This window comes from Brachybacterium sp. YJGR34 (genome assembly GCF_003347015.1).
Taxonomy (GTDB): Bacteria; Actinomycetota; Actinomycetes; order Actinomycetales; family Dermabacteraceae; genus Brachybacterium.
This window is the reverse complement of the sequence record NZ_PNFB01000008.1, coordinates 1-57,311: the sequence shown is the minus strand read 5'-3', so window position 1 is coordinate 57,311 and position 57,311 is coordinate 1. Positions and strand designations below refer to the sequence as shown.

At 72.9% G+C, this 57,311-nt stretch carries 48 protein-coding genes and 1 pseudogene (1 of these 49 running past the window's edge); 16 read left to right on the top strand and 33 right to left on the bottom strand.

The window, feature by feature from the left end; genetic code table 11:
• The 5 genes in view from era to CXH06_RS09165 are tightly spaced (at most 46 nt apart) and all read right to left on the bottom strand, a layout consistent with a single transcriptional unit that may run on beyond the window.
• Positions 1-169, bottom strand: partial view of a GTPase Era gene (era, locus tag CXH06_RS09185; RefSeq protein ID WP_114854883.1) — the 5' end (the start) only. Its footprint begins 800 nt before the window's first position; 169 of the gene's 969 nt are visible here — the first part of the coding sequence; it begins with the start codon at positions 167-169; its stop codon lies off the left edge, out of view.
• A complete protein-coding gene (locus CXH06_RS09180; RefSeq protein ID WP_114854882.1) occupies positions 166-1,503 on the bottom strand; it encodes a hemolysin family protein in 1,338 nt (445 codons plus the stop codon). The genes era and CXH06_RS09180 overlap by 4 nt, the downstream gene beginning before the upstream one ends.
• 46 nt (positions 1,504-1,549) lie before the next feature.
• On the bottom strand, positions 1,550-2,011 hold the full coding sequence (gene ybeY, locus CXH06_RS09175; RefSeq protein ID WP_114854881.1) for an rRNA maturation RNase YbeY: 462 nt from the start codon (positions 2,009-2,011) through the stop codon (positions 1,550-1,552).
• Positions 2,012-2,014: 3 nt separating this feature from the next.
• The gene (locus tag CXH06_RS09170; protein WP_114854880.1) at positions 2,015-3,061 is read right to left on the bottom strand and encodes a PhoH family protein; all 1,047 of its coding nucleotides are present in this window, start codon (positions 3,059-3,061) and stop codon (positions 2,015-2,017) included.
• Positions 3,058-3,420 carry a histidine triad nucleotide-binding protein gene (locus CXH06_RS09165; protein WP_114854879.1) on the bottom strand — a complete coding sequence of 121 codons (363 nt, stop codon included), beginning with the start codon at positions 3,418-3,420 and terminating at the stop codon, positions 3,058-3,060. The genes CXH06_RS09170 and CXH06_RS09165 overlap by 4 nt, the downstream gene beginning before the upstream one ends.
• A gap of 88 nt (positions 3,421-3,508) precedes the next feature.
• Between CXH06_RS09165 and CXH06_RS09160 the strand changes: the two genes are divergently transcribed.
• Positions 3,509-4,048, top strand: coding sequence for an NADPH-dependent FMN reductase (locus CXH06_RS09160; RefSeq protein ID WP_114854878.1), 540 nt, complete (start codon positions 3,509-3,511; stop codon positions 4,046-4,048).
• A gap of 15 nt (positions 4,049-4,063) precedes the next feature.
• On the opposite strand, the gene CXH06_RS09155 is transcribed toward CXH06_RS09160, so the two are convergent.
• The 3 genes from CXH06_RS09155 to hrcA form a co-directional block, all read right to left on the bottom strand.
• A complete protein-coding gene (locus tag CXH06_RS09155; protein ID WP_114854877.1) occupies positions 4,064-4,852 on the bottom strand; it encodes a 16S rRNA (uracil(1498)-N(3))-methyltransferase in 789 nt (262 codons plus the stop codon).
• 6 nt (positions 4,853-4,858) lie between these two features.
• The gene (dnaJ, locus tag CXH06_RS09150) at positions 4,859-5,989 is read right to left on the bottom strand and encodes a molecular chaperone DnaJ (protein WP_114854876.1); all 1,131 of its coding nucleotides are present in this window, start codon (positions 5,987-5,989) and stop codon (positions 4,859-4,861) included.
• 110 nt (positions 5,990-6,099) lie between these two features.
• Positions 6,100-7,110, bottom strand: a complete 1,011-nt coding sequence (gene hrcA / locus CXH06_RS09145) for a heat-inducible transcriptional repressor HrcA (protein WP_114854875.1) — start codon at positions 7,108-7,110, stop codon at positions 6,100-6,102.
• Between the two features lie 126 nt (positions 7,111-7,236).
• On the opposite strand from hrcA, the gene CXH06_RS09140 reads away from it, so the two are divergent.
• Positions 7,237-8,121: a DUF3097 domain-containing protein gene (locus tag CXH06_RS09140; protein WP_114854874.1), complete on the top strand. Its 885-nt coding sequence runs from the start codon at positions 7,237-7,239 to the stop codon at positions 8,119-8,121.
• A 134-nt stretch (positions 8,122-8,255) separates the two neighbouring features.
• Positions 8,256-8,972: a DUF4870 domain-containing protein gene (locus CXH06_RS09135; protein WP_114854873.1), complete on the top strand. Its 717-nt coding sequence runs from the start codon at positions 8,256-8,258 to the stop codon at positions 8,970-8,972.
• An 88-nt stretch (positions 8,973-9,060) separates the two neighbouring features.
• Here the strand turns inward: CXH06_RS09135 and CXH06_RS09130 are convergent, their stop codons facing one another.
• The 5 genes from CXH06_RS09130 to CXH06_RS09110 form a co-directional block, all read right to left on the bottom strand.
• Entirely contained in the window at positions 9,061-9,432 is a 372-nt protein-coding gene (locus CXH06_RS09130; protein ID WP_114854872.1) for an iron chaperone, read from the bottom strand.
• Positions 9,433-9,472: 40 nt separating this feature from the next.
• Positions 9,473-10,633, bottom strand: a complete 1,161-nt coding sequence (gene hemW / locus CXH06_RS09125; RefSeq protein ID WP_114854871.1) for a radical SAM family heme chaperone HemW — start codon at positions 10,631-10,633, stop codon at positions 9,473-9,475.
• Entirely contained in the window at positions 10,630-11,367 is a 738-nt protein-coding gene (locus CXH06_RS09120) for an MOSC domain-containing protein (RefSeq protein ID WP_232820286.1), read from the bottom strand. Before CXH06_RS09120 ends, hemW begins: the two co-directional genes overlap by 4 nt.
• The gene (gene lepA, locus CXH06_RS09115; RefSeq protein ID WP_114854870.1) at positions 11,364-13,250 is read right to left on the bottom strand and encodes a translation elongation factor 4; all 1,887 of its coding nucleotides are present in this window, start codon (positions 13,248-13,250) and stop codon (positions 11,364-11,366) included. Before lepA ends, CXH06_RS09120 begins: the two co-directional genes overlap by 4 nt.
• A 138-nt stretch (positions 13,251-13,388) precedes the next feature.
• Positions 13,389-14,015: a M23 family metallopeptidase gene (locus CXH06_RS09110; protein WP_114854869.1), complete on the bottom strand. Its 627-nt coding sequence runs from the start codon at positions 14,013-14,015 to the stop codon at positions 13,389-13,391.
• A gap of 151 nt (positions 14,016-14,166) precedes the next feature.
• Here CXH06_RS09110 and CXH06_RS09105 point away from each other — a divergent pair, with 151 nt between their 5' ends.
• Entirely contained in the window at positions 14,167-14,727 is a 561-nt protein-coding gene (locus CXH06_RS09105) for a type II toxin-antitoxin system PemK/MazF family toxin (RefSeq protein ID WP_114854868.1), read from the top strand.
• A gap of 291 nt (positions 14,728-15,018) precedes the next feature.
• Entirely contained in the window at positions 15,019-15,285 is a 267-nt protein-coding gene (gene rpsT / locus CXH06_RS09100) for a 30S ribosomal protein S20 (protein WP_114854867.1), read from the top strand.
• A gap of 83 nt (positions 15,286-15,368) precedes the next feature.
• Here the strand turns inward: rpsT and holA are convergent, their stop codons facing one another.
• The 8 genes from holA to CXH06_RS09060 form a co-directional block, all read right to left on the bottom strand.
• Positions 15,369-16,355, bottom strand: coding sequence for a DNA polymerase III subunit delta (holA, locus tag CXH06_RS09095; protein ID WP_114854866.1), 987 nt, complete (start codon positions 16,353-16,355; stop codon positions 15,369-15,371).
• A gap of 34 nt (positions 16,356-16,389) precedes the next feature.
• On the bottom strand, positions 16,390-18,762 hold the full coding sequence (locus CXH06_RS09090) for a ComEC/Rec2 family competence protein (RefSeq protein WP_114854865.1): 2,373 nt from the start codon (positions 18,760-18,762) through the stop codon (positions 16,390-16,392).
• Complete coding sequence (locus tag CXH06_RS09085; RefSeq protein ID WP_114854864.1) at positions 18,759-19,451, bottom strand: ComEA family DNA-binding protein; 693 nt, start codon at positions 19,449-19,451, stop codon at positions 18,759-18,761. Before CXH06_RS09085 ends, CXH06_RS09090 begins: the two co-directional genes overlap by 4 nt.
• A gap of 101 nt (positions 19,452-19,552) precedes the next feature.
• Positions 19,553-20,242, bottom strand: coding sequence for a vitamin K epoxide reductase family protein (locus CXH06_RS09080; RefSeq protein WP_114854863.1), 690 nt, complete (start codon positions 20,240-20,242; stop codon positions 19,553-19,555).
• Between the two features lie 41 nt (positions 20,243-20,283).
• On the bottom strand, positions 20,284-21,276 hold the full coding sequence (locus CXH06_RS09075; protein ID WP_114854862.1) for an NAD(P)-dependent oxidoreductase: 993 nt from the start codon (positions 21,274-21,276) through the stop codon (positions 20,284-20,286).
• Positions 21,273-23,906 (bottom strand): alpha/beta fold hydrolase, encoded by a 2,634-nt coding sequence (locus tag CXH06_RS09070; RefSeq protein ID WP_157975686.1) that lies wholly within the window; start codon positions 23,904-23,906, stop codon positions 21,273-21,275. Before CXH06_RS09070 ends, CXH06_RS09075 begins: the two co-directional genes overlap by 4 nt.
• A 53-nt stretch (positions 23,907-23,959) precedes the next feature.
• Positions 23,960-24,991, bottom strand: coding sequence for a 3-oxoacyl-ACP synthase III (locus tag CXH06_RS09065; RefSeq protein ID WP_114854861.1), 1,032 nt, complete (start codon positions 24,989-24,991; stop codon positions 23,960-23,962).
• A gap of 121 nt (positions 24,992-25,112) precedes the next feature.
• Positions 25,113-26,114, bottom strand: coding sequence for a sugar phosphate isomerase/epimerase (locus tag CXH06_RS09060; RefSeq protein ID WP_157975681.1), 1,002 nt, complete (start codon positions 26,112-26,114; stop codon positions 25,113-25,115).
• Positions 26,115-26,220: 106 nt separating this feature from the next.
• Here CXH06_RS09060 and eis point away from each other — a divergent pair, with 106 nt between their 5' ends.
• The gene (eis, locus tag CXH06_RS09055; RefSeq protein ID WP_114854859.1) at positions 26,221-27,450 is read left to right on the top strand and encodes an enhanced intracellular survival protein Eis; all 1,230 of its coding nucleotides are present in this window, start codon (positions 26,221-26,223) and stop codon (positions 27,448-27,450) included.
• A gap of 27 nt (positions 27,451-27,477) precedes the next feature.
• On the opposite strand, the gene CXH06_RS09050 is transcribed toward eis, so the two are convergent.
• Positions 27,478-27,834 carry a hypothetical protein gene (locus CXH06_RS09050; protein ID WP_114854858.1) on the bottom strand — a complete coding sequence of 119 codons (357 nt, stop codon included), beginning with the start codon at positions 27,832-27,834 and terminating at the stop codon, positions 27,478-27,480.
• A 216-nt stretch (positions 27,835-28,050) separates the two neighbouring features.
• On the opposite strand from CXH06_RS09050, the gene CXH06_RS09045 reads away from it, so the two are divergent.
• Entirely contained in the window at positions 28,051-31,518 is a 3,468-nt protein-coding gene (locus CXH06_RS09045; protein WP_114854857.1) for a bifunctional proline dehydrogenase/L-glutamate gamma-semialdehyde dehydrogenase, read from the top strand.
• 110 nt (positions 31,519-31,628) lie between these two features.
• Positions 31,629-32,909 carry a glycoside hydrolase family 76 protein gene (locus CXH06_RS09040; protein ID WP_114854856.1) on the top strand — a complete coding sequence of 427 codons (1,281 nt, stop codon included), beginning with the start codon at positions 31,629-31,631 and terminating at the stop codon, positions 32,907-32,909.
• Between the two features lie 34 nt (positions 32,910-32,943).
• Here the strand turns inward: CXH06_RS09040 and CXH06_RS09035 are convergent, their stop codons facing one another.
• Positions 32,944-34,329 (bottom strand): UTP--glucose-1-phosphate uridylyltransferase, encoded by a 1,386-nt coding sequence (locus tag CXH06_RS09035; protein WP_114854855.1) that lies wholly within the window; start codon positions 34,327-34,329, stop codon positions 32,944-32,946.
• A 38-nt stretch (positions 34,330-34,367) separates the two neighbouring features.
• Here CXH06_RS09035 and CXH06_RS09030 point away from each other — a divergent pair, with 38 nt between their 5' ends.
• From CXH06_RS09030 to CXH06_RS09020, 3 genes are all read left to right on the top strand, one after another.
• Positions 34,368-35,015 (top strand): HAD family hydrolase, encoded by a 648-nt coding sequence (locus CXH06_RS09030; RefSeq protein ID WP_114854854.1) that lies wholly within the window; start codon positions 34,368-34,370, stop codon positions 35,013-35,015.
• A gap of 33 nt (positions 35,016-35,048) precedes the next feature.
• Positions 35,049-36,848, top strand: coding sequence for a methionine--tRNA ligase (metG, locus tag CXH06_RS09025; RefSeq protein WP_114854853.1), 1,800 nt, complete (start codon positions 35,049-35,051; stop codon positions 36,846-36,848).
• A gap of 138 nt (positions 36,849-36,986) precedes the next feature.
• Positions 36,987-38,453 (top strand): sugar porter family MFS transporter, encoded by a 1,467-nt coding sequence (locus CXH06_RS09020; protein WP_114854852.1) that lies wholly within the window; start codon positions 36,987-36,989, stop codon positions 38,451-38,453.
• A gap of 25 nt (positions 38,454-38,478) precedes the next feature.
• On the opposite strand, the gene CXH06_RS09015 is transcribed toward CXH06_RS09020, so the two are convergent.
• The 6 genes from CXH06_RS09015 to CXH06_RS08990 form a co-directional block, all read right to left on the bottom strand.
• On the bottom strand, positions 38,479-40,341 hold the full coding sequence (locus tag CXH06_RS09015) for a transketolase (RefSeq protein ID WP_114854851.1): 1,863 nt from the start codon (positions 40,339-40,341) through the stop codon (positions 38,479-38,481).
• 129 nt (positions 40,342-40,470) lie between these two features.
• Positions 40,471-41,208: a PIG-L deacetylase family protein gene (locus tag CXH06_RS09010; RefSeq protein WP_114854850.1), complete on the bottom strand. Its 738-nt coding sequence runs from the start codon at positions 41,206-41,208 to the stop codon at positions 40,471-40,473.
• 68 nt (positions 41,209-41,276) lie between these two features.
• A complete protein-coding gene (locus CXH06_RS09005; protein WP_114854953.1) occupies positions 41,277-42,365 on the bottom strand; it encodes an FAD-dependent oxidoreductase in 1,089 nt (362 codons plus the stop codon).
• Positions 42,366-42,415: 50 nt separating this feature from the next.
• On the bottom strand, positions 42,416-43,720 hold the full coding sequence (locus tag CXH06_RS09000; protein ID WP_114854849.1) for an O-acetylhomoserine aminocarboxypropyltransferase/cysteine synthase family protein: 1,305 nt from the start codon (positions 43,718-43,720) through the stop codon (positions 42,416-42,418).
• A 77-nt stretch (positions 43,721-43,797) separates the two neighbouring features.
• Positions 43,798-44,448 (bottom strand): DNA-3-methyladenine glycosylase I, encoded by a 651-nt coding sequence (locus CXH06_RS08995; RefSeq protein ID WP_114854848.1) that lies wholly within the window; start codon positions 44,446-44,448, stop codon positions 43,798-43,800.
• Complete coding sequence (locus CXH06_RS08990; RefSeq protein ID WP_114854847.1) at positions 44,445-45,293, bottom strand: siderophore-interacting protein; 849 nt, start codon at positions 45,291-45,293, stop codon at positions 44,445-44,447. The genes CXH06_RS08995 and CXH06_RS08990 overlap by 4 nt, the downstream gene beginning before the upstream one ends.
• Before the next feature lie 79 nt (positions 45,294-45,372).
• On the opposite strand from CXH06_RS08990, the gene CXH06_RS08985 reads away from it, so the two are divergent.
• Together CXH06_RS08985 and CXH06_RS08980 are read left to right on the top strand one after the other, a co-directional pair.
• Positions 45,373-46,881: an NAD(P)/FAD-dependent oxidoreductase gene (locus CXH06_RS08985; RefSeq protein WP_114854846.1), complete on the top strand. Its 1,509-nt coding sequence runs from the start codon at positions 45,373-45,375 to the stop codon at positions 46,879-46,881.
• A 61-nt stretch (positions 46,882-46,942) separates the two neighbouring features.
• A complete protein-coding gene (locus tag CXH06_RS08980; RefSeq protein WP_114854845.1) occupies positions 46,943-48,418 on the top strand; it encodes a peptide MFS transporter in 1,476 nt (491 codons plus the stop codon).
• A 3-nt stretch (positions 48,419-48,421) separates the two neighbouring features.
• Here the strand turns inward: CXH06_RS08980 and helR are convergent, their stop codons facing one another.
• The 3 genes from helR to CXH06_RS08965 all read right to left on the bottom strand — a co-directional run bounded on the left by helR (position 48,422) and on the right by CXH06_RS08965 (position 53,858).
• Positions 48,422-50,557 (bottom strand): RNA polymerase recycling motor ATPase HelR, encoded by a 2,136-nt coding sequence (gene helR, locus CXH06_RS08975; protein ID WP_114854844.1) that lies wholly within the window; start codon positions 50,555-50,557, stop codon positions 48,422-48,424.
• Positions 50,558-50,703: 146 nt separating this feature from the next.
• Complete coding sequence (locus tag CXH06_RS08970) at positions 50,704-52,110, bottom strand: hypothetical protein (protein WP_114854843.1); 1,407 nt, start codon at positions 52,108-52,110, stop codon at positions 50,704-50,706.
• A gap of 44 nt (positions 52,111-52,154) precedes the next feature.
• Positions 52,155-53,858, bottom strand: coding sequence for a sodium:proton antiporter (locus CXH06_RS08965; protein WP_114854842.1), 1,704 nt, complete (start codon positions 53,856-53,858; stop codon positions 52,155-52,157).
• Between the two features lie 181 nt (positions 53,859-54,039).
• On the opposite strand from CXH06_RS08965, the gene CXH06_RS08960 reads away from it, so the two are divergent.
• The 3 genes from CXH06_RS08960 (at position 54,040) to CXH06_RS08950 (ending at position 56,964) form a co-directional block, all read left to right on the top strand.
• The gene (locus CXH06_RS08960; protein ID WP_114854841.1) at positions 54,040-54,606 is read left to right on the top strand and encodes a small multidrug efflux protein; all 567 of its coding nucleotides are present in this window, start codon (positions 54,040-54,042) and stop codon (positions 54,604-54,606) included.
• 208 nt (positions 54,607-54,814) lie between these two features.
• Positions 54,815-55,342: an HNH endonuclease gene (locus tag CXH06_RS08955; protein WP_114854840.1), complete on the top strand. Its 528-nt coding sequence runs from the start codon at positions 54,815-54,817 to the stop codon at positions 55,340-55,342.
• 86 nt (positions 55,343-55,428) lie between these two features.
• Complete coding sequence (locus CXH06_RS08950; RefSeq protein WP_157975680.1) at positions 55,429-56,964, top strand: UDP-N-acetylglucosamine 1-carboxyvinyltransferase; 1,536 nt, start codon at positions 55,429-55,431, stop codon at positions 56,962-56,964.
• Positions 56,965-57,052: 88 nt separating this feature from the next.
• Here CXH06_RS08950 and CXH06_RS08945 read toward each other — a convergent pair.
• Positions 57,053-57,311, bottom strand: a pseudogene (locus CXH06_RS08945) (HNH endonuclease); the annotation flags it as partial.

Genomic DNA, 57,311 nt, shown 5'->3' with positions numbered 1-57,311 from the left:
GGATCGCGCGTCGGGTGGTCTGGGGCTTGGTCGAGGTGATCGCGACCTTCTCCCCCACCAGCGCATTGGTCAGCGTCGACTTGCCGACGTTGGGGCGTCCCACGAGGGCCACGAAGCCCGCGCGGTGCTCACGCTCCTCGGTGCGGGGATCATCCTGGTCAGCGGTCATCTCTCGTCCTCCTGGTCAGTGGGTGGTCCAGCGTGCTCGTCCTCCTGCGGTGCGCGGCCGACGAGCACGGTCGACAGCCTCCGCCGCCGCCCGGCGGTCCTCTCCGCCTCGAGGTCGAGGCCGTAGGCCGTGGCGCGGCTGCCGGGGATCGGCACCCGTCCGGTCACCTTGCCCAGCAGCCCGCCCACGCTGTCGATGTCGTCGTCGTCGATCTCGAGGTCGAAGAGCTCCCCCACCTCGGACAGCCCCGCCCGAGCGGGGACCCGGAAACGGCCGTCGTCGAGCTGCTCGATCTCGGGGACGGCCGGATCGTGCTCGTCGGCGATCTCCCCGACGATCTCCTCGAGGATGTCCTCGATGGTGACGATCCCGGCCACGCCCCCGTACTCGTCCACGAGCACGGTGATGTGCACGTGGCTGGTCTGCATCTGGCGGAGCACGTCGTCGGCCGCGACGAACTCCGGGGCGAAGCGCGCGGCGCGCATGATCTCCCTCACCGGACGTCCCGGTCGCGGGTCCCAGGGCGAGTGGATGGCCCGCAGGACGTCCTTGACGTAGAGCATCCCGCACAGGTCGTCGATGCTCTCCGCGTAGACGGGGATGCGGGAGAAGCCGGAGCGGACGAACAGCCGCAGGGCCTTCTCCGCGGAGGCCGCGGCCGGGATCGTCACCATGTCGGTGCGGGGGACCATCAGCTCGCGCACCATGGTGCCGCGCAGGTCGAAGACGCCCTGGATCATGTCGCGCTCATCGGCCCGGACGTGCTCGTCCTCCAGCGCTCGGTCCACGCTCTGGCGGGCCTTCTCCGCCCGCTCCTCGGGCCCGTCGCCATGACCGGGACGGGCGTCCCGGGACTCCCCGAGCCGGGTGAGCGCGCCCGCGGCGGGCCACAGCAGCACGCGAACGGCGGCCACCGGGAGCCGAGCGGACAGCAGCACGGATTCGGGACGCCTTCCTCCGATCGTGCGCGGGGAGATCGCGAGCACCACCAGCACCATCACGGCGGCGAGGAGCACGGCGGCCAGCAGCGGCAGGAACCGGGGACCGGGCAGGGCGAAGCGCTCCCAGACGAGCAGGGCGATGCCGGTGACGGCGGCGACCATCACGACCTCGGCGAGCATCCGCCCGAGGGAGACGGAGGCCAGAGTGCGCGCGCCGTCGCCGTACTGGGCCAGGACGCGGTCGCGGACCGCCGCGGGCCGCCCGCCCGCCGCCTTCTCCAGCGCGCCGCGGGAGACGGACAGCAGGGCGGTCTCGACCGCGCTCAGCACACCGGACAGAGCCGCCGCCGCGAGAGCGATCGGGATCAGCACCAGCAGGACCGTGCTCAGCACGGGAGCTCGCGGGGCGGGACGGAGCCGGAGGGCATGGCGGCGGGTGTCACCGGGCCGGGCGAGAGGCCAGGAAGGTCAGCAGGAGCGTGCGCTGGAGGTCGAACATCTCCTTGCGCTCGTCCTCCTCCATGTGGTCGTAGCCCAGCAGATGGAGGATCGAGTGGACCGTGAGCAGCAGCATCTCCTCCACGGCGCTGTGCCCCGCCTCGGCGGCCTGCGCCGCCGCCACGCTCGGGCACAGCACCACGTCGCCCAGCAGCCCCTCCGGGGCGGGCACCTCCGGGGTGCCGGGCGTGAGCTCGTCCATCGGGAAGCTCATCACGTCGGTGGGGCCGGGCAGGTCCAGCCACTGCACGTGGAGCTTCTCCATCGCGTCCTCGTCGACGAACAGGATCGACATCTCGGTGGCGGGGTGCAGGTGCATCGCCTCGAGCACGAAGCGGGCGAGCTCGACGAACTCGGTCTCGTCGACCACGGCGGTGGTCTCGTTGCGGATCTCGATGGACATCTCTCAGCTCCCGGTGCTCGGGCGGTGGCGGGAGTCACGGCTCCCGCCGGGGCGGATCTCCCAGCGGCCATAGGCCTCGACGATGTCGCTGACCAAGCGGTGGCGGACCACGTCGCGGGAGGACAGGCGGCAGAAGGAGATGTCGTCGATGCCGCTGAGCACCTTCTCCACCACGCGCAGGCCGCTCTGCTGGGCGCCGGGCAGGTCCACCTGGGTGACGTCCCCGGTGACGACCATGGTGGAGTTGAAGCCCAGGCGGGTGAGGAACATCTTCATCTGCTCGGGCGTGGTGTTCTGCGCCTCGTCGAGGATGATGAAGGCGTCGTTGAGAGTGCGCCCGCGCATGTACGCCAGCGGGGCGACCTCGATCGTCCCGGCACCCATCAGGCGCGGGATCGACTCGGGGTCGAGCATGTCGTGCAGCGCGTCGTAGAGCGGCCGCAGGTACGGGTCGATCTTCTCGTTGAGGCTGCCGGGCAGGAAGCCCAGCCGCTCCCCCGCCTCGACCGCGGGGCGGGTGAGGATGATGCGGTTGATCTGCTTGCTCAGCAGCTTCTGCACCGCCATCGCCACCGCCAGATAGGTCTTGCCGGTGCCGGCCGGCCCGATCCCGAAGGTGATGGTCGAGGTCTCGATCGCCTCGATGTACGTCTTCTGCCCCATGGTCTTGGGGCGGATGGTCCGCCCCCGGGAGGACAGGACCGTGCGGGAGAGCACCTCCTCGAGCCGGCCGCCGGCGGCGCGGTCGTCGCCGTACAGGGCGGCGGCGCGCTGCACGGCCTCGGCGGTGACGGCCTGCCCGGTGCCGGCGAGCTCGATGAGCGAGCGCATGATGTGCTCCCCGCGGCGCAGCGCGTCCTCGGTGCCGCGCAGGGTCACCTGGTGGCCGCGCACGTGCACATCGGTGTCCGGCACCGCATCCTCGAGCGCCGCGAGCGCCTGGTCGTTCTCCCCGAGCACCTGGAAAGGGCTCAGATGATCCGGGATGGCCAGCATCCGCTCGCGCACCTCGGGGGTGCGGCCGGGGGCCGGGTGGAGGGGGTCCGTCACAGCTCTCCTTCTGCGAGCGTCCTGCCCGCCAGGACGTGCGCATGCACATGGAACACGGTCTGACCGGCGGTGGGGCCGGTGTTGAACAGCAGCCGGAAGTCGCCGTCGGACTCCTCGGCGGCCACCTGGGAGGCGACCCGGGTGACGTGGGCGAGCAGCGCAGGCCGCTCGGCCAGTGCGCGCACGTCCCGAGAATGCTCCCGCGGGACGACGAGCACGTGCACGGGCGCCTTCGGCGCGAGGTCGCGGAACGCGATCACCTCGTCGTCCTCGTACACGCGGTCCGAGGGGATCTCCCCGGCGACGATCCGGCAGAAGATGCAGTCCGGGTCCAGCGGTGCGGCAGTGGTCTCTCCCATGCCCGCGAGTCTACGGGAGCGGAACTCGCCACATGACGTCCCGCACAGCGTGGCATCGAGGGCGGGATATGAGACGTTGGGCGGCATCATGACGCGACTTGGAATCCTCCTGACCAGTGCCCGCCCGAACCGCGTGGGAGTGCATGTCTCCCAGTGGGTCCACGACGCCGCTCCCGAGGGCGTCGAGGTGGACCTCATCGATCTCGGCGAGCTCGCGCTCCCCGCCTTCGACGAGCCCCACGCCCCCAAGGCCGGCCAGCCCCGCACCACGCCGCACGCCGAGGCCTGGGCGCAGCGGATCGCGGCGCTGGACGCCCTGGTCATCCTCACCCCGCAGTACAACGGCTCCTACCCGGGCGCCCTGAAGAACGCGATCGACTTCCTCTACGCCGAGTGGGAGGGCCTGCCCACCCTCCTGATCGGCTACGGCTGGGGCGCGGCGGGCGAGGTGCTCCCCCCGCTCGAGGCGCTGATGCGCCGCGTGGGCGCCGACGTCGTCGACACCATCGGCCTGGGCTTCCGCGAGGACCTCTCGGTCGAGGGCGAGCTGTGCGTGCAGCAGCCCAAGGCGGAGCAGCTGCAGCACGCCATCGAGCGCTTCACCGCCGAGGTCCCGGCGAAGGTCTGACACCGCCGCCGCGGCTCAGCCCCAGCGCCCCACGAGGGCGCTGAGGACCGCGAGCGCGGCGGGACCGGCGGTGGAGCTGCGCAGCACCTCAGGGCCCAGCAGCACCGAGCGTGCGCCCGCCCCGCGCAGCGCCTCGAGCTCGTCGCGGTCGATGCCGCCCTCGGGGCCGACGACCACCACGATCTCCTCCCGGCCCTCCGCGCTCGCCGCCCGCAGCTGCGGGGCGAGGCTCATCAGGCCCACGGATTCCTGCTCGTGCAGCACGAGCACGAGGGCGCCCCGCGCGACCCGCTCCTGCAGGTGGGCGACGAGCTCCGTGCTCGTCGCCGGCGCGGCGACCTCGGGGATGCCCGGACGGCGGCACTGCTTGACGGCCGCGCGGACGGTTCCCTGCCAGCGGGCGCGACCCTTGGCGAGCTTCTCGCCGCGCCACACCGAGACCGAGCGGCGCGCGATCCACGGCACCACCTCGTCCGCGCCGAGCTCGGTCGCGGACTCCACGGCCTGCTCGTCGCGGCCCCCGGTGGCGAGGGCCTGGACCAGCACCAGCCGCGGCAGCCGCTCCACGACCGGGCCCGGGTCCGCGAGCAGGCGCAGCACCAGCGACTCCTTGCGGGCGGCGGTGACCTCGGCGAGCACCTGACGGCCGGGGCCGTCGGTGAGCAGCAGCTGCTCCCCCACCCCGATGCGCGCCACCTTCGCGGCGTGCCGGCCCTCCTCGCCGTCCAGGGTCAGCTCCTCGCCGCTGCGCGCGCGGGAGAGCGCGTCGTCGAGGATCAGGAAGCCGGGCGGCGTGGTGGGCATGGCGGCTCAGAGCTCCCGCAGGCGCTCGCGGAGCTTGGCGAAGGGGCCGTGGCCCTTGCGCCGCGTGGTCTCGTCACCGCGCAGCGCGGCGAGCTGCTGGAGCAGATCGCGCTCCTCGTCGCTCAGCGAGGTGGGCACGTCCACGTCGAGGACCACGCGGATGTCGCCGCGCCGCTCGCGGCGCAGCGGGGTGACGCCGAGACCCTTGAGCGTGATCTCCTCGCCGGGCTGCGAACCGGGCCGGACGTCGATCTCCTGCGGCCCGTCGAAGGTCTCCAACGGGATCGTGGCGCCCAGGGCCGCGGTGGTCATGGGCACCGCGACGGTGGTGACCAGGTCGTCGCCGTCGCGCTCGAAGGTGTCGTGGTCGGTGACGGAGAGCTCGACGAAGAGGTCCCCGGAGGGGCCGCCGGCCTCGCCGGTCTCGCCCTCGCCGCGCAGCTGGATGCGGGTGCCGTTCTCGACGCCGGAGGGGATGCGCACCGTGACGGTGCGCTCGGAGGCGGTGCGGCCGTGCCCGGAGCAGGCGGTGCAGGGGCTCTCGATGACGTCGCCGTGGCCCTCGCAGGTGGGGCAGGGCGCCATGGTGACCATCTGGCCCAGCAGCGACTGGGCGACCCGCTGGACGTGCCCGGACCCGTTGCAGGCGGTGCAGCGGGTGGGGCTGGTCCCCGGCTCCGCGCAGGAGCCCGAGCAACGCTCGCAGAGCACCGCGGTGCGGAAGGTGACCTGCTGCTCGGTGCCGAAGACGACGTCGCGCAGGTCGATCTTCACCCGGCGCAGCACGTCGCCGCCGCGGCGCTGGCGGGGCACCGGCCCCTGCCCCCGACCACGGCCGCCCGCGGCGCCGGCGAACATGTCGAAAATGTCGTTGAAGTCGAAGCCGGCCGTGCCGCCCCCGAACCCGCCCGGGAAGCCGCCGGAGCCCGGGCCGCCGCCCATGTCGTACTGGCGGCGCTTGTCCGCGTGGGAGAGCGTCTCGTACGCCTGGGAGACCTTCTTGAACTTCTCCGCGGCCTCCGGATCCGGGTTGACGTCCGGGTGGAGGGTCCGGGCGAGCTTCCGGTACGCCTTCTTGATCTCCTCGGTCGAGGCGTCGCGGGAGACGCCGAGGAGCTCGTAGTAGTCGTCGTTCACTGGGGCGGATCCTTACAGGGTGTCGGGGTGTCCGGGCCGCGGGCGGCGGCCGGCACGGGGCGAGCGGGGCGGCGGGGCCGGGCGGCGCGCGGACGCCGGCCCCGGCAGGGTCATTCGAGGAAGCGGGACACGTAGCGGGCGACGGCCTGGACGGTCGAGATGCCGGCGACGTAGTCCATCCGGCTGGGGCCGAGGATCGCGAGGTGCGAACCCGACCCGTAGCCCGCGCCGACCAGGGCGGCCGAGTGGAGGGCAGAATCGTGCAGCTCCGAGCCGATGCGCACCTCGACGTCGCCCGGGGAGGCGTGCATCTCGGTGAACAGGCGCAGCAGCACCAGCTGCTCCTCCAGGACGTCCAGCAGGGGCTCGACCTCCCGGGAGAAGTCCTCCGCGGAGCGGGCGAGATTCGCGGTGCCGGCCATGACGATGCGGTCCTCCGCGCGGGTGGCGGCCAGGGCCGCGAGCGGCTCGGCCACCTCGGCGGCGGCCGGACGCTCCGGCGGCGCCAGCGACTCCAGGAAGTCGCTCAGCGGCACGGCGAGGTCGGTGACCTGCCGTCCGGAGACCGCCCGGTTGAGCTGGTCCCGCAGGGCCTCGTAATACTCGGCCGGACGGCCCGCGGCGACCGGCACGGTGCGCTGGTCCACACGGCCGGACTCGGTGATGAGCACCACGAGCAGCAGGGAGTCGGCGACCTTGACCAGCTCGACGTGGCGGATGCGCGCCTGCCGGCGCGCCGGGTACTGGACCATGGCAACCTGCTGGGTGAGCTGTGCCATGAGGCGCACGGTGCGGGCCAGGAGCTCCTCGACGTCGCCCGCGTCCTCGAGCAGCAGGCGGATCGCCCGGCGCTCGGGGGCGGACAGGGGCTTGACGGTCGCGACGTGGTCGACGAATGCGCGGTACCCCTTGTCGGTCGGCACGCGTCCGGCGGAGGTGTGGGGCTGATGGATCAGCCCCTCCTCCTCGAGGACGGACATGTCGTTGCGCACCGTGGCGGCGGAGACGCCGAGCTCGTGCCGCTCCAGGAGCGACTTCGATCCGACGGGCTCCCGCGTGGAGACGTAGTCCTCGACGATCGCGCCGAGGATCTGCAGCTTCCGGGCGTCCGTGGTCCTCACCTCCTGGGTCGCGTGCGGTCGGGGCCTGGCACTCGACCCTGCCAGGTGCTAATCCTACGCGTCCCCGGCGGGGACCGCGGGAGGCGTTCGCCACGGGTGTCGCGCCATCGGTGTACCGTATCGCGCGTGCCTGCACCCTCCGATCGCTTCCCCGACCGGTACGGCTCCGACGTGCTCTCCTCCGGTCCGCCCGCCCATCACCGCCGTCGCCCCGCCGCCCGCGAGCTCCCCGCCCAGCGGGATCTCGTGGTCGAGGAGGCCTCCACCGGCTTCACCGGTGCCATCACCCGGGTGGAGAAGATCGCCGGCGAGCTGGTCGTGGAGCTCGAGGACGGCCGCGGCCGCCGCCGCACCTTCCCGCTGGGTCCGGGCTTCATGATCGACGGCCGCCCCGTCGCGCTCACCCGTCCCACCGCCGCACCGGCCCCGGCGCGCAAGCGCTCCGCCTCCGGCTCCGTGTACGTCGAGGGGGCGAAGGCCCGCACCGCCCGTGCCTCCCGGATCTGGGTGGAGGGAACCCACGACGCCGAGCTGGTGCAGAAGGTGTGGGGCCACGACCTGCGCATCGAGGGCATCGTGGTCGAGCAGCTCGAGGGGGCCGACCACCTCGCCGAGCGCGTCCGGGAGTTCGGCCCCGCCCCCGGCCGGCGCCTGGGGATCCTCGTCGACCACCTGGTGCCGGGGTCGAAGGAGTCGCGCATCGCCGCCGAGGTGATGAACCTCCCGGGCGCCCGAGGGAACGTCACCGTGCTGGGGCACCCGTACGTCGACGTCTGGCAGGCCGTGAAGCCGGCGCGCGTGGGCATCCGGGAATGGCCGCACATCCCCCGCGGCACCGACATCAAGGTGGGCACCCTCGCCGCACTCGGCTGGCCCCATGAGGACATGGCCGACATCGGCCTGGGGTGGAAGCGGATCCTGTCCACCGTCCGCTCCTACGCGGACGTGGAGCCCACGCTCTCGGGCCGCATCGAGGAGCTCATCGACTTCGTGACGGTGGACCAGGGCTGAGCGCACCGCTCCTGGGGGATACCCCCCGCACGACCCGGCGGTTCGCCGCGCGGCGCGCGCGACCCCGACTCGGTAGGCTGGAACCATCAGGTCAGCCGCCGGCCCTCGCTGCCGGCCCGTGGGAAGAAGGAACCATGAGCCAGACTCCGCATCCGCACGATCCGTACGGGTCCGAGCCGGGCGCCCCCGCCGACGAGCAGGCTCCCCAGCCCCCTCGGACGGACCGCGACGACCCCTTCGACCTCGACGCCGGGAGCCCCACCTCGGACCCGGCGCTGCACCCCCACGACCCCTATGCCGTCGATCCCGCCGCCGCGGCGCCGCCGGCCTCTGACCCGTACTCCGCCCCGGCCCCGCAGAACCCGCAGGGCGCCCCCGGCCCCCAGTACGGCGCACCGCCGCAGGGCAGCCCGGTGCTCGACGTGCCGCCGCCCGGCACCAAGGGCGTCTTCGAGGGGCCCCTGACCGGCCAGCCGACCACCGACGCCGACGGGAAGCTGTGGGCGATGTTCGCCCAGCTCTCGGTGATCCTCGGGCATGCGCTCAGCTGGGGCTTCCTGGGCTGGGTGGGGCCGCTGATCATCTTCCTGATCTACAAGGACCGCAACCGCTTCACGCGCTTCCACGCCGCAGAGGCCCTGAACGGCGCGATCGCCGTGGTCATCGTGCAGATCGTGCTCGGCATCGTGCTCACCCTCTTCGGCATCATCACCCTCGGCTTCGGGTTCTTCCTCATGCCGCTGGTGGGCCTGCCGGCACTCGTCCAGCTGATCTTCTCCATCATCGCCGCCGTCAAGGCGAACCAGGGCGAGTACTGGAACTACCCGGTCTCCATCCGCCTGGTGAAGTGATCGCCAGGTCCCACGGCACGCCGTGGGACGCTCGGAGCCCCCGAGACCCGCACCGGTCCCGGGGGCTCCTCCTGTCAGCGGGCCGGGGTCACATCCACAGCACGCCGCGCCGCTCGAACTCCTCCAGGCGGTGGGCGATCATCCGCCGCAGCAGCTCGCGCGGCACGGGCCGGTCGTAGAAGAGCTTCACGCTGCCCTTCCCGGTCTCGAACGTCGTGAGCTCCGCGGCGAAGGCCTCCCGCGTGCTGGGGGTGAAGGTGATGTTGGCGTGCCGGCGGTGCGCGCTGTAGACGAGGAGGATGGTGCCGCGGGGGTGCACGATCGCCGGGGAGCCCCACTTCAGCTCCTCGGCCGCGGCCGGCACGACCTCCCGGCTCAGGGCCCTCAGCTCCCGGAGCACCTCGCCCGCCGGCTCCTCGTGCTCCGCGATGTACTCCTCGACCGTGGTGGGCTTCGTCATCTCACCAGTGTGCCCCGGGGTGGACGGCAGGGGGAAGCGCTCAGGGCACGAGGTCGCGGATGACCGCGTCGGCCAGCAGCCGGCCCTCGCGGGTGAGCACCGCGCGGCCGTCCTCGAGGGCGGCGGCCTCGAGATGACCACGGTCGCGATGCACGGCGAGCTGGTGACGCCTCGGCGCCGGGATCGCCTCCACCGCGAGGCCGTCGGCGATCCGCAGCTCGAGCATGATCCGCTCGACCAGGCGGTCCTCCGCGGAGAGCTGCTCGGAATCCGCCACCGGCAGGGTGTCGGCCGCGAGCGTCGCGGCATAGCGGCTGGGGTGCTTGAGGTTCCAGGCGCGCAGCCCGTCGCGGTGGCGGTGGGCGCCGGGCCCGATCCCCCACCAGTCCCCGCCCTGCCAGTAGGCGAGATTGTGGCGGGAGCGCCGGGCCGGGGTGCGGGCGAAGTTGGAGACCTCGTACCAGGACAGCCCGTCGGCGCGGGCCAGATCGTCGATCAGCTCGTACTTGTCCGCCATGTCGTCGGCGTCCGGGGCCTCGAGCTCGCCGCGGCGCAGCTGCCGGGCCATCGCGGTGTTGCCCTCGATGATCAGCGAGTACGCGGACAGGTGGTCGACACCGCACGCCAGCGCCGCCCGCACGGAGGTCTCGACGTCGCCCAGGGTCTCCCCCGGTGTGCCGTAGATGAGGTCCAGGCTGACCTCGAGCCCCGCCTCGCGCGCCCAGGCCACGGCCTGCGGCACCTTCTCCGGATCATGGGTGCGGTCCAGCGTGGCCAGCACCGAGGGGACCGCGGACTGCATCCCGAAGGAGACGCGCGTGATGCCGCCGTCGGCCAATCGGGAGAGGGAGGCGCGGGTGACGGAATCGGGGTTGGCCTCGGTGGTGACCTCGGCGCCGTCCGCGAGCGGGATCAGCGAGCGCAGGTGCTCCAGCATCGCGACGAGATCGTCGGCGGGCAGCAGCGTGGGGGTGCCGCCGCCGAAGAAGACCGTGGACACGGCGTCGTACTCGTAGCCCGCCGCGCGGTCGTCCGCGAGCGTCAGGTCCATCTCCCGCATCGCGTTCGCCGGGTACTCGGCCTGCGATCCCCCGCCGCCGAGCTCGGTCGCGGTGTACGTGTTGAAGTCGCAGTACCCGCAGCGCACCGCGCAGAAGGGCACGTGGATGTAGACGGACAGCGGACCCTGCGCCGCGCTCACAGCCCGCGGCCCGTCGAGCGCAGGGCATCGGGGAAGGCGGGATCCTCCCCCGCACGGCGCAGCGCGTTCTGCGCGGAGCCCACCAGCGAGTCGTAGAGCACCGTGCCGCTCTCCTGCGCCCAGTCCAGCAACGCGCGGGCGTCGCCGGGGGTCAGGCCCCGGAAGGCGTCGCCGATGGTGATCCCGTGCGCAGGGCGGTCCAGCACCTCGATCGCGTCGCCGGCGGAGGCCTCCCCCTCCACCATCACGCGGAAGTAGGCGCCGGCCCGGCCGCCGGCCGTGAAGCGCCGGCCCCAGCGCGGATCGCCGATCCAGGCGGCGAAGGTGCCGCAGGGGTTGCGCGGGGTGGTCGCCTCGAGCTCCGCGGTGCCGACCCGCCACCGCTCCCCGATGACCGTCTCGTCCGTGTCCTGACCGGTGGTCACGAGGTTCTCGCCGAAGGATCCGTCGGGCAGCTCCAGCTCGCTCTCGACGGCGTAGGCCGCGCGGACCTCGCGCGAGTAGGCGTAGACGGCCTTGAAGATGCCGCCGTGGTTCTCGCGGTCGCCCTGGACGTCGCCCAGGGCGCCGTGGGTGAGCAGGCGCAGCGGACGGTCCAGGGCTCGCTTGTCGATCCCGCTCATCAGGCTCCGCTCCGGGACCTCGAACAGCTGGGCGACGGCGCAGACCGCACCGATCCGCCCGCCGCGGGAGGTGTCGATGGCCACGTCGAGCGCGGTGGCGGCGGTGCTCACTTCTTCTTCGCGTCCTTGTCCTTCGGCATCGCGGACTCGTCGGCGGACAGGGCCGCGATGAAGGCCTCCTGCGGGACCTCCACGCTGCCGATGTTCTTCATGCGCTTCTTGCCCTCCTTCTGCTTCTCGAGCAGCTTGCGCTTGCGGGAGATGTCACCGCCGTAGCACTTGGAGAGCACGTCCTTGCGCATCGCGCGGATGTTCTCGCGGGCGATGATCCGGGCGCCGATGGCGGCCTGGATCGGGACCTCGAACTGCTGGCGCGGGATGAGCTTCTTCAGCTTGCCCGCCATCTCCACGCCGTAGGAGTACGCCTTGTCGCGGTGGACGATCGCGCTGAAGGCGTCGACCGGCTCGCCCTGCAGCAGCATGTCGACCTTCACGAGGTCCGCGACCTGGCTGCCGGAGATGTCGTAGTCGAGCGAGGCGTAGCCGCGGGTGCGGGACTTCAGCTGGTCGAAGAAGTCGAAGACGATCTCGGCCAGCGGCAGCGTGTAGCGCAGCTCGACGCGGTCCTCGCTGAGGTAGTCCATGCCGCCCAGGTTGCCGCGCTTGGACTGGCACAGCTCCATGACCGCGCCGATGAACTCGCTGGGCACCAGGATGGTGGCCTTGGTGACCGGCTCCGAGATCTCCTGGATCTTGCCGGTGGGGAAGTCCGAGGGGTTCATGACCTCGACCTCGGTCCCGTCCTCCATGAGCACCTGGTAGACGACGCTGGGCGCGGTGGAGATGAGGTCGAGGTCGAACTCGCGCTCGAGCCGCTCGCGGATGATCTCGAGGTGCAGCAGGCCCAGGAAGCCCACCCGGAAGCCGAAGCCGAGAGCGGTGGACGTCTCCGGCTCGTAGTTCAGGGCCGCGTCGTTGAGCTTGAGCTTGTCCAGCGCGTCGCGCAGCACCGGGTAGTCCGAGCCGTCGATGGGGAACAGGCCCGAGTAGACCATCGGCTTGGGATCCGAGTAGCCGTCCAGCGCCTCCGTCGCGCCGCGCACGGAGGTGGTGACGGTGTCGCCCACCTTGGACTGGCGCACGTCCTTCACGCCGGTGATGAGGTACCCCACCTCGCCGGGGCCGATGCCCTTGGTGGGGTGCGGCTCCGGGGAGCTCACCCCGATCTCGAGCAGCTCGTGGTGCGCCCCGGTCGACATCATGTCGATCCGGTCGCGGGAGCGCAGATGACCGTCGACCACGCGGATGTAGGTGACCACGCCGCGGTAGGTGTCGTAGACGGAGTCGAAGATCATCGCGCGGCAGGGAGCCTCGGGCTCGCCGTGCGGCGGCGGCAGGGTGCGCACCACGTGGTCGAGCAGCTCGGGCACGCCCAGGCCGGTCTTGCCGGAGACGCGCAGCACCTCGTCGGGCTCGACGCCCACCAGCTGGCCGATCTCCGCGGCGTAGCGCTCCGGCTCCGCGCCGGGGAGGTCGATCTTGTTGAGCACCGGGATGATGGTGAGGTCGTTCTCCATCGCCAGGTACAGGTTCGCGAGCGTCTGGGCCTCGATGCCCTGCGCGGCGTCGACCAGCAGGATCGCCCCTTCGCAGGCGGCCAGCGAGCGGGAGACCTCGTAGGTGAAGTCCACATGCCCGGGGGTGTCGATCATGTTCAGCGCGAAGTTGGTGCCGTCGACCTGCCACGGCATGCGCACGGCCTGGCTCTTGACGGTGATGCCGCGCTCGCGCTCGATGTCCATGCGATCGAGGTACTGGGCGCGCATGGCGCGCTCGTCGACGATCCCGGTGATCTGCAGCATCCGATCGGCCAGGGTGGACTTGCCGTGGTCGATGTGGGCGATGATGCAGAAGTTGCGGAGCCGCTCCTGGGGTGTCGACGCGGGCAGGATGTCCCGGGCCTCATCGGCAGCGATCCTGGGGGTCACCGGCATTGTTCCTCTCGTCGCAGCGCACCCCCGCGCACGTGCGCGGGGCATCGACCCATCGTCTCATGGGGTCGGCCCGCGCTCACAGTCCACCTTCTCCCGCGGACCGACCTCACAGGCGGCACGCCCGGTGGACAGGTGCTCTCAGGGGATCTCGAGGATCTGCCCCGCGCGCGGCAGCCCGTCCGGGAAGGCGAAGGGCACGGCGCGCGCCGTGGTGGGATCCGCGGCGGTCATGGCCTGCAGGTGCAGGTGCGGCTCCGTGCTGTTGCCGGAGTTCCCGCAGGCCGCGACCTCCTCGCCCGCCGCGAGCTGCTGGCCGCTCCGCACCCGGATGCTCCCGCGACGCAGGTGGCACAGCGCCACGATCACCGTCGCGCCCCCGTGGTCCACCGCGAGCAGCACATGGTTCCCCGCCAGCGCGGCGAAGCCGGCCGCGGCGCGTCTCCCCTGGGTCAGGGCGTAGCCGACCGAGGGCAGCCCGCGATGGGCCGCATGGTCCTCCTCGCCGTCGTGGACGCCGACCACCACGGCGCGGGCCGGGCTGAGCAGGGGCCGACCGAACCCCGGGAAGACCTCCGGCGGCTCCGGACGCAGCAGCGAGGACAGCCGCAGCGGGGCGCTGCGGCCGCGCTCGTCGACGGGGACCAGATCGATCGAGTGCGCGAGCGCGAAGCGGGAGGTGCCGTGGCTGGGCACCCGGTCGGCCGGGCTGTTCTGCACCAGCCAGCGGCCGCGGCCGGGAGGTGCGAGCTCGAGCACGTCCCCCATGGGGGCCTCCGTCCCGGGGCGTCGCCGAGAGCCCCTCGTCGCCGTTCCCGCCCTTCGTGATCGGCGGGCGCGCCGGGGACCCCGGCACGCCTACCATGCCTGCATCCCCCGTCCTCCGCCAGGGGCGCAAAGCGTCCGGGAAGCGAGCACCATGTCCCTGAGAGCGCTCCTGTCCTCCACGCTGCGCAGCGTCTGGCGGGCCCTGCGGCGAGGAGACCGCCGCGCCGGGGTCCGGCCGGGGTCCGACCCCCGGGCCGCCCTCGCCCTCACCGACCGCCGCGCGACCCCGCCTCTGGCCCTCGCCTACGCCCCGCGGGACGACGGCCGCCCCGACGCCGGGGAGATCGTCTGGGCCTGGGTCCCCTACGAGGAGGATCTGCAGCAGGGCAAGGACCGGCCCGTGCTCGTGCTCGCGGAGGAGGACGCCGCCGTGGGCGGGACCGACGGTCGGGGTCGGGTGCTCGTCGCGCTCATGCTCACCTCCCGCGATCACGCCGAGGCCGGCCGGGTCGCCGTCGACACCCACGGCGCGACCTGGGTGGACATCGGGGCCGGAGCCTGGGACCGCCGGGGCCGATCCTCCGAGGTGCGCGCGGACCGCCTGCTGCGGCTCGCGCTCCCGGCCGTGCGGCGCGAGGGGGCGCGGCTGGAGAGGCCGGTCTTCGACCGGGTGGCGACCGCGGTCCGCGCGGCCCATGGCTGGAACCGCTGAGCGTCGAGCCCTGACCTGGACAGACACACGGGAGACACGGCGCACATCCTCTGGGTGGACCAGGCCGGACTCTGGTAAAGTCCTGCACCGTATGTGTGACATACCGTTCGGTGTGCGCCTGCTGTTCGCCCGTCGTGTCTCAGGGGTGAGCGGTGCGTGCGACCCGGGCGAGTACCCGTGGCAGCGACCCGGGACCGACGTCTCCAGGCGAATCCCCACCGCCGTCCCCGTCGGCTCCGTTCCTCGGCCGTCCCGGATGATCCACCTCAGCAGCACTAGAGAAGAGTCTTCGTGGCAAACATCAAGTCCCAGATCAAGCGGAACACGACGAACGAGAAGGCGCGCCTGCGCAATCGTGCCGTCAAGTCCGAGCTCAAGACCTACATCCGCAAGGTGAAGGCCGCCGTCTCCACCGGTGACGCCGAGGCCGCCGGCGCGGCCCTCCAGGCGGCGAACCGGAAGCTCGACAAGGCCGTGTCCAAGGGCGTCATCCACCAGAACCAGGCCGCGAACCGCAAGTCCGGTCTCGCGAAGCTGGTCGCGGGAGTGAGCGCCTGACCTCGGTCGACTGACCCTGCGCCCCGCTCGACGGGGTGTGTGAAGGGCCCGGTGCGGAATGATCCGCACCGGGCCCTTCGTGCTCAGCGCGCGCGGCGGGCGCGGCAGATCTCCATCACCATCCGCTGCACCGACCAGCGGGGGTCGCGCGCGGCGCCCTTGACCTCGTGGTCGGCGCGGGCCACGGCCTCGAGGGCGCGGGCCAGCGAGCGATCGTTCCAGCTGCGGGCCTCGCGGCCGAGGTTCCGCAGCATCCAGTCCGGCATCCCCAGGGTGCGGGCGTTCGCTCCGGGCGCGGTGACCTTCGCCAGGGAACGCATCTTGGAGGCGATGGCGGCGACGATCGGCACCGGATCGGCCCCCGCCAGTTGTGCCTGCTGCAGCAGCTGCAGCGCCTCCTGCTCGCGCCCGGCGATCGCGGCGTCGGCGACGGCGAAGGCCGTGGACTCCACCCGCCCGGCGGTCAGCGCGTGCACGTCCTGGACGGTGACCTGCGCGGGCACCTGCCCCTCCTCGGGGGTGCTGTCCTCGATGAGCTGACGGCTGATCGCCGCGAGCTCGGCGAGGTCGGTGCCGAAGGCATCGACCAGGGCGACGAGGGCCTCCGGCTGGATGCGGCGCTCGGCCCGGGCGAACTCCGCGGCCACGAAGGCCTGCTTGTCCGCGGCGCGCTTGACGGGGCTCGCGTCCACGCGCGGCACCCCGGCCTTCTTCAGCGCGTCCAGGAGCTTCTTCCCCCGGTTGCCGCCGCGGTGGACGAGCACCAGGGTGACGTCCGGCGCCGGGCTCGCGACGTAGTCGAGCAGCTCGGCGACCAGCACGTCGGGTGCGGCCTGCAGCTGGGGGACGATCACCAGGCGCGGCTCGCCGAAGAGCGAGGGGCTGGCGACCTGGGCCAGGGCGCCCGCGCCGAGCGCGTCCCCAGAGAGGTCGTGGACGGCGACCGTCGGGTCGGCCCGCGTGGCGAGGGTGCGCAGGCGGCGCACCGCACGATCGGCGATCAGACCTTCGGTGCCGTGGACGAGCACGATCGGGGCGAGGGCGACACTGTGCCACTCGACATCGCTCACGGGAGCTCCTCACTGCTCGGGGACCTGGACGATCCTATCGGGCCGGGCCGACGCTCCGGGCCGTGCCCCGGTCCGCGGCGGGCAGCACCACCGTGCCGTGCACATCGGTGCGCAGCTGCTGGGCCCCCGTCTCCTCCAGGAGATCCAGCAGCTCGTCGGTGGGGTGGCCGAAGGTGTTCTCGCGCCCCACGGTGATCAGGGCGAGCCCGGGGTCCAGCCGGCGGTAGAGCGGGGCGTGCTGGAAGCGGGATCCGTGATGGGCGACCTTGACGATGTCCGCCGTGCCGGGGCCCAGCGCGGTCACCTCCTCCTGGGCGGCGGGCTCCAGGTCGCCGAGGGAGACCAGGCGCGTGCCGTCCTCCCAGATGGCCTCGACGACGACCGAGCAGGCGTTGGCGCCGTCGCCCTCCCCCGCGCTCTGCTCCGCCGCGTGCGCGCGCTGCGCGGCCTCGGCGGAGGGCGGCCACAGCACGCGGAGGGCGAGCCCGGGGCGCCGCCAGGTGCTGCCCGTGGACGCGACCACGGCGGGGACTCCCCCGAGCGCGTCCCGTGAGGCCCCCGGCAACGGGCAGATCCACTGCTGGGACGGTGCGCGGGAGCCGGTGAGCGCCGCGCGACCCCCGGTGTGGTCGCGGTGAGGATGGGTGAGCACGAGCAGGTCGATCTCCTGCACCTGCAGCCGGTCGAGGCACTCGCGCAGCAGGGCGGGGTCGGGACCGGTGTCGAGCAGGACGGTGGGAGCCGCGCGCGGGGACGCGGAGGCGACCGCCGGTCGCAGCAGCACCGCGTCCCCCTGTCCCACCGCGCAGGCGGCCAGGATCCAGGGCGGCGCCGGCGCCAGCGGCAGCCACCGCCCGATCCCCGGGGCGAGGGCCACGACCAGCAGGGCCGCGCTCGCCCAGCGCACCGCGCGCACCCGGCGCGCGGCGACCGCGGCCGCGGCGAGCACCAGCACCGCGACGGCGAGCAGGGCGCCGAGCGCTCCCGTCGGGACGCCGATGCGGGACCCCGGGAGCGCATCGGCGGTGCGGGCGACGAGCAGCACGAGGTGCGCTCCTCCGGCGGCCAGCGAGTTCAGGGCGACGGCGAGGGGCGGCCAGAGCATCCCGAGCAGCAGGGCGAGCAGCCCCAGCACGGTCACCGATCCCACCAGCGGGGCCACCAGCACGTTGGCGGGCACCGCCCAGAGGGAGACCTCCGGGGCCAGCAGGATCAGCAGCGGGGTGCACGCCAGCTGGGCCACGAGCGGCACCGCGAGGACGAGAGCGGGGGTGCGGCCCAGGCGCCCGCCGCTGGTCTCGGTGAGCGCGGTGGCCAGAGGCGGTGCGGCCAGCAGGATCGCGGCGGTGGCGAGGGCGCTGAGGAGGAAGCCGACGGAGGCCGCGGTCACCGGGTCCAGCACGGACCACAGGGCGACCGTCAGGGCGAGAGCCGCCACCGGTGAGGCGCGCACCCCGGCGAAGCGGGCGGCCAGCAGCGGCACCGCCATGGTGGCGGCGCGCTGCACGCTCGGCTCGTCGCCCACCAGCCACACGTACCCGGCCACGGCCGCCGCACCGGCCAGCAGGCGAGGACGGCGGCGGACCCCGGCCAGCAGCAGCGGCCCGAGGACCGCGGCCAGGACGAGCGCGATGTTCGCCCCGGAGACGGCGACGAGATGCGTGAGGCCCGCCCGGCGCATGATCTCCTCGGTCCGCTCCGTCATCCCGCTGGTGTCGCCGCTGGTCATCCCGCGGACCAGTGCGGCCTCGTCGGCGGGGAGGTGCGAGGTGGCGTCGCGGGCCTGCTCGCGCAGGGCATGGCGGGCGTCCTGCGCGCGGCCGGCGGCGTCCGAGGAGGACAGCAGGTGGACCTCGGTGGCGCGCAGGACGAGCAGGGATCCGCTGCGGTCCAGCGTGCCGCGCACTCGCGCTCCGTCGCCATCGCGGACGCGGGCCAGGTCGCTCGCGGCGTCGCCGTCGGCGCGCACCAGCACTGAGAGGGAGGCGGGCAGCTCCGCCCGGTCCCGGCCCAGCCGGGCGGGGCTGGCCGCGGTGCGGGACCGCATCGACATCCCGTCCCGGGCCCAGGAGGGGCCGCTGCGCGGGGCTGCGGGGTCCGCGGCGGCGATGACCTGGAGCTCGACCACGAGATCCTCGGAGATCGCCTGGTCGAGCACCTCCTCGGTAGCGCCGTGGCGTGCGAGGGCGGGGACCAGGAGCGTCCCGGCGAGGGCGAGCAGACCCACGTGCGCGAGGATCCCGCGACGGGTGCCGGGGCGGGCGGCGAGGGTGACCGCGGTGAGGGCGAGGGCGAGCAGCACGGCACCGCCGGCAACGGCCGCGGCGGTGCCCGCCGTGATCCCGAGCACGGCGAGACCCCACAGGCAGGTGGCGGCCGGGAGGAGGCGGAGGTCGGCGCGGGTCACACCACGGCCCGTCCCCGGATCTCCTCGAGGGTCGCGGGACCGATCCCGGACACCTCGAGCAGATCGTCCACCGCGGTGAAGGGGCCGTTCCCCTCGCGGTGCTCGATGATGCGCCGGGCGAGCGCGGGGCCCACCCCGGGGAGCTCCTCGAGCTCGGCGGCGCCGGCGGTGTTGAGGTCGATCTCCGGCCCCTCGCCGCCGGCATCACCCGGCGCGGAGGGATCCGGCGCGGGCGGCGGCTCCTCGCCGGGACGCGGGAGGTGGACCTGCTCGCCGTCGGCCAGGGGCCGCGCGAGGTTCACCGCCGCCAGGTCGGCCTCCTCGGTGGCCCCGCCCGCCGCCTGCAGGGCATCGTCGACGCGGGAACCGGCGGGGAGGCGGACCACACCCGGGGAGGCGACCGCGCCGGAGACGTGCACCACCAGCTCGCCGCTCGGGGGCTCCGGGCTCTCGGTCTCCTCGGGATCGTCCGGGGGCGGACCGGTCGTGGCCTCCTCCGCGGCGCTCGGTGTCGTCGCATCCAGCGGCACCGCGGAGCCGGTGGTGGAGAGGTGGAGCGCCCCCAGGGCGAGAAGGACCAGCACCGCGATCCCGATCAGCGAGGACGCCGACGGCGCCGGCAGGGGGCGGCGGCGGTGCCGCCCGCTGCGACCTCGTCCCGTCCCGGCTGCTCCAGACCGTGCTCCCATGTCCGGGACCCTAGGCGGGCATCGCCGCGGCGCTCACCGCCGCATCGCGCGCTGGGGACGACCGCCCGCTGGGGAGGAACGGTGGCGGGAGACGCGAGGTGTCAGCCGAGACCGAGGACCACGAGCCACTGACGCCAGAAGGCCGCGAGGATGACCAGCAGCACCAGCAGGTACCAGGCGAGGGTGAGGAGCACCCAGCGGCGCAGCACCGCGGCGAGCGGCCGCGGGAGGGTCAGGTCCCCGCTCTCGAGGGTGTGCGCCAGGGTCGCGAAGAACATCGGCGCGGTGACCGTCCAGACCACCATGCACCACGGGCACAGCGCCCGGATCACGAAGATCGCGGAGATCGCGAGGAAGTGCACGTAGCCGAAGGCGAAGGTCATCCCGCCCAGCCGCGCCCAGCGGAACCAGGTGGGCAGCGCAGTGCCCGAGAGCATGAGCGCGCCGACCACCCCCATGATCGCGAAGCCGGCCAGGCCGATGGCCATGTTGGGGATGCCGAGCGCGTGGGACTGCCAGGTCATCATCACGCTGCCGCAGGAGATGAAGGGGTTCACATCGCACGCGAGGCTGGCGCCCGGATTCGCGAGCAGGTACTCCTTGCCCACCTGCAGCTCGAGCGCGGCGATCCAGCCCACCAGCGCGCCCACGAGCAGCACGAGCCCCGTGAGGCGCGCCGGCGCGCGCCGGACGGAGGCCCGCTCGGCGGCGATCTCCGCATCGATCTCGGCGAGCAGCGCGGCCTCCTCCTCGGGCGAGGAGGTCGCGTCGTTCGAGGAGGAGTCGCTCATCAGGGCACCGTGATCTTCCGTGCGGAGGGATCGGGCAGGAGTCAGCGGACGGGATGCTCGCGGAACCAGGCGGCCAGGCGGGCGTTGCCCTCGTCCATGCTCACCCGCGGCGTCCACTGCAGGCGCTCGCGGGTGCGGCGCTGGTCGAACCAGTGCGCGGTGGACATCTGCTCGGCGAGGAACTCGGTCATCGGCGGCTCGTCGTGGCCGGGGCGCCGCTCCCAGATGCGCTCGATGGCGCGTCCGGCGAGGCGAGCGGCGCTGCCGGGGATCCGCAGGCGCGGCCGCGGCACCCCCGCGGCGTCGCACCAGCCGCCGAAGACGTCGCGGACGGTGCGCGGCTCACCGTTGGAGACCACGAAGCTCTCGCCGTGGACGTCCTCGATGCGGTCCCAGGCGGCCACGATCGCCTCGGCGGCATTGGTGACGTAGGTGGTGTCGATGAGGGCCATCCCCTGGTCCAGCAGCGGCAGCCGGCCGCTGCGCGCCCGGTCCACGATCCGGCCCACCAGCTGGGTGTCGCCCGGGCCCCACACCACATGGGGTCGGATCGAGGTGACCAGCAGGTCGTCGGTGCCGTCGGCCTCCATGGCCAGCAGCTCGGCCGCGGCCTTCGTGCGCGAGTACGGTCCGCGGGCGCGCTCGGGATCCGCCGGGGTGGCGTCGAGGCCCACGATCGCACGGCCCAGATGGGCGACCGACGGCGAGGACACGTTCACCAGCGCGCCGCCGCCACCGACCCGCAGCGCGTCCAGCACGTGCCGGGTGCCGTCGATGTTGATCGCGCGGTACTCGCTCTCGGGGCCGGAGATGGAGACCTTCGCGGCGAGATGGATGACCGCATCGGCGCCGGCGACGGCACGCCGCACGTCCTCCGCCTCGGTCAGGGAGCCCTGCACGTCCTCGACGCCCTCGATCCCGGCGGGGCGGCGCTGGAAGGCGCGCACGGTGGCGCCGCGGTCGCGCAGGGTGGTCGCCACTGCACCGCCCAGCAGCCCCGAGGCACCGGTGACCAGGATCGTCGGCGCACTCACAGGGCGTCCGCCCGCTCGCCCCGCAGCGTCTGCGAGGACCAGCGCGACAGGGCCGCGCGGTCGATCTTCGAGTTGTGGCGGATGTCGGTGGGCAGGCAGCGGGTGGTGAACACCGCGACCACCTCGGCGCCCGCCCGCTCGTGCACGCTGCGCCGCACGGCCTCCTGCAGGGACGGCTCCGCCGGTCGGGGCCGCCCGGCCCGGCCGGGACGGTAGTCGTCCTCGGTCTCGAGGATCACGACGACCTGCTGGGTGCCGCGGGGGCCGACGGCGGCCGCTCCGGCACGCCGGACGGTCGGCACCGCCTCGGCGGCCTCCTCGATCCGGACCGGGGTGAACAGCCCGTCGGCCGTGGCGAGGACGTGGGCGGCGCGGCCCTCGACCCAGAGCCGGCCGTTCGCGTCGAGATGGCCCACGTCGCCGGTGGCGTGCCATCCCGGGAAGCGCATGGACTCGTGGGTGGTGCCCCAGAGCATGAGGTAGCGGTCGCGCACGTGCGGGGCGCGGACCAGGATCTCGCCGCTCTCGCCGGCCCGGTCCGTGATCTCGCCGGAGGTGCGTCCCTCCGCGTCCATCACGGCGATCGCCACCTCGACCCGCGGCACGGGGGTGCCGACGCACACGCCGGAGCCCTCCCCCGCCTCCTCGATGCCCTCGAGGTCGATCGCCGTGACGGCGAGACACTCGGTCATGCCGTAGGGGGTCAGCGCACGGGTCTCGGGCATGAGGGTGCGGAGCCGGGCCAGCAGGGGGGCCGGGATCGGCGCGCCGGCGGAGAAGAAGCTCGCGGCCCCGGCCAGTGCGGCCCGGCCGCTCGCGTCGAGCTGGTCGGCGGTGTCCAGGATGTTCCGCAGCGCGGCGGGCGCGGTGAACACGGCCGGACGGCCCAGGGCGGCCACGGCCGCGGCCAGTGCCGGGGCGCTGAGCTCCCCGGGACGGGTGATGTCCATGTCCGGGACCACCGTCGGCGCACCGAGCGCAGGTCCCAGCAGGGCGAAGGGTGCGAAGCCCGCCACCAGGCCGCGCTCGGGCGCCAGGTCGAGGGTGTCCCCCACGGCGGTGAACATCGCTCCCAGCTGGCGGTGGGTGTACACGGCCCCCTTGGCGGGGCCGGTCGAGCCGGAGGTGAACAGGATCGCCGCGTCGGCGTCCGGCGCGGGGTGGGGGACGTCCAGCGGTGCTCCGAGGTCCCGCATGAGGGCGCCGGAGCGGGCGAGCTCGGCGATCGAGGTCTCCACGCCGAGGGCGCGGCGATCCACGGTGGGCAGCTGCTTGACGCTGATCCGCCGGCCGGGCCAGCCCAGTGCGCGGGCGCCCAGGAGGGCCTTGTCGATGCCGATCAGCCAGTCCGGATGGGAGCCGACCACCGCACGGGTCAGCCCCTGCATCCCGAGCCCGGCGTCGGCGATGACGGCGACGGCCCCGAGGCGGAAGCAGGCGTACAGCACGCCGGTGAGATCCGCGCCGGGGGAGATGAGCACGCTGACCCGGTCCCCGGGGCGCACACCGTGGCCCTGGAGTCCGGCGGCGATGTCCTCGACCCGGCGGTGCAGCAGCGACCAGGAGATCTCGCGGGGCTCGCCGTCCTCGGCACCCAGCTCCACGACGGCCGGCCGATGGGCGTGCTGCGGATCGGCCGCGAGGCGGCCGATCGGATCGCCGATGTGCCGCTCCGGTGCGGGCTCCGCGGCGGCGGAGACGGGACGGCGGACCGGCCCCTCGGTGCGCGGCGCCTCGGCGGTGCCGAAGGTCGCCTCGAGCCAGGTCGCGACCAGTCCGGCGACGTCGGCCTCCTCCCACACCAGGTGGGAGGTGTTCTCGAAGCGGTGGACGTCCGCGTGCGGGACGCGCCGGATCAGGTCCCGCAGGAAGCGGTCGGAGAAGGTGATGTCCTTGGGCCCCCAGGCCAGGAGGGTGGGGACCGTCAGGTCCGTGAGCCCCTCGGCGACGCGCTCGAGCGTGGGCCGGGAGGGGTGCTCGGCGCGCGCGGGGATGTCGGCCACGAACTGGTCGATGCCCTGGCGGCGGGCGCGGGTGCGGTACGGGGCGAGGTAGGCCTCCCGCACCTCGGGCGAGATCGCGTCTCCGGACAGGCCGAGGGTGACCCGCAGGAAGGTGTCGGTCAGCGCGGTGGAGGCGCCGCGGAAACCGGGCGCGGTCGCGAGCTGCAGGGCCCGGGGCAGCGCCTCCTCGAGCTGCTGGTGGACACCGGTGTTGGTGAGGATCATCCCGGCGAGGTCGTGGCGGTTGTCCAGCGCCCAGCCCGAGGAGATCAGCCCGCCCCAGTCGTGGCCGACGGTCACCACCGGGCCGCGCAGCGACAGCGCATCGGTGAGCATCGAGAGGTCGGTGACCCGGTCCTGGTAGCGGCGGCGGACGCCCGTGCGCTCGGACCAGCCCATCTCCAGCTGGTCCACGGCGACGACGCGCCAGGGGATGTCGCCTCGCACCAGGGAGCGGAAGAGGAAGGAGTAGGTGGGGTTGCCGTGCACGGCCAGCAGCGTGCCGCGCGGCGTGATGCCGCGCTCGGCCAGCAGCGGCGCGGAGTCCAGCAGGTGCCAGCGGCGCAACTCGCCGGTGTGGTCGCGCACCTCGACGGTGCGGTGCAGCCGGGAGTCGACCCCGGGCATCGACGGGATCTCGGGAACCTCGGCGCGGCGGCGCCCCGTGCTGCTCGTGGTGCTCACCACTGGACCTCCATCATCGCCGTGTTCAGACCGGAGCCGACTCCCATCAGCAGCACCCTCTGACCGCGCTGGATGTCGTTCTGCGCGTGCGCGAGCGTCATCGGCACCGCCTCGGCCGCGACATTGCCCCAGTCCGCGAGGGTGACGGGGATGTGCTCCATCGGCACGCCCGTGATCTTCGAGAAGTTGCGGATGTAGACGGAGGAGACCTGGTGCGGGATGACGACGTCGAGGTTCTTGAAGTCGAATCCGGACTCGTTGGCCCCCTTCCAGGTGTCCAGGATGAGCTGGATGCCGTTCTCGAGCAGGCCGGCGGAGTCGGTCCGCATGTCCTGCATGTTCGCCACGCACAGCTCGTGGTGCTCGGTGCCGGCGCGGGACTGGGTGTGCTTCAGCCGGTGCCCCTCGGGGTGGGCGTCGGCCGGGCCCAGGACGGCGGCGGCGGCGCCGGAGCCGAGGGTCAGGGACGCGAACTGGTTGTTGAAGTCCGCGCGGGTGGAGTTCTTGGCGTTGATGCGGTCGATCGTTCCGCGCTGGACCTCCTCGACGTCCTCCGCGCCGACGATCAGGGCGTACCGGATCTGCCCCGAGTCGATCATCGCCGCGGCCATCGTCATCGCGTTGACGAAGCCGAGGCAGGCGTTGGTGATGTCGAAGTTCATGCAGCTGCTGGGCATGCCCAGGGAGTGGTGGATCCCGGTGGAGACCGCGGGCTCGAGATGCTGGCGGGAGACGGAGGCGTTGATCATCAGCCCCACCTGGTCGCGCATGATGCCGGCCTTGGCCATGGCGCGCTCCGCAGCGAGGACGACGCCCTGCTTCCAGCCGTTCTCGCGGTCCTGCCACCAGCGGCGCTCGTACACGCCCGCGACGCGCTGCAGCACCCCCTTGGGCAGGCGCAGCCGCTTGCGGGCCGGGGAGAGCATCTCGTCGATCTCCTCCGAGGTGACGGTCACCTGCGGCAGGGTCATCTCGACCGCCAGCAGGCTCGTGTTCGCGTGGACGATCCCTGTGTTGCCGTTCCCCATCTGCGTGCGCTACCTCGTCAGTTCCGTGAAGTTCTCGTCGTCGCATGAGCTCCGGGGCTCGTGCACACCGGCGGTCCGGGAAGGGGACGCGGGGCCGCGACGGGTCGGGACCATGCGAGCGTCATTCTCCCACCTGCTCCTGCGGACGCCCTGCGGGGGTGTTCGATCCCACGTCCTGGGCGGAGCTGTCGGCGTCGAGATGGTGGCCCAGGTGATGGCGTGCGAAATCCAGGCACTGCCGGAGCGTCTGCTCGCGCTTGTCCGGGTTCGAGCTGGTGGTGACCTCGAGCAGGACCGAGCCCTCCCAGCCGCGGTTGGCCAGGCGCCGGAGCACCTCCGCGCAGGGCTGGTTCCCCTCGCCCGGAGGCAGGTGCTCGTCCTTGGTGGTGTTGCCGGAGCCGTCGGCCAGGTGCAGGTGGGTCAGCCGGTCCCCGAGCCGCTCGATCATCTCCAGGGCGTCGTCGCCGGCGGTTGCGGCGTGGGAGAGGTCGACGGTGACATGGGCGTAGTCCTCGTCGGTGGGGTCGTGATCGGGCAGGTAGTTCAGCAGCTCCCGCACGCCCAGCCGCCACGGGTACATGTTCTCCACCGCGATCGCGATGCCGTACTGCTCCTCGAGCGCGGCGACGCCCTCGACGAACTCGCGCGCGTATCGCCCCTGCCACCGGAACGGCGGATGCGCGACGACGGTGGGCACCTCCAGCTCCCGGGCGATCTGCACCGTGCGCTCGATCTTGATCCAGTTGTCCCGGCCCCACAGCCCCTGGAGGAAGAACAGCGTGGGGGCGTGCAGAGAGAGGATCGGCATCTCGTAGCGCTCGACGTACTCGCGCAGCAGCGCGGGGTCCTGGCTGTCCCGGGGATAGGACACCATGACCTCCATGCCGTCGTAGCCCAGCTCGCGGGCCAGACGGAAGCCCACCTCTACCCCGGCCGGGAAGACGGAGGAGGTGGACAGGCCCACGGGGATCCGCCGCTGCGGGTCCTGGTCGCTGCGCGGGTCGCCGGCGGCGAGCCGCCGGGAGAGCTTCTCGCGGGCCGAGCGCTGTGCACTGTTGGACCGGGTCAGGGGCTTCCGGGCACGGGAGCGCGGAGCGTTCCCCGCGTCGCGGTCACGGCTCACGATTCCTCCTCATCGGCGAGTTGCGCATCGGCGGATGTGCGAAGCAAGTATGCAACAGGGGCCGGCGGGGACCTCGCGCGGCACCGCCCAGCCTAGACTCGCTCCCATGCCCGTCCGCGACCTCCTCTCCGCTGACCTCCACGCCTACGGGATGCTCACCTCCCAGGCCTTCGGAGGCTCCTTCGATCCCGGCGCCGTGCCCTCGGAGCTCTCCCCCGGGGTGACGGCCCTGGGCATCGACTCCGCTCCCCTGCCCGGCGGCCAGGAGGGTGTGCTCGCCGCGGCGGCGGAGATCCGCCACGACCGCATAGCCCTGGGCGGCGGCACCGCCGGCTGCGGGGGGATCGGCGGGCTCGCCGTGCACCCGGCGCATCGCGGCGACGGCCTGTTCCGCGAGCTGCTGACCGCGGTCATCGCGCGCTGTGACGCCGAGGACCTGCCTCTGTCGATGCTCTACCCCTCGAACCCCGCGATCTACCGCGCGCTGGGCTACCAGGTGGTCGCGCGGGTCGAGTCCCTCGTCGTGCCGCTCGTGGACCTGCAGCGGATCCGAGCCGTCCCCGGGCGCCGCCCGGTCCCCGTCACCGAGGCGACCATGCCGCGGCTCCGGGACCTCCACCACCGGCTCAGCGCCGAGGACAACGGCATGCTGCGCCGCGAGGGTCCGCTGTTCGGCACGGGGATGCCCGGCGGCGGCTGGGCGGCGATGCTGCTCGAGGACGAGCACGGCACCGATCGCGGGTACCTGTCCTGGACGCGACGCAGCGGCGCTGCGGACGGGATCGGTCTCGAGGTGCACGAGCTGATGGGGACCGATCGCGAGGACCGCCTGGCGCTCCTGCGCTCGCTGGGCTCGTGGTCGACGGTCACCGAGCGGGTCCGCCTCCGCCTGCGCACCGAGGACCCGGTGCTCGATGCGCTGCCCGGCGGCGGCGCGCGCCCGGACACCGGCCCGGTGCCCTTGGTGATGATGCGCGTGATCGACACCGCCGGCGCCCTGCGCTCCCGGCCCGCACCCCCGGGGTCGCGGGGCGCGGTCCGCCTGGTGGTCGAGGACGGCACGGTCCCCGCGGGCACCTGCCGGGCCGCGGGGACCTACCTCGTCTCGGCGGCCGACGGTCGCATCGACGTCGAGGAGGGCACCGCCGATGCCGGCGGGGCCCTCCTCGGGGAGATCCGCGTGGACGTGCACGCTGCCTCCCTGCTGCTGGCGGGCGGGCGCACCCTCGCCGACGCCCGTCGGCTCGGTCTCGCCGCGAGCGCCGATCCCGCCGCGGAAGGGTTCTTCGACGCGCTGCTGGCCGGTCCGCGGCCCAGCGTCATGGACTCCTTCTGATCCGGCGCCCACGACGTCGTTCCTCGCTCACGAGCTGAGCGGCCTGCCCTCGCTCACCACCCCGTCACCGCCGGCCGTGTCGCTGGGCCCCGGATCGGTCTCCTCGGAGCCGCCTGCCACGCGCTCCGTGACGGAGCTCGCCGCACCCGAGACGGTCTCGGTGACGCTCGAGGCCACACCCGGCGCCTTCTCCTTCACGGCACCGGCGGTGTCGTGCGCGACGCGTCGTGCGGTGTCGCGCGCCTGGGCGGTGCGCCGCTGGACCTCGGGGTCGTCGGCGACCTGTCGGGCGGTGCGCTCGAGGGACTCGTAGGGGCTGCGACCGGCACGGGAGCCGATCACGAAGCCGATGGCCAGTCCTGCCAGGAAAACGAGCTTCTTCATCTCTGCCTCCAGGGGTCGTCCGGTGGTGCCACGCATCGTGCCACAGGACCGGCGCCGCACCGGGAGCGCGCCGACCGAGCGGTCCGGACCCGACCGGCCCCGCGGACCCCGCAGCGGTCCGCCGGGTCGTACGATCAGGAGCGAGGGCGAGGTCGCCCGCGCTGACCAGTTCACGCGTCGCGCAGCACTGCGCGGTGAGGGAGGAGAAGACCCCCGTTGTCCCCGTCATCCCCCGGGCAGCTCCTGCCCGATCCGCACCTGGCCACCTCCGTGACCGTCGAGGACGTCGCGGAGCAGGTGCGCACCTGGGCCCAGGCCGCCGCCACCCGTCCCGTGCCCGGCTCCGCGAAGCTGCTCTCCGATCTGCTGAGGGATCCCGCCGGGCTCGCCTTCACCCTCGCCTTCGTGGACCGGGTGATCCGCCCGGAGGATCCTCGCGCGGCCGCCGTCGAGCTGCGCCGCCTGGCCCAGGACCCGCCGGCGTTCCTGCCCCGCGGCCTCCGCCGGGTGGTCGCCCTCGGCGGCACCGCCTCGCACCTGGTGCCCTCGATGGTGGTCCCCACCGCCCGGACCACGATGCGCCGGCTGGTCTCCCATCTCATCCTCGATGCCCGTCCCGCACCGCTGACCAGTGCGATCGCCCGCCTCAGCGCCGATGGCACACGGCTGAACATCAACCTCCTCGGCGAGGCGGTGCTCGGCGCGCAGGAGGCCGCGCGGCGCCTCCAGGGCGTCCGCGAGCTCGTCGCCCGGCCGGACGTCGACTATGCATCGATCAAGGTGTCCTCGGTGGTGGACCACCTGCCGCTGTGGGCGGCCTCCGAGACGGTCGACCACATCGTCGAGACGCTGCTTCCGCTCTATCTCGACGCCGCCCGCGCGGAGCACCCCACCCTCCTGACGATGGACATGGAGGAGTACCGGGACCTCGAGCTCACGCTGCAGGTCTTCGAAAAGCTGCTGGACCGCCCGGAGCTCGCGCACCTCCCCGCCGGCATCGTGCTGCAGGCCTACCTCCCGGACGGCCCCTCGGCGATGGCGCGACTGCGTCGCTTCGCCGAGCGCCGGGTCGCCGCCGGCGGGGCCCCGATCAAGGTGCGCCTGGTCAAGGGCGCGAATCTCCCCATGGAGCGGGTGGACGCCGCGGTGCACGGGTGGCCGCAGGCTCCGCTGCACAGCAAGGAGGAGACCGACGCGCAGTACAAGCGGATGCTGCTGGAGGCCCTGGACCCGGAGCGTCTGGAGGCGGTCCACGTGGGGGTGGCGGGTCACAACCTCTTCGACGTCGCCTTCGCCCATCTGCTGATGCGCGAGCGGGGCATCCCCGCCGGCCCCGGCCACGGCGTCGAGTTCGAGATGCTCGCCGGGATGGCGCCCGGGCAGCAGGCCGTGGTGCGGGAGGCCACCGGGACCATGCGGCTGTACGTGCCGATCGTCCACCCCCAGCATTTCGACGTCGCGGTCTCGTATCTGGTGCGGCGTCTCGAGGAGAACGCCTCGAGCGAGAACTTCCTCTCCGCCGCCTTCGAGCTGGAGAGCTCGGTGGAGCTGTTCGACCGGGAGCGGGAGCGCTTCTCCCGCGCCCTGGTCCGCGCGCTGCAGGAATCCTCCCCGAGCACGCACCGGATCCAGGACCGCGGAGCGGAGACGATCGGCTGTGACGGGATGCTCCCGCTGGGCAGCCCGGCGCTGCCCGCCGTGCCGGGCGCCTTCCGCAACACCCCCGACACCGACCTGTCCACCCCCGCGAACCAGGAGTGGGCCGCGCAGGTCACCCATCGCATCCGCGGCTCGGAGCTGGGGCGGGCGGAGGCGGAGGCGGCCCGGCTCGGGACCGCCGAGGCGATCGACGGCGCGATCGCACGGGCGCTGGAGGCGCGGACCGCCTGGGCGGCCCTGGGCGTCGAGAAGCGCGCGCTCGTGCTGCGCCGCGCCGCCAGGGTGCTCGCGGCCCACCGCGCCGAGCTGCTCGAGGTGATGGCCTCCGAGACCGGCAAGACCCTCGAGCAGGGCGATCCGGAGGTCAGCGAGGCGATCGACTTCGCCCTCCATTACGCGGAGCAGGCCGAGCGTCTCGCGGCGCGCGGCGATCTCCGCAGTACCCCGCGCCCCCTGACCCTGGTGGCTCCGCCGTGGAACTTCCCGGTCGCGATCCCCACCGGCGGAGCGCTCGCCGCTCTGGTGACCGGCAGCGCCGTGATCATGAAGCCCGCTCCGCAGGCGATCCGCTGCGGCGCCCTGCTGGGACGGCTCCTGCACGAGGCGGGCGTGCCCGAGGGGGTGCTAACGCTGGTCGACGTCGAGGAGGACGAGGTCGGCCGCGCGCTGATCTCCGATCCCCGCGTGGACCAGCTGATCCTCACCGGCGCCTCCGACACCGCGGCGCTGTTCGCCCGCTGGCGTCCTGCGCTGCGGATCCTCGCCGAGACCAGCGGGAAGAATGCGATCGTCGTGACGCCGCAGGCGGATCTGGACCTGGCCGCCCGGGACGTGGCCGCGAGCGCCTTCGGCCACGCCGGACAGAAGTGCTCGGCGGCCTCGCTCGTCATCACGGTGGGCTCGGTGACGACCTCCCGGCGCTTCTCCGCCCAGCTCGCCGACGCCGTGCTCAGCCTCCACGTGGGCGAGCCGACGGATCCGACGGTGCAGATGGGACCCCTCGTCGAACCGCCCGGGGAGAAGCTCCGCGCGGGACTGACCGAGCTGGGCGACGGCGAGGTCTGGCTCTCCCGTCCGCAGCAGCTCGACGAAGAGGGCCGGCTCTACTCCCCCGGGGTGCGCACCGGGGTCGCCGAGGGATCGCCCTTCCATCGCACCGAGTACTTCGGCCCCGTGCTCGGTGTGATCCATGCCGACACCCTCGAGGAGGCGGTGCGGATCCAGAACGGCACCGCCTACGGGCTCACCGCGGGCCTGCACTCCCTCGAACCGGCGGAGATCGCCTGGTGGAGCGAGCACGTCGAGGCCGGCAACCTGTACGTCAACCGCGGCATCACCGGCGCGATCGTGGAGCGCCAGCCCTTCGGCGGGTGGAAGCGCTCGGCGATCGGTCAGACCGCGAAGGCCGGCGGGCCCCACTACCTGGTGCACCTCATGGACTGGGCCGACGGTCCCGACGTGCCCGCCGTCGGGGCGGACCCGGAGGCCTGGCTGGCCGAGGCACGCCACTCCGACCGCGAGCACTGGGCGACCACCTTCGCCCCGCGCGATGCGCAGGACCTGCACGGCGAGATCAACGTGCTGCGCCACCTGCCGCTGCCGGTCATGGTGCGGGCGGCATCCGGCACAAACCCGCACGAGCTCGAGCGCGTGCTCCACGCCGCGGCCACCGTCGACGCCGAGATCGAGGTCTCCGTCGCCGATCCGGCGCTGACCGCGGTGGCTCGCTCCGCCGGTGTCCCGGTGACCACACAGGACGCGGAGGCCTTCGCGGCATCCGTCGGCGGCCTGCGCCAGGCACGGATCCGTCTGCTGGGCACGGCCGACGCGGCGCTGCGCGCGGCGCTCGCCGAGCACATCGAGGTGGCTCTGTTCACCGGCGCCGTCGTGGCCAGCGGCCGGGTCGAGCTCCTGCCCTTCCTGCACGAGCAGGCGATCAGCGCCACGAACCATCGCTACGGCACGCCCCTGCCGCACGCGCTGGACCTCACCGGCGGGACGGGCTGGGTGCGCGGGCGGGACTGAGTGGCCGGCAACGTCCCGCTAAAGCGTTTCATCCAGGTGCTATGCAATGGGTCACAGATCCGCTACGTTGGCGCGGACCCTGATCCCGAGTTCACACCGAGGTGCACCCGATGACCACTCCGTCCCCCCGTCCCGCCGTCTCCCGTCGCGGCGTCCTCACGGCAGCGACCGCCACGGGCGCCGCGACCCTGGCCGCCCCTGCCGCCGTCGCCACCCCCGCTGAGAGGACCACCCCGCTCGTGACCGAGACGACCACCACCGTCACCCCGCGCGAGGCGGCCGAGCGCGCGATCGCCGCCGCCTCGGCGCTGATGACGCACTTCGAGGCGGAGACGGACCCGGACATGCTCATCGAGCAGTACCCACGTCAGGAGGAGGACCCGGAGTTCGCCTACGTGTGGCCGCTCTCCCAGGCGCGCGCCGCCGTCACCGAGCTGAGCGACGCACTCCATCAGGGACCGCCGGCGGACACCGGGGACCTCGATCTCGCCGAGGAGGCCGCCGCCCTGCTCCGCGCCCAGGAGCAGTACTGGTACCCCGAGGGCGGGACCACGGGCCTGCCGGGATACACCGCCGCCACCGATTCCGAGCAGGGCGCCCACGGCGACTTCTTCTACGACGACAACGACTGGATCGCGCTCATCGAGCTCGAGCAGCACCTGCTCACGAACGGGGAGGCAGGGGATCTCGACCGCGCCCGGCAGCTCCTGGAGCTGTTCCGCTCCGGCGAGTCCACCGATCCCTCGCTGCCCTCCCCCGGTGGGATCTTCTGGACCCAGGGCGACTGGAACGACGACCGCAACACCGTCTCGACCTTCCCCTCGGCGAAGGTGGCCCTGCGGATCCACCAGCTCACAGGCGATCAGTCGGCTCTCGAGGACGCGCTGCGCTGGATGGCCTGGGGGCGCGAGACCCTGCTGGCCCCGGAGGAGGGTCTGTTCTGGGACAACATCAAGCTCGACGGCTCGATCGACCGGACCTTCTGGACCTACAACCAGGGGGTCCCCCTCGGCTGCGAGGTCCTGGCCTACGAGATCACGGGCGAGGCCGTGCACCGCGAGAACGCCCTGGCCCTGGTCGAGGCGATCGTCGCCCATTACGAGCCCTTCACCCGCGGGGCGGAGCTGGATCGTCAGCCGATCCAGTTCAACGCCATCCTGCTGTCCAACCTGCTGCTGGCGGAGTCCGTGCTGGGCGACCGCGCCCAGGGACGCCGCATCACCGAGGCCTACGCGCAGCGGCTCTGGGAGGACCGCCGCGATCCAGCGACGGATCTGGTGACGGGGTCACGGGAGACCGATGCCGGCACCCACCTGCTGGACCAGGCCGGCTTCGCCCGCACCCTGACCCTGGCGGTCCTCCCGCGATCGCGCTGGACGCACCTCAGCTGAGAGGTGCGCCAGGCGCGCCGGGCACCGTCGGCGCTCAGGCGCGGGCGGTGCCCACGCGCGCTCCCTCGGGCACCTCGCCGCCCTCCTCGCCCAGCACGGCGTCGCCCACCACCGTGACGTCCGGGCCGAAGGTCCAGTCGCCCTGGACGTCGAGGCTCGCGGCCTCCCGCAGCGAGGGCACCCCGTAGGGGAAGCGCGGCTCGAAGTCCTGGATGAGCTTGTAGGAGGCGCTCGCGAGGGCGACCGTCGGCACCTCCGGGACCTGCTGGACGAGAGCGGCCCGCTCGTCGAGGGTGTAGAGATCCGAGCGGATCAGCAGGAGATCGCTGGTGGCCTTGACCGGCAGGAAGCGGTCACGACCCACCACGATCGCGGTGGCGCCGTCGAACACCTCGATCGCCGCGCCCATCGCGGACTCGATCTGGTAGACGGGCGTGCTGGACGTGTCCGCGGGATCCACGGTCTTCTGGTTGCGGATGAGGGGCAGCCCCATGACGCCGCCGCGCTCCTCGAGCACCGCCGCCATCTGCTCGAGGTCGAACCAGAGGTTGTTGGTGTGGAAGAACGGGTGGCGGTGCTCGTCGGTGAAGAAGTCCATCTCCTCCGCCGGGGTCTGCGCGGTGTCGCGCAGGATGAGCCGGCCGTCGGAGCGTCGCCGCGCCAGATGTCCGCCCTTGCGGTCGGCGGCGGTGCGAGGGCACAGCTCGGCGGCGTAGGGGGCTCCGGTGGCGGCGAACCAGGAGGCGATCACGGGGCTGGGGACGGTGCCGAGGTTGTCCGAGTTCGAGACCGAGGCGTACCGGAACCCGGCGTCCAGCAGCTGCTGGAGCAGGCCGGAGGTCTGCAGGGCCGTGTAGATGTCGCCGTGCCCGGGCGGGCACCACTCGAGGTCCGGATCCGCGGCGTGCTCGACGGGAGCGAGGTCGTCGGTGCGGAGCTTGGGCTCCTTGTTCTGCAGGAAGTCCAGCGGGAGGTCCCCGACCGGCAGGTCCGGGTACTTCGCGAGCACCTCGAGGGTGTCCTCGCGGGTGCGGAAGGAGTTCATGAAGATCAGCGGCAGCCGGGAGCCGGTCGCCGTCCGTGCGGCCAGCACCTGCTGGGCGATGATGTCGAGGAAGCTCTTCCCGTCCCGCACCGGCAGCAGCGACTTGGCCCGGTCCAGGCCCATCGAGGTGCCCAGGCCGCCGTTGAGGTTGATGATCGCGAGCTGATCGAAGGTCTGCTTCGCGTGCGCGGGGTCGATCTGCACGTCCTCGAGGCGGGGCGGATCGAGGTAGGGCTCGATCGTGTCCTCGGGGATCGACCCGGTCACGCCCTCCTCGAGCTGACCGTAGTAATGGGAGAAGACGTCGATCGCGGTCTGCGCGACTCCGGCGTCGGCCATCTTCTGCTGGGCTGCGGCGAGTCCTTCGGTGCTCATGCTCACAGGGTATCTGTGCCTGTCCCTACGATGGCTCCATGGACGCCTCCCTGCTCGAGCTGCGCGACCTCGTCACCGCCGGCGCGGTGCGCGCCGTGGTCACCGACCTCGACGGCGTGCTGCGTCGTTTCGACCCGGGTCTGTGGGAGGTGCTCGACTCCGCGGCGGGCGTGCCCGCCGGCACCTGCATCGAGGCGATCCTGGGCCACCCGTACCTCCCGGAGGTGGTGCGCGGCCGCGGCACCCATGCCCGGTGGCGGTCCCTCGCGAGGGCCAGCCTCCGGGAGGCCGGGGTCCCGCCCCGGGCCGCCGAGGTCGCGGTCGCCGCCTGGGCCGCGACGCCGGCCCGGATCGACCAGCAGGTTCTCAGCGAGCTGGAGCGGCATCGCGCGCGCGGATGCGCCGTCTTCGTCCTCACCAACGGCACCGACCGGGTGCCCGAGGAGCTGTCGGCCCTCGGCCTCGACGCCTTCCTGGGACGAGGGCGCCGTTTCCTCCTGAACTCCGCGGACCTGGGGGCGGCGAAGCCGGAGCCGGAGGCCTTCTCCCGTGCCGCGGCCCGGATCGCGCAGGCGCTCGGCGAGGAGGTCCCTCCGGCCCGTCTGGCCCTGCTCGACGACACCGAGGGGCACGTGCGCGCGGCGCGGGAGTCCGGATGGCGGGGGATCGTGCATCGCCCGGCATGAGCGGGCCCTCCCGCTCCCCTAGACTCGTGCCCCATGAGCACAGTCCTGTCCGCAGTCGCCTGGCCGTACGCCAACGGCCCCCGCCACATCGGCCACGTCGCCGGATTCGGCGTCCCCTCCGACGTCTTCTCCCGCTACATGCGCATGGCCGGCCATGACGTGCTCATGGTCTCCGGGACCGACGAGCACGGCACCCCCATCCTCGTGGAGGCGGACCATCAGGGCGTGAGCGCCGCCGAGCTCGCCGACCGCAACAACCGGCTGATCGTCGAGGACCTGGTCGCACTGGGCCTCTCCTACGACCTGTTCACGCGCACCACCACCCGCAACCACCACCGCGTGGTCCAGGACATGTTCGTGGCGGTGCGCGACAACGGCTACATGATCGAGCAGACCACCTCCGGGGCGATCTCCCCCTCGACCGGTCGCACGCTGCCGGACCGCTACATCGAGGGCACCTGCCCGATCTGCGGCGCCGCCGGGGCGCGCGGCGACCAGTGCGACGCCTGCGGCAATCAGCTGGACCCGACGGACCTCATCGATCCCGTCTCCCGCATCAACGGCGAGACCCCGGAGTTCATCGAGACCGCGCACTGGTTCCTGGACCTGCCGGCCCTGGCCGGCGAGCTGGGCCGGTGGCTCGACGAGCGCGAGGCCACGGGGCTGTGGCGCCCCAACGTGATCCGCTTCAGCCAGAACATCCTCGAGGACATCAAGCCGCGCGCGATGACCCGCGACATCGACTGGGGCATCGTGGTGCCGGGCTGGGAGGACCAGCCGAACAAGCGCCTGTACGTCTGGTTCGACGCCGTGATCGGCTATCTCTCCGCCTCCATCGAGTGGGCGCGCCGCTCCGGCGACCCCGAGGCGTGGAGGACCTGGTGGAACGATCCCGACGCCCTCGCGTACTACTTCATGGGCAAGGACAACATCGTCTTCCACTCGCAGATCTGGCCCGCGGAGATGATCGCCCAGAACGGCCGGGGCGACAAGGGCGGGCGGCCGGGCCGGTTCGGCGAGCTGAACCTCCCCACCGAGGTGGTCTCCAGCGAGTTCCTCACCATGGAGGGCAAGAAGTTCTCCTCCTCCAAAGGGGTGGTGATCTACGTCCGGGACGTGCTGGACCGCTATCAGGCCGATGCGCTGCGCTACTACATCTCCGCGGCGGGACCGGAGAACCAGGACGCGGACTTCACCTGGGCCGATTTCGTCTCCCGCACCAACAACGAGCTGGTCGCCGGATGGGGCAACCTGGTCAACCGCACCGCGGCGATGATCGCCAAGAACGTCGGCGAGATCCCCGCCGCGGGCGACCTCGAGCCGGTCGACACGGCGCTGCTCGCGGCGATCCGCGACGGCTTCCGGTCCGTCGGCGATCTCATCGAGGCGCATCGCCAGCGCGCCGCGATCGCCGAGATCATGCGCCTGGTGGGTGAGGCGAACCGCTACGTCTCCGAGACCGAGCCCTTCAAGCTCAAGGCGGAGGAGCAGCGACCGCGCCTGCTCACGGTGCTGCACGTGCTCGCCCAGGCCGTCACCGACCTCAACACGATGCTCGCCCCCTTCCTGCCGGAGTCCGTCAACGCGGTGGAGAAGGCGCTCGGCGGGGATCGGATCATCGCTCCCCTGCCCCGGATCGAGGAGGTCGAGGATCTCGACGGCGGGCCCTCCTATCCGATCATCACCGGTGACTACACCCAGGTCCCGGCCTGGGAGCACCACCCGGTGACGGTCGGGCAGAAGGTCGCCAAGCCCACGCCCATCTTCCAGAAGCTCGATCCCGCCGTCGCCGAGGAGGAGCTCGAGCGCCTCGCCGCGAAGGCCGAGGGCTGAGCCGACCGACCTCCCGCCGGGCCGTGGATGCGCGGCGTGATGCGGTTCCCACATCGGTGCCCGGCGGGTGGCACGCGGAGGTCATCGCGGGTATACGGTGACGATATTCCCGGTCCCCGACACGGAGGCATCGTCCCCATGAGCACACCCGACGCCGCCGGCGCGACAGCCCATCACGCCACCCGCCTGAATCCGAAGGTCGTCGGCATCAGCATCGCCGCGGCGGTGGGCGGCTTCCTCTTCGGCTTCGACACCTCGGTCATCAACGGCGCCGTCAACGCGCTCTCCGAGGAGTTCGCCCTCGGCTCCGGTCTGACCGGCTTCGCGGTGTCCTCCGCGCTGATCGGCTGCGCCGTGGGCGCCTGGTTCGCCGGCAGCCTCGCCAACCGCCATGGCCGCATCCCGGTCATGGTGATCGCGGCGATCCTCTTCTTCGTCTCCGCCTTCGGCTCGGGCCTCGCGTTCGGGGTGTGGGACCTCATCCTCTGGCGCGTGATCGGCGGTCTGGGCGTGGGCGCCGCGAGCGTCATCGCCCCCGCGTACATCGCCGAGGTCGCGCCCGCGAAGTACCGCGGGCGCCTCGGCTCGCTCCAGCAGCTCGCGATCGTGCTGGGCATCTTCGTCGCGCTGCTGTCCAACGCGCTCCTCGCCGGCGTCGCCGGCGGTGCGGCCGAGACCCTCTGGTTCGGCGTGGAGGCCTGGCGCTGGATGTTCATGATCGAGGCGGTCCCCGCCGCGGTCTACGGCATCATGGCGCTGTTCCTCCCCGAGTCCCCGCGGTACCTGATCGGCCGCGACGACCTCGACAAGGCCTCGAAGGTGCTCTACGAGTTCACCGGTGAGACCGACGTCAACCTCAAGATCACCCAGATCCAGCACTCCCTCGAGCGGGAGTCGAAGGAGAGCCTGAAGGACCTGCTGGGCGGGCGCTTCGGGCTCAAGCCGATCGTCTGGATCGGCATCCTGCTCTCGCTGTTCCAGCAGCTGGTGGGCATCAACGTCATCTTCTACTACTCCACCACGCTGTGGCAGTCCGTGGGCTTCGACGAGTCCCAGGCCCTGCTGACCAGCACCATCACCTCCGTGATGAACATCGTCGCGACGATCATCGCGATCCTGCTGGTGGACCGGGTGGGTCGCCGCCTGATGCTGCTGGTGGGCTCGGCCGGCATGACCGTCTCCCTGGGCATGATGGCGCTGGCCTTCTCCTTCGGCGAGACCGCCGCGGGCGCGGAGAGCATCACGCTCCCGGATCCCTGGGCGACCGTGGCCCTCATCAGCGCCAACGCCTTCGTGATGTTCTTCGGCACCACCTGGGGCCCGCTGGTGTGGGTGCTGCTGGGCGAGATCTTCCCCAACCGCATCCGCGCCTCCGCCCTCGCTGTCGCGGCCGCCGCGCAGTGGGCGGCGAACTGGGCGGTCTCCGCCAGCTTCCCGGCGCTCTCGGGCGTCGGGCTGACCTTCGCCTACGGGGTGTACGCGGTCTTCGCGCTGCTGAGCTTCGCCTTCGTGTTCCTGCGGGTCCCCGAGACGAAGGACCGCGAGCTCGAGGACATGGACGACCTCCAGCTGGGCCGGCACGGCCAGCACGCCCCGGAGGCCTGAGCCGGGACGCGGGCGGCGGCGCGGCTCAGGCCTCCAGCAGGCTGCGCGCCGCCCGCACGATGTGGGCCGCGTCGATCCCCGCCCGCTCCAGCTGCTCGGCGCTGCTGCCCGAGCCGGGGACATGGTCCACCGCGAGGTGCTCGAGGTGCAGGTCCCGGATCGGCTCGCGGGCCAGGGCGGCGAGCACTGCGGCGCCCAGTCCGCCCTGCGGGTGGTGGTCCTCGACGACGATCACGCGCCCTCCCGTCTCCTCCGCCGCGGCGCGCACGGCGTCGCCGTCGAGGGGCTTGATCGAGTAGGCGTCGATGACGCGGAGGGACACCCCCTGCTCAGCGAGCTGCGCCGCCGCGGACAGCGCCTCGTGCACGGTGACCCCGGCACCGACCACGGTCACGTCATCCGTCGCGGAGCTGACCAGGGTCTTCGAGCCGCCGCGGGGGAACTCCTCCTCGGGCCCGTACAGCACCGGATACGCACCCCGCGTGGTGCGGAGGTAGCTGACGCCCGGTGTCCGCGCCATCAGCTCGACCAGGGCGGCGGTCGAGCTCGCATCGGAGGGATACAGCACCGTGGAGCCCTGCGTGGCCGAGAACAGCGCGAGATCCTCCAGCCCCATCTGCGAGGGCCCGTCGGCGCCGATCTCGACGCCCGCGTGGGAGCCGACCAGGCGCAGGTCCACCCGGGAGACGGGCGCCATGCGCACGAAGTCCGCGGCCCGGGTGAGGAAGGCCGCGAAGGTCGCGGCGAAGGCGAGGTGGCCACGGGTGGCCAGGCCGGTGGCGGCGGCGACCATCTGCTGCTCGGCGATGTGCATCTCGAAGAAGCGCTCCGGGAACTCCTCGACGAAGGGGGCGACGCCCGTCGAGTTCGAGACCTCCCCGTCCAGCGCCACCACCCGCTGATCCGCCCGGGCGAGCGCCACCAGGGCGGCGCCGTAGGCCTTCCGGGTCGCGACCTCCTCGCCGAGCTCGAACTCGGGGCGCCGGACGGGCTCCACGACGGGCTCCGGCCGCTTCCGGGCGGGCGGCCGCGGGCCGCGCACCACCAGAGCGCGCTCCCCGCCGAGCTCCTCGATCGCCCGGGCGGCGAGGTCCTCCGGGAACGGCTTGCCGTGCCACGTCTCGCTGTCCTCGATCTCCGCGACGCCCCGCCCCTTGACGGTGCGGGCGAGGATCACCAGCGGTCGGTCGGTCCCCTCGGCCCGGGCGAGGGCCTCGTCGATCTGCTCCACGTCGTGCCCGTCGATCACCGCCGCGCGGGCGCCGAAGCTCTCCACCCGCGCGGCGTAGGTCTCCAGGTCCCAGCCGAGCGCGGTGGGTCCGCGCTGTCCGAGCCGGTTCACGTCGACGATCGTGACCAGGTTCGTCAGTCCGAAGTGCGAGGCCGTGTCCAGCGCCTCCCACACGGAGCCCTCGGCGAGCTCACCGTCCCCGCACAGGACCCAGACGCGATAGGGCGCATGCTCGAGGTGCTTCCCGGACAGCGCGATGCCCACGCCGTCGGGCAGCCCCTGCCCGAGGGAGCCCGTGGCGACGTCCACCCAGGGCAGCACGGGGGTGGGATGGCCCTCGAGGCGCTGGTCCGCCCGGCGGTAGCCGGTCATGAGCTCCTCGTCGGAGACCACCCCGGCGGCCCGGTACACGGCGTACAGCAGCGGGGACGCGTGCCCCTTGGAGAGGATCAGATGATCATTGCCCGGGGCGTCCGGCACGTCCCAGTCGTAGCGGAGGTGGCGGGCCTGCAGCGTCGCCAGCAGGTCCGCGGCCGACAGGCTCGAGGTCGGGTGGCCGGAGCCGGCGGCGGTGGAGGCGCGGATCGCGTCGACCCGAAGCTGGGCGGCGAGATCGCGCACCTGGGCGAGGGAGTTCTCCTCATGCGTCGTGGACATGGACTGCTCCTTCCGGGACCTCCGGCGGAGCGAGGGCCGCCCCGGCGGGTCCGTGGCTCATCGTCCTGTGAGCTCCCCACCCTAGGAGCCTTCCGAGCCTCGGGCAACGGCGGCGGGGCGGGCGGTCGCTCAGAGGTGGAGGACCCGCAGGGTGACGGCGTAGGCGGTGCCGGCCTCCGCCCCGCCCTCGCGGAGGATCTCGGGCAGGAACGCCTCGGGCGCCGGATGGTCGGCGACATGGCGCAGGTAGGCCACGTGGGCGCTCAGGGATGCCACGGAGGCGCGCACCTGCTCCTCCTGGACCGGCCGGGCATGGGTGGGCCGCGGATGCCCGACGACCAGCAGGGCACGGGCGTGCCACGCCTCGAGACCCTCCTGCTCCGCCAGCTCGCGGAACACCCAGGGATTGGCGGCGTCGCGCACCGCATCGGCGGCGGCGAGCCCGGCGACGCGGTGATCGGCCTGGTTCAGCGAGCCGTACGCCTCCACCTCGAAGTTCGCGGTCAGCACGAGATCGGGGCGCACCTGGCGCACCACCCGGGCGATGTCGCGGCGCAGCGCGAGTCCCGCGGTGAGCATCCCGTCGGGGTGCTCGAGAATCCTCAGGTCCCTCACGCCGACGGCCGCGCAGGCCGCCCGCTGCTCGCCCTCCCGCAGCGGGGCGACCACCTCGGGCGCCTCGGCCATGCCCGCCTCGCCACGGGTCAGCAGCAGGTAGGTGACCTCGATCCCGGCGGCGGTCCAGGCGGCGACCGCGGCGGAGGCGCCGTACTCCATGTCGTCGGGGTGGGCGACGACGCACAGGATCCGCCGGACGTCGTCCTCCACCAGGGTGGGCAGCGTAGCGGGGACAGGGTTCTCGGTCATGCGACTCCTCCGGAGGGGCGCCCCGATGCCGCACCGGGGTCCCCTCCCACCCTAGGCAGGGGCCGGGCTCAGCGCGAGGGCTCGCGCCGTCGATCCCACCCCGCCAGCAGCGCGTCGACCGCGGCCCGGCCGGCGCGGTTCGCGCCGATGGTCGAGGCGCTCGGGCCGTAGCCGAGCAGGAGGATCCGGGGATCGGCGGCCACGGCGGTGCCGTCCATCGCGATCCCGCCGCGCGCGCCGTGCAGGGACAGCGGTGCGAGGTGCCGCAGCTCGTGGCGGAAGCCGGTGGCCCACAGGATCGTCTCGAGCGGCGTCTCGGTGCCGTCGGCCTCGAGCACGCCGGTGGGCGTGAGGCGGGTGAACATCTCCCGCCGCGCGAGCAGGCCGCGTCGCTCGGCCTCCCGCAGCGCCGGGGTCCGGACCAGACCGGTGGCGGAGACGACGCTGCGCACGGGCAGGCCCTGCCGGACGCGCTCGGCGACGGAGGCGACGCCCCGCCGCCCGGCCTCCTGCGTGAAGGGGCCGTCGCGCAGGACCGGCTCGCGCCGCGTGTACCAGACGGTGCTCGCGACGTCCTCGAGCTCCAGCAGGAAGCCCACGGCGCTGATCCCGCCGCCCACGATCCCGACGCGCTGCCCGGCCAGCTCCGCGGCACCCGGGTACTGGACGGTGTGCAGCTGGCGGCCGTGGAACTCCGCGGCACCCGGGACGGAAGGCACGAAGGGGCGGCTCCAGGTGCCCGTGGCGTTGAGGATCGCCCGGGTCCGCAGCGTGGGCCGCGGCGCGCCGCCGACCTCCTCGCTCCGGACGAGCAGGCCGCCCCGCCCGTCGTCCTCGACCCGGCGCACGCGCACGGGCCGCTCGACGGGCACCGCGGACCGTCGCTCGAAGTCCGCGAAGTAGGCGGGCACGGCATGCCGCGCGGGCTCCTCGTCGGCGGCGTCGACGGCGGGCATGCCCGGCAGCTCGCGGATCCCGTTGACGGTGGCCATCGTCAGGCTCTCCCAGCGGTGCCGCCAGGCGCCTCCCGGCCCGTCCTCCGCGTCGAGGACGGCGACGTCGTCCACGCCCCGGCGCCGCAGGTGGTACGCGGCCGACAGCCCTGCCTGTCCGGCCCCGATGACCACCACGTCGACGCTGCGCGCTGCGCTCTCCATGCCCGGCACAACCGGTCCGGCGGCGCGGGTGTTCCCGGGCGCGAGCGGCATCACCCGACGAGGGCGGGCACCTCCGCCGTGGTCCGTGCCGCGGCCGTCAGCCCCCGCTCGAGATCGCTCCAGAGGTCCTCGAGGTCCTCGAGGCCCACGCTGAGGCGGACGGTGCCGGGGCTCACCCCGCAGGCCTCGCGCTGCGCCGGGGTGAGATGGGAGTGGGTGGTGGATCCCGGGTGGCAGACCAGCGAGCGTGCGTCGCCGATGTTCACCGCCAGGGTCCACAGCTCGAGCGCGTCGCAGAAGGCCGCGGCGGCCTCCTCGCCGCCCGCCAGCTCGAGGGCGAGGACACCGGAGGTGCCGCGGGGGAAATCTCGCTCGGCGAGGGCGGCGTCCGGGCGGCCGGGGATGGTGGGGTGGTCCACGCGGGCCACGCCCGCCGCCTCGTGCAGGCGAGCGGCGAGGAGGGCGGCGTCGGCGCTGATCTTGCCCATGCGCAGGTCGAGCGTCTCGATGCCCACCAGGATCTGCTGAGCGCTCGCGGCGGGCAGCGTGGCGCCGAAGTCGGTCACGTACTTGGCGCGCGCATAGGCGAGCAGGCCGGAGCCGCCGCGCTCGTACTCGTCCGCGAAGGTCACCCCGAAGCGGCGGTTGAGGGTGGTGAGGCGTTCCCAGCGCTCGGGACATCGCCGGGCGTCGAAGGATCCGGTGTCGACGATGAGGCCGCCGATGGTGGTGCCGTGGCCGCACAGGTACTTGGTGGCGGAATGCACGACGAGGTCCGCGCCGTGGTCGCCGGGGCGGTAGAGGGCGGGGCTGGCGAGCGTGGAGTCGACCACCACGGGGACGTCGCGGGCATGGGCGATCTCACTGATCGCGTCGAGGTCCACCAGCTGCGCGCCGGGGTTCGCGATCGATTCCACGATCACGGCGCGGGTCGCGGGGGTGATGGCCCGCTCCCAGGCGTCCAGGTCCCAGGGATCCACCACAGTGGTGTTGACCCCGAAGTCGGCGAGGGTGTCGTCGAGGAACTCGGTGGTGCCGCCGTACAGCAGCGAGGAGGCGACCACGTGCCCGCCGGGCGCGGCGAGGGCGCACAGGGCGATGCTCGTGGCCGCCTGTCCGGAGGCGACGGCGATCGCGTCGATGCCGCCCTCGAGCGCGGTGATCCGCTCCTCGAGCACGACGGTGGTGGGGTTGCCGGAGCGGGAGTAGGCGAATCCCTCCTGGCGGCGCTGGAACAGCGCCTTGAGCGATGCGTGGTCCGGATGCGCGTAGGCGCTCGAGGCGTACACCGGCGGGGTGACGGCGCGATGCCGGTCCTGCGCGCTCCATCCCGCGTGGATCGCTGCTGTGCTCACGGTGCCTCCCTCGTCGTCCGGACCTGACCGACCAAGGATCCGCGAGCGCGCTCAGCGGTCGCGAACGATATGACGGATCATGACGCGGCGGGGGTCCCCTCCGCGGTCCATACCCCCGACGTGCCACGGCGGTGGGAGCCCAGCAGGTGGGTGTCCACCACGCCGAGCGCCTCCAACAGCGCGAACATCGTGGTGGGGCCCACGAAGCGGAAGCCGCGGCGCTTGAGCTCCTTCGCCAGGGCGATCGACTCGGCGCTGGTGGTGGGGACCTCCTCGGCGGTGCGCGGGAGCGGGGTGCGCTCCGGTCGGTAGGACCACACCAGGTCCGCGAGCGTCGCCCCGGGGCCCAGCGTGCCGTGCGCTCCCATCCCCTCGGCCTCGCGCAGCGCGATCACCGCGCGAGCGTTGGAGACGGTCGCCTCGACCTTGCCGCGGTGGCGGATGATGCCCGGGTCCTCCAGGAGGCGCTCGATCTCGGCCTCCCCGAAGCCGGCGACCGCCTCGGGCTCGAAGCCCGCGAAGGCGCGCCGGAAGCCCTCCCGGCGCCGCAGGATGGTCGCCCAGCTCAGCCCGGACTGGAAGCCCTCGAGCGCCAGGCGCTCGAAGACGCCGCGCTCGTCGCGGACCGGCATCCCCCATTCGGTGTCGTAGTAGAGGCGCAGGTCCTCGTGGACGGAGGCCCACACCGGACGGGCCAGCCCGTCGGCCCCGACGGCCAGGGAGCTCATCCGTCGATCGCGCCGATCGGCTCGCGCTTCTCCGCCTGGAACTGGTCCTCGATCCGTCCCAGCGCCCAGTAGGCGGAGATCGAGAGGTTCTCGCGCGGGATGCCGGCCTCCGTCACCAGCAGACGACGCAGCTGCTTGGTCAGGCCGCGCTCGGCGTGGCAGAACACCTGCAGCCCGCCGACGTCGGAGAGATCGAGCGCGGCGACCGCCGCCCGCAGATCCTCGCGGCTGCCGATGACCCAGTCCAGCTGCACGCCCTCCGGGCGCGTCAGCGCGAGCCGGTCCTCCTCGTGCTCGAGCTGGATCAGCACCCGCCCCGTCGCGGCGGCGTCCATCGCCTCGAGGGAGGCGGCGATCGCGGGCAGTGCGGCGTGGTCCCCGATGAGCAGGTGCGCGGCAGAGTCCGCGAGCGGGGTGTAGCCGCCGCCGGCGCCCATCAGGGCGATGCGGTCCCCGGGCAGCGCCTGGTCCGCCCAGCGGGCGGCCACGCCGTCCCCCTCGCCATCGCCGTGGAGCACCACATCGATGTCCAGCTGCTGCTTCGCGTCGTCCCAGGAGCGCACGGTGTAGGTGCGACGGACGGGAAGCAGCTCGGGATTCTCCGCCCGCAGCGCGTCGAGATCGTAGGGCGGCTGGAGGCCCGAGGCCGGGTCCGGGATCAGGAGCTTGACGTAGGCATCGGCCTGCTCGTTGCGGTGCAGCTGCGCGTACTGCTCGCCACCGAGGGTGAGGCGGAGCAGGCGCGGGGAGATGCGGGCCTTGGCCAGCACCTCCAGCACGGCCTGGCGCTTGGGCTTGCGCGCCGTGGTCGCGGCGGGGCTGGTCTGGGCTGACGTGGTCTGCATGCCCTCAGATTACGCGACATCGGCGTGACGTAAATACACTCGCGCCTCGTCTCACGGCCCGGACACCTAGACTGGGGCCATGGCCCCGTCGACCGCGTCCCCGTTCTCGCGCCCCGAGGTCGACGCCGTCGTGGTCGGTTCCGGCCCCAACGGCCTCTCCGCTGCGGTGACCCTCGCCCGCGCCGGCCTGAGCGTCGAGGTCCTCGAGTCCGAGGACACGATCGGCGGGGGCGCCCGCACCCTCGACCTCGGCCTCGCGCCGGGGATCGTCCACGACATCTGCTCCGCCGTGCATCCGCTCGCGCTCGCGAGCCCCTTCTTCGCCGCTTTCGACGTCCGCGCCCGCGGCGTCGAGGCGATCTCCCCGGAGGCCTCCTACGCCCAGCCGCTGGACGACGAGCCCGCGGCCATCGCCTGGCACGACGTCGAGCGCACCGCCGACGGCCTCGGAGCCGACGGGCGCCTCTGGAAGGCCACGCTCGGCACCCTCGCCCGGCAGCAGGACCTCGTGGTCGAGCTCGCCCTCGGCGACAAGCGCTCGATCCCCCCGGCGCTGCTGACCCCCGCCACGGCGCTCGCCGCCCCGCTGTTCGGCGGCATGATCGGTCTCCAGGGCACGCCCGCCTGGGACCTCCCGCTGCGCACCGAGCGAGCCCGCGCCCTGCTCACCGGCGTGGCCGCCCATGCGATCGGCCGCCTGCCCTCGCTCGCTCTCAGCGCGACCGCCACGCTGCTGGGGACGATCGCCCACGGCGTCGGCTGGCCGATCCCCGTCGGCGGCTCCCAGGCCATCATCGACGTGCTGGCCCAGGACCTGCGCGCCCACGGCGGCACGATCCGCACCGGCCACCGCGTGCGCACCTGGCGGGACGTGCCGGCCGCGCGGGCCGTGCTGCTGGACACCCCGGCCGGTGCCGCGGCCGACATCCTCGGAGGCCGCCTCCCCCGCTCCCTGGAGCGGGCGCTGCGCGCCTTCCCCCACGGGGACGCGGCCGCGAAGGTCGATTTCGTGCTCTCGGGCCCGGTGCCGTGGCGCGACGGCGAGGTGGGCCGGGCGGGCACCCAGCACCTCGGCGGCACGCGCGCCCAGATGGCCGCGGCGGAGGCGCAGGTCGCCGCCGGTCGCCTCCCCGACCGCCCGATGACCCTGGTCTCCGACCCCTCGGTGGCCGACCCCTCCCGCCGGCACGACGGGCTGCGACCGCTCTGGGCCTACGCGCACGTCCCCGCCGGGGACCCCACAGACCCCACGGAGCTGGTCACCCGCCAGATCGAGCGCTTCGCCCCGGGCTTCCGGGATCTGATCGTCACCTCCCGCGGCGTCAGCGCGGCCGACATGCCGCGCCACAACCCGTCGCTGGTCGGCGGGGACATCTCGATGGGACGGGTGACGATGTACGGGATGGTCGCGCGGCCCACCGCCCGCTTCGACCCGTACCGCCTGGCGGACACCGGCTGGTACCTCTGCTCCTCGGCGACCCCGCCGGGACCCGGCGTGCACGGCATGAGCGGCTGGCACGCGGCGCAGCGGGTGCTGCGCCACGAGTTCGGCCTGCGGCAGATGCCGGACCTCTCCCCGCACGACTGACCGATCACACGACGCGCCGTGCTCTTGGACTTCGCCCTCCGGTGACGGACAATCAGCATTCGTGAACTCCTCCGACGCACCCGAGACCGGCACCTCCGTGCACAATCCGTCGGGCCGGACCTTCTTCGGTCAGCCCCGACCGCTCGCGAACCTGTTCAGCGTGGAGCTGTGGGAGCGCTTCAGCTTCTACGGCATGCAGGGCATCCTCGCGATCTACATGTACTTCTCCGCCACGCAGGGCGGGCTGGGGATCGACGAGACCGTCGCGCTGAGCATCGTCGGCGCCTACGGCGGTTCGGTCTACCTGTTCTCGATCCTCGGCGCCCTGGTCTCGGACCGGCTGCTGGGACCCGAGCGGACGCTGTTCGCCAGCGCGCTGCTGATCATGCTGGGGCACCTCTCCCTGGCGCTGATCCCGGGCGTGCCCGGTCTGATCGTCGGCCTGCTGCTGGTGGGCATCGGCTCCGGCGGCCTGAAGTCGACCTCCGCGACCCTGGTCGGCGCGCTGTACTCGCGGGACGACCCGCGCCGCGACGCCGGGTTCTCCATCTACTACATGGGCATCAACATCGGTGGTCTGCTGGGCCCGCTGGTGACCGGGTTCGCCCAGCAGTCCTGGGGCTTCCACCTGGGCTTCGGCCTGGCCGCGGTCGGCATGGCGCTCGGTCTGCTCCAGTACACGCTCACCCGCAAGGGGCTGCCCGAGAGCGTGCACCACGTCCCCGATCCCCTGCCCCGCCGGATGTACCCCGTCTGGGGCGGCATCGCCCTGGGCGTCCTGCTGCTGGTGATCGTGCTGGTCCTCACCGGCGTGGTCACCGCGAACAACCTCGCCGCGATCGTGGTGGGCCTGTCCGTGGTGGGCGCGGTCGTCATCTTCGCCCTGCTGCTCACCTCGTCGAAGGTCGACGCGGAGGAGCACTCCCGGGTGCTCGCCTTCATCCCGCTGTTCCTGGGCACCTCGGCCTTCTTCGCGCTGTTCCAGCAGCAGTTCACGGTCATCACCCTGTACTCCGACACCAGGCTCGACCGCATGATCCTGGGCTGGGAGATGCCGATCTCCTGGGTGCAGTCCTTCAACCCCTTCTTCATCATCACCCTCGCGCCCGTGATGGCGGCGGTGTGGACGAAGCTGGGCACCCGTCAGCCCACCACGCCGCGCAAGTTCGGGGTGGGCATCATCCTCATGGGCTCGGCGTTCCTCCTGTTCCTGCCGATGGCGAACGTGGTCGCGGTGCCGGTGATCTGGATCGCGATGATCATGGTGGTGGCCACCCTCGGCGAGCTGTGGCTCTCCCCCGTCGGCCTCTCCCTCGCCACCAAGCTCGCGCCGACGGCCTTCCCCGTGATGATGATGAGCCTGTACTACCTCGCGGTGGCGCTGGGCACCGCCCTCTCGGGGGCGCTGGCGACCTTCTACTCGGCGGAGAACGAGGTGCTGTACTTCGGCGTGCTCGGCGTCGTCACCATCGGGCTGGGCCTGATCATGCTGGCGATCGCGAAGCCCGTGGGACGGGCGATGCGCGGGGTGCGCTGACCCTCAGGCGAGCATCACCAGCTCGGCGGTCGCGCGCGTCATCGCCACGTAGCGGGCGACGGCCCCCTCGAGGCCCTCACCGAGGGCCTCGGGGGCCATCAGCACCACGAGATCGAACTCGAGGCCCTTGGCCAGGGCGGGCGTCAGCGAGCGCACCCGCGGCCCGCTCGGGTGCGTCCCGTCGCCGATGACCGCCGCGGTCCCCTCCTCGTGCGCGGCGAGCCAGGCCGCGAGGACCTCCTGCAGCTCCTCGACGCGGCCGCGGCGCACGGGCGTGCCCGTCGTGCGCAGGGAGGTGGGCACGTTCGCGTCCGGCAGCGCCGCCCGGATCACCGGGGCGGCCTCCTCCATGATCTCGCGCGGGGTGCGGTAGTTCAGCGTGAGGGTCGCCCGGTCGATCCGCTCCAGTCCCACCCGGGCCAGACGCCGTTCCCAGCTCTCGGCGAAGCCGTGCGCGGCCTGGGCCCGATCCCCCACGAGGGTCAGGCGGCGCGACGGGCAGCGGCGCAGGATCATCGCCCACTGGGCGTCGTCGAGCTCCTGCGCCTCGTCGACCACCACGTGGGCGAAGGGCCCCGCCAGGGCGTCGGGCGGGGGCACCGGGACCGTGGCGCGGTCCTCGAGGGCGTGGCGGAGGTCGTCCCCCCGCAGCATGGACATCTCCTGCATCGCGGAGCTGTCGGAGGCGATGAGGTCCTCGACCAGCAGATCGATCTCCTCGACCGTCTCCCGCTGGGCGGCCCGGACGCGGCGACGGCGCTCCTCGGCCCCCGGATCTCCGAGGCGGTGCCGGAGGGCGTCCAGCAGCGGCAGGTCGGAGACGGTCCACTCCCGCGGCCGCACGCGCTGGAGCAGACGGACCTGCTCCTCGCCCAGCGACGGGGCGCAGCGCCGCAGATAGGCGGGGACCTCGTAGAGATCGCCCAGCAGATCGGTCGCCGTCAGGAGCGGCCAGGCACGGCGGAGGATCCGCTCGAGCTCCTCGTCCCGCCGGAGCTCCTCGCGGACCGCGTCGATCCCGGGATGCTCCTCGAGCTGCGCGGCGACGACCTCGGCGAGCTCCTCGCGCAGCTCCTCGCGCGCGAGGTTGTGCGGCGTCCCGGGGTCGACGGCGCCGAACACCTCGGCCCAGAGCCCCGCGTCGACGATCGCGCTCCCCCAGGGCGTCCGGGCCTCGTGCGGTGCGGTGGGCGGCTCCTCGTAGAGGGCGACGGCCGGCTCGATCGCCTCGACCATGACCTGCCGGCCCTTGAGCGCGGCGACGGCGGGGTCCGCCTCCGCGCCCGCTGCGGCGCCCTCCGGCACGAGATCCGCCAGGGTGCAGGTGCGCACCCCGTCCTCCCCGAGATGGGGCAGGACGTCGGCGACGTAGTGCAGATAGGGGCGATGGGGGCCGACGACCAGCACCTCTCCGCGCCCCTCGCGCAGGCGGGGGTCGTGATGGAGCAGGTAGGCGGCACGGTGCAGGGCCACGACGGTCTTGCCCGTGCCCGGTCCCCCGTCCACGACCAGCGGCCGGGCCGCCCCGGCACGGATGATCGCGTCCTGATCGGCGGCGAGGGTGGTCAGCACGTCCTGCATCCGCGGGCTGCGGGCGCGGGCGAGGGCGGTCAGCAGCGCGGACTCCTCGTCGAGGCTCTCCCCGGCCCGTTCCGGTCCGTCCGTGAGCGACTCGTCCCAGTAGTCGCGGACCCGACCACCGGCCCAGCGGTAGCGACGGCGGGAGACCAGGCCATGGGGGCGGGAGCGGGTGGCGGAGAAGAAGGGCTCGGCGGCCGGGGAGCGCCAGTCCACCAGCAGCACCCGGCCCGCCGCGTCCCGCACGCCCTGCCGGCCCACGTACACCGCCTCCCCGCCGTCCGCCGGGAGCATCCGCCCCAGCACGACGTCTCGACGGATGCCGCGCAGGCTCCGCAGGCGGCGCCGGGCGTGGTCAACGTGGGCCTCGCGCTCCACCCGCCCCTGCGCATCGCCGGTCCGACGGGTCAGGGCGTCGTCCAGATGCGCCTCGAGCGCGGCGATGTCGGCATCGAGGGCATCGGCGATCGCCCGGAAGCGGGTCTCGTCGGCGGCGATGCGCTCCGGAGCGGCCTTGTGGGCGCGCTCCGCGGTCAGGTCGAAGGCGGATTCCTGTGTCATGTCTCCCCGAGGGTTCGGCGTCCTCGACGGCCGATCGTGCCGCGAGGGACGTGATCCTGCCCGACCGAGGGGGCCTTGCCGCAAGCCCCCCACCTCGGAATATACTGGTGCCACGCCAGGAGGAGACGACCCCTGCCGGGGTCCGCTCAGCTGAGGATCGTCGGCCCCGAGGGCCCCCGCTCCTTGAGCAGCGAGACCAGCGCGACCATCATGACCGGCGACCCCTCGTAATGGTCGCCCTGTCGCCGTATCGCCCCGGAGCCGACGAGATCATCGAGGTCCGCGGCGACGTGCACCCACCGTGCGAGCTCGAGGTGATCCGGCTGCCCGGTCCGCTCGTCGAGCGGGATCCGCGGTCCGTCCCGCTCGTCGCCCTCGGCCACCGGCCGCGTCAGCGTCAGCCCGCCCGGCCGGCACACCTCGAGCATCGCCGCCAGAGTGTCGGGCATCCCGCGGAAGCCGCCGTCCTCGCGGTCCCGGGCGTCCTTGCCGAACAGCAGCGCGGTGAGCACGGCGTGACCGAACTCGACGAAGCCCTCGGGGTCCTGCGCCGCCCGGGCGTAGGGGACCGGGCCCTCGGCACGCCGGATCACCCCGCCGTCCTGCTCGATCCAGCCGCCGTCCAGCAGCGTCACCCACGGCCCCGTGAGCTCGGGGTGGTCCCACATCGAGTGCACCTCGGTCTCCGTGCCCATCCGCCCGAGCAGCTCGCGCACGTCGTGACGGCGCAGCGCACCGGTCGCCGTGAGTCTCCGTCCCTGCCGCTCCTCCCCCACGAACTCCAGCACCGTCGCGGCGCTGCGGACGAAGCCGTTGGCCCGGTACGACTGCTCGTCGAGGTCCAGGTCCACCTCGCGCAGCGGATCGGCGCCCTCCTCGGGGGCGGGAAGGAACCACGGCCAGGGGCGACCGGAGCCGTCGGCGTCGGCGACCTCCCGCATCTCGCGGTCGCGGTCGTAGGGCCGGGAGGGCTCCGCCAGGCGGCCCGTCTCGCTCAGCGCGACGCGTTCCTCGTCCGGCAGAGCGTTGTACCAGTGCATGAAGGCGGCCAGCTCGTCATCGTCCTCGAGCTCCACGCCGAGGGACAGGCCGTAGCCGAGGATGTTGGTCGAGAAGGAGCGCCGCGTGGGGTCGTCGGCGGCCTCGAGGGCCGCGAACTCGAGCTCGCGCAGGATGCGCGGGACGTCGTCGGGCGCCATGGACTCCTCGCGCCAGCGCCCCGTCTCGCGCAGGTGCCGGAAGAAGCGGCCGAGCGTGGGCACCATGTCCATGACCTGCTCACGGGGCTGGATGACGGTGCGCGGAACCGTCCGGGTGAGCAGCTCCTCCGTGAGCTCCTCGCTCCACAGGCCCACATCGGGGCTGTCGAGCCGCTCGGCCTTCAGCCGCAGCAGGGTCTCCAGGGTCTGCACCTCGGCGGACGCCGGAGCGTCCTGCTCCCCGGTGAGCCGCCAGGTGCCGTACTCGGACAGCACCTCCTCCCGCTCCCGCTGCCACCGCTGTCGAGTGTCCCGGTCCCGGGGGGTGTCCGCGCTGCGCTCCTGGTCCTCCATCCCTCCAGCATGACGCCCCGCGGCGCCGCCCGCCACCATGAGAGTCAGGAATCGGGCCGTCGCAGCTGCGCGAGGTCGAGCTGCTCCTGCGCGCGGGCGATCGCGGTCGAGTCGTAGGAGCCGGTGGAGCGGGCCTCGCCCAGGGCATCCTGCTTGGCCTCATGGATCATCGACATCAGCTCCGTGTACTGGGCGCGCGCGGGATCCTCCGCCCGCGCCCGCTTCTGCGGGACGGACATCCGCGCGTGGGCCTCGCGCGCCGTGCGCAGGACGGCGTCCTCGAAGCGGCTGCCGTCGCGGCGGCGCAGCCCCGGGTTCTCGAGCACCTGGCCGATCGCGGCCTCGTCGAGCTCCGTGAGCAGCAGCGTCAGCTCGCGGCGCGCCTTCTGCTCGTCGGTGCCGCGGATGCCCAGCAGCCGGATCAGCAGCGGGAGGGTCCCGCCCTGGCCCACCAGGGTCACCAGCGCCACCACGAAGGCGATGAGGATCAGCTCCGAGCGGTAGGGGAAGTCCAGCGGCAGCGACTGGGCGGCGGCGAGGGTCACCACACCGCGCATCCCCGACCAGGCGATCACCGCTCCCCCACGCCAGCCCAGGCCGTTGCTGGCGTAGAAGCGGGCGTCGGCGTGGTGGCGCTGCAGCCAGCGCTCGATGCGCGCTCCCCGGGGATGCTGCTGGAACTGCTCGTCGACGGAGACCTGCTCGAGCATCTCCGCGAAGCGTCGCGCCCGGTCCTCGTGGCTCGAGCGGCGGGTGCGGGCGGTGAGCACCACGGGCACCACGAACGCCGCGCGCACCACACCGAGCGCGAGCACCATCAGCACCCCGATCCAGAGCGCATCGGCGATGGACAGGCCGGAGATCCGCACGTCCTCGACGAGCGTCCACAGCTGCAGCCCCATGAGCAGGAACACGCCGTTCTCGAGCAGCAGCTGCACGGTGAGCCAGTTGGTGCGCTCGGAGGTGCGGTCCTGGACGCTGAGGCGCCGCACGGCGCTCGCGCCGGTCACCAGGCCCGCGGCGACCACGGCCAGCACCCCGGAGGCGCCGGCGGCCTCGGCGGGCAGGAAGGCGAGGAAGGGCACCACGAAGGAGATCGCCGTGGTGAGCACCGGCTGGTCGATCCGCGAGCGCACGGCGACCGCGATCGTGCCCACCACCGCCCCGACGACGATGGCCACGACCACGGCGTAGCCGAAGTCCGCGGCGGCATCCCAGAAGGAGAAGGCCCCGGCGGTCGCGGCGACGGCCGTGCGCAGCAGCACCAGGGCGGTCGCATCGTTGACCAGCCCCTCCCCCTCGAGGATCGTCAGCAGGCGCGGCGGCAGCCCCAGGCGCTTGCCGATGGAGGTGGCGGCCACAGCGTCCGGTGGAGAGATCACGGCGCCGACGGCGACGGCCGCCGCGAAGCTCAGATCCGGGAAGATCCACCACAGCAGCGCCCCGGTCACGAAGGCGGAGACCAGCACCAGCACCACCGAGAGCGCGCCGATGGTCCGCAGGTCGCGACGGAAGTCCACCACCGGCATGTTCACCGCGGCGGAGTACAGCAGCGGCGGGAGGACGCCAGCGAGGATCAGCTCGGGGTCCGGGGCGATGTCGGGCACGCCCGGGAGCAGGCTCAGACCCACGCCGAGCAGCACCAGCAGGATCGGGGTGGCCACCCCCAGCTTCCCGGCGAAGTAGCTCGCTGCCACGATCAGCAGCACGGCCACGACGGCGACGAGCTCGAGCTCTTCCACGGGCATGCACGGACCTCCTCCCGCCTGATCCTAGACCCGTGCATCAGGCGGCACGTGACAGATGTCAGCGGCGGCCGCACAGGGCCTCACGGGAGCCGATGAGATCTCGCTCTACTGCCGGAACCCCTCGACGACCAGGATGAATACATCGCATACAGCGAACTCCGGCACAGAGGAAGCAGACACCATGGACATCTACGAAGGCCTCCAGAACCTCATCGACCAGGTCCCGCCGCTGCTCCAGCCCGTCATCGTGGCGCTCGTCGCGATGATCCCCTACGTCGAGGGCGAGGGAGCGGCCATGCTGGGCCTCATCGCCGGCATCAATCCGGTGGTCGCCGCGGTCTCCGCGGCCGCCGGCAACATCTTCGTCGTCACCGTCATCGTCCACTTCGGCGACCGGATCCGCTCCGCGATCGTGGGCCGCCGTCGGGCGCGAGCGGCGCACGGCGCCCGCGTCGAGGTGATGGCCGGCGGTCCCGCTCCTGCCCCGTCGGACGCCCCCGAGCCGGCTCCCGCGACCAGGACCTCCAAGGGTCGCGAGCGTCTGCTGCGCTGGGTGGTGCGGTTCGGCGTCCCCGGGGCGAGCCTCATCGGCCCCCTCGCGCTGCCCACGCACCTCACCGCCGCGACCCTGGTCGCCACCGGCGTGCGCCGCAACTGGGTGCTGCTGTGGCAGGTGATCGCGATCGTGATGTGGACCACGGTGGTGACGCTGATCGGCACCGGCATCCTCACGGTGGTCACGGGCTGACCCCGCAGGCGCGGGCCCTGCTCAGGGCGCTCCGGAGCGGGATGTTCCCGGTCTGTGCAGGTCCCCGTCACCTGCTCGTCCCCCGGGATCGGGAGAATTTCCTGGTCATGGGAGACCGGTTCGGGGAGACTGGCGGTGCTCGGTCCACGAGCTCCTCCCGCCCCCGGGCCGAGGCGACGCACAGCGCCCGACGGAAGGAGGTGGCACGATGTCCCAGGTCAAGGTCTACAACCTCGGGTACGACCCGGAGACCGGGATCGGCGAGCTCCTGCACACCACGACCGTGCGCCACGCCTTCGGGATGATCCGCCGCGAGGTCGCCGACCCCGTCGAGCTCACCATCGTCGAGGACCGCATCGTCCCCCTGGCCCTCGAGCTGACGCGGGAGCTCAGCGGGGCGTGGGTCGAGGGGATCGGGCAGCGCTCGGTGGGCTTCTCCTACCGCGCGGTCCACGACCGCGACCACTGGACCTGCGCCTACTGCGGACGCAGCGTCTCCAAGACCCCGGCCTGCGAGGCGCTGCTGGCGACCGTGGATCACATCATGCCCGTCTCCCGCGGAGGCCCGTCCTCCTGGACGAACCTGGTCAGCGCCTGCAAGGAGTGCAACAACCGCAAGGCGGACCGCACGCCGGAGGAGGCGGGGATGCCGCTGCGGGTGGAGCCCTATGACCCGGCTCTCGCCTATCGCGTGGGGGGCTACGTCGAGCTGCTCCCGGTGCTGGTCACCGCCTGAGGCATCGAGAGCGACGCGGCACAACGTGACGATCGCCGCACGAAGCCTGAACAGCACGTATCTCATCTATGAGTTACGGTCTCGCCATGACTGTGAACCAGGACTACCTGTCGAGGATCGGCACTCTCATCCGCGACGCCCGTCAGCACTCCGGACTCACGCAGAACCAGCTGGCCACCCAGCTCGGCACCAGCCAGAGCGCGGTGAACCGCATGGAGAAGGGTCAGCAGAACATGACGCTCGAGACCATCTCGAAGATCGGCTCCGCCCTCGATTCCGAGCTCGTGGGCCTGGGCACCTCCGGCCCGAGCCACCTCCGCGTCCACGGGGAGACCACGCTCTCCGGGGAGATCGACGTGAAGTCCTCCAAGAACGCCGGCGTGGCCCTGCTGTGCGCCTCGCTGCTGAACACCGGCACCACGGTGCTGCGCAAGGTCGCCCGCATCGAGGAGGTCAATCGCCTGCTCGAGGTGCTGACCTCCATCGGGGTGAAGGCGACCTGGCTCAACGCCCAGAACGATCTCGAGCTGCGCGTGCCGGCGCGGCTGGATCTCGCCTCGATCGACGCCGAGGCCGCCCGCCGCACCCGCTCGATCATCATGTTCCTGGGACCGCTGCTGCACCGCGAGGGCGCCTTCCAGCTCCCCTACGCGGGCGGCTGCGATCTGGGCACCCGCACCGTGGAGCCGCATATGACGGCGCTGCGCCACTTCGGCCTCGAGGTCGTGGCCACCGATCACAACTACCAGGCCAGCACCGCTGCGGGCACCGGGCCGCGGCGTCCGATCGTGCTCACCGAGCGCGGCGACACGGTCACGGAGAACGCCCTGCTGGCCGCCGCGCTGTACGACGGCGAGACCGTCATCCGCAATGCGAGCCCGAACTACATGGTCCAGGACCTCTGCTTCTTCCTCGAGAAGCTGGGCGTGCGCATCGAGGGCATCGGCACCACGACGCTGCGGGTCACCGGTCGCCGCGAGATCAGCACCGACGTCGACTACGCCCCCAGCGAGGACCCGATCGAGGCGATGAGCCTGCTCTCCGCCGCGATCGTCACCCGGTCCTCGATCACGGTCCGCCGCGTCCCGATCGAGTTCATGGAGATCGAGCTGGCGACCCTCGAGGAGATGGGCTTCCGCTACGACCGCTCCGAGGAGTACGCCGCGGAGAACGGCCAGACGCGCCTGGTGGACATCACCACCCACCCCTCGGACCTCCGCGCACCGATCGACAAGATCCATCCCATGCCCTTCCCGGGCCTGAACATCGACAACCTCCCGTTCTTCGCGGTCATCGCCGCGACTGCCGACGGGCAGACGATGCTCCACGACTGGGTGTACGAGAACCGCGCGATCTACCTCACCGAGCTCACCAAGCTCGGCGCCAACGTCAAGCTCATGGACCCGCACCGGGTGCTCATCGAGGGCCCGACCCGCTGGAGCGGCGCCGAGCTGATCTGCCCGCCCGCGCTGCGCCCGGCCGTGGTGATCCTGCTGGCAATGCTCGCCGCGAAGGGCACCTCGGTGCTGCGCAACGTCTACGTCATCAACCGCGGCTACGAGGACCTCGCCGCGCGGCTGAACAAGCTCGGCGCACGGATCGAGACCTTCCGGGACATCTGAGCGGCGGCGGGCCCTGGCCCCGCTCTCCGGGCGACCTGCGGGGATACCGGCACCTCACCGTGTGGTGGGGTGCCGGTTCCGTTTCTGCTCAGAAGGGTGGGGGTCCGGGGTCGTGGGGTGGGGGGATGATGCGGCGGGGGCGGGCGCGGCGGTGCTCGGTCCGGAGGTTCTGGTGGGTGTCCCATGCGTCGGTGAGGAGGCGGGTGATTGCGGGGGTGGCGAGGTCGGTGGCCTCGCGGGTGCGGGTGCGGACGCTGGTGTCGATCATCCAGCGGGTCTCCAGCGGTCCGGTCCGGGTGGAGCCGTCCGCCTGGGTGGCGGGGTCATCGTCCGGGTCGCGGGTGGGG

Excerpts from the sequence above, each read along its gene's own strand:
- CXH06_RS09005 (WP_114854953.1), bottom strand. The coding sequence starts at position 42,365 with ATGGAGAGCGCAGCGCGCAGCGTCGACGTGGTGGTCATCGGGGCCGGA.
- CXH06_RS09050 (WP_114854858.1), bottom strand. The coding sequence starts at position 27,834 with ATGAAGAAGCTCGTTTTCCTGGCAGGACTGGCCATCGGCTTCGTGATC.
- CXH06_RS09030 (WP_114854854.1), top strand. The coding sequence starts at position 34,368 with ATGGACGCCTCCCTGCTCGAGCTGCGCGACCTCGTCACCGCCGGCGCG.
- CXH06_RS08950 (WP_157975680.1), top strand. The coding sequence starts at position 55,429 with ATGACTGTGAACCAGGACTACCTGTCGAGGATCGGCACTCTCATCCGC.
- CXH06_RS09015 (WP_114854851.1), bottom strand. The coding sequence starts at position 40,341 with ATGTCCACGACGCATGAGGAGAACTCCCTCGCCCAGGTGCGCGATCTC.
- CXH06_RS08960 (WP_114854841.1), top strand. The coding sequence starts at position 54,040 with ATGGACATCTACGAAGGCCTCCAGAACCTCATCGACCAGGTCCCGCCG.
- CXH06_RS08970 (WP_114854843.1), bottom strand. The coding sequence starts at position 52,110 with ATGGAGGACCAGGAGCGCAGCGCGGACACCCCCCGGGACCGGGACACT.
- CXH06_RS09165 (WP_114854879.1), bottom strand. The coding sequence starts at position 3,420 with ATGGGAGAGACCACTGCCGCACCGCTGGACCCGGACTGCATCTTCTGC.
- CXH06_RS09040 (WP_114854856.1), top strand. The coding sequence starts at position 31,629 with ATGACCACTCCGTCCCCCCGTCCCGCCGTCTCCCGTCGCGGCGTCCTC.
- CXH06_RS08965 (WP_114854842.1), bottom strand. The coding sequence starts at position 53,858 with ATGCCCGTGGAAGAGCTCGAGCTCGTCGCCGTCGTGGCCGTGCTGCTG.
- CXH06_RS09135 (WP_114854873.1), top strand. The coding sequence starts at position 8,256 with ATGAGCCAGACTCCGCATCCGCACGATCCGTACGGGTCCGAGCCGGGC.
- CXH06_RS09080 (WP_114854863.1), bottom strand. The coding sequence starts at position 20,242 with ATGAGCGACTCCTCCTCGAACGACGCGACCTCCTCGCCCGAGGAGGAG.
- CXH06_RS09020 (WP_114854852.1), top strand. The coding sequence starts at position 36,987 with ATGAGCACACCCGACGCCGCCGGCGCGACAGCCCATCACGCCACCCGC.
- CXH06_RS08995 (WP_114854848.1), bottom strand. The coding sequence starts at position 44,448 with ATGAGCTCCCTGGCCGTCGGGGCCGACGGGCTGGCCCGTCCGGTGTGG.
- CXH06_RS09035 (WP_114854855.1), bottom strand. The coding sequence starts at position 34,329 with ATGAGCACCGAAGGACTCGCCGCAGCCCAGCAGAAGATGGCCGACGCC.
- CXH06_RS09155 (WP_114854877.1), bottom strand. The coding sequence starts at position 4,852 with ATGCCCACCACGCCGCCCGGCTTCCTGATCCTCGACGACGCGCTCTCC.
- helR (WP_114854844.1), bottom strand. The coding sequence starts at position 50,557 with ATGACACAGGAATCCGCCTTCGACCTGACCGCGGAGCGCGCCCACAAG.
- eis (WP_114854859.1), top strand. The coding sequence starts at position 26,221 with ATGCCCGTCCGCGACCTCCTCTCCGCTGACCTCCACGCCTACGGGATG.
- CXH06_RS09130 (WP_114854872.1), bottom strand. The coding sequence starts at position 9,432 with ATGACGAAGCCCACCACGGTCGAGGAGTACATCGCGGAGCACGAGGAG.
- CXH06_RS09065 (WP_114854861.1), bottom strand. The coding sequence starts at position 24,991 with ATGGGGAACGGCAACACAGGGATCGTCCACGCGAACACGAGCCTGCTG.
- CXH06_RS08990 (WP_114854847.1), bottom strand. The coding sequence starts at position 45,293 with ATGCAGACCACGTCAGCCCAGACCAGCCCCGCCGCGACCACGGCGCGC.
- lepA (WP_114854870.1), bottom strand. The coding sequence starts at position 13,250 with ATGCCGGTGACCCCCAGGATCGCTGCCGATGAGGCCCGGGACATCCTG.
- CXH06_RS09105 (WP_114854868.1), top strand. The coding sequence starts at position 14,167 with ATGTCCCTGAGAGCGCTCCTGTCCTCCACGCTGCGCAGCGTCTGGCGG.
- CXH06_RS09070 (WP_157975686.1), bottom strand. The coding sequence starts at position 23,906 with ATGCCCGGGGTCGACTCCCGGCTGCACCGCACCGTCGAGGTGCGCGAC.
- metG (WP_114854853.1), top strand. The coding sequence starts at position 35,049 with ATGAGCACAGTCCTGTCCGCAGTCGCCTGGCCGTACGCCAACGGCCCC.
- CXH06_RS08955 (WP_114854840.1), top strand. The coding sequence starts at position 54,815 with ATGTCCCAGGTCAAGGTCTACAACCTCGGGTACGACCCGGAGACCGGG.
- CXH06_RS09160 (WP_114854878.1), top strand. The coding sequence starts at position 3,509 with ATGACGCGACTTGGAATCCTCCTGACCAGTGCCCGCCCGAACCGCGTG.
- ybeY (WP_114854881.1), bottom strand. The coding sequence starts at position 2,011 with ATGTCCATCGAGATCCGCAACGAGACCACCGCCGTGGTCGACGAGACC.
- CXH06_RS09085 (WP_114854864.1), bottom strand. The coding sequence starts at position 19,451 with ATGGGAGCACGGTCTGGAGCAGCCGGGACGGGACGAGGTCGCAGCGGG.
- CXH06_RS09010 (WP_114854850.1), bottom strand. The coding sequence starts at position 41,208 with ATGACCGAGAACCCTGTCCCCGCTACGCTGCCCACCCTGGTGGAGGAC.
- CXH06_RS08985 (WP_114854846.1), top strand. The coding sequence starts at position 45,373 with ATGGCCCCGTCGACCGCGTCCCCGTTCTCGCGCCCCGAGGTCGACGCC.
- CXH06_RS09110 (WP_114854869.1), bottom strand. The coding sequence starts at position 14,015 with ATGGGGGACGTGCTCGAGCTCGCACCTCCCGGCCGCGGCCGCTGGCTG.